General features: G+C 71.7%; 51 protein-coding genes and 3 pseudogenes (2 of these 54 only partly in view). 29 read left to right on the top strand and 25 right to left on the bottom strand.

The window, feature by feature from the left end; all coding sequences use genetic code 11:
- On the bottom strand, positions 1–599 hold the start of the coding sequence (locus ACZ5C2_RS01145) for an NCS2 family permease (protein ID WP_468785206.1). 853 nt of this gene lie to the left of the window's left edge; only the first 599 of its 1452 coding nucleotides appear in the window; the start codon lies at positions 597–599; the stop codon falls past the left edge of the window.
- Positions 600–816: 217 nt separating this feature from the next.
- Here ACZ5C2_RS01145 and ACZ5C2_RS01140 point away from each other — a divergent pair, with 217 nt between their 5' ends.
- Both ACZ5C2_RS01140 and ACZ5C2_RS01135 read left to right on the top strand, forming a co-directional pair.
- Positions 817–1101 carry a DUF2530 domain-containing protein gene (locus tag ACZ5C2_RS01140; protein ID WP_468785204.1) on the top strand — a complete coding sequence of 95 codons (285 nt, stop codon included), beginning with the start codon at positions 817–819 and terminating at the stop codon, positions 1099–1101.
- A gap of 145 nt (positions 1102–1246) precedes the next feature.
- A complete protein-coding gene (locus ACZ5C2_RS01135) occupies positions 1247–3649 on the top strand; it encodes a cation-translocating P-type ATPase (protein ID WP_468785202.1) in 2403 nt (800 codons plus the stop codon).
- Between the two features lie 33 nt (positions 3650–3682).
- Here ACZ5C2_RS01135 and ACZ5C2_RS01130 read toward each other — a convergent pair whose 3' ends face one another.
- On the bottom strand, positions 3683–4441 hold the full coding sequence (locus tag ACZ5C2_RS01130) for a calcium-binding protein (protein ID WP_468785200.1): 759 nt from the start codon (positions 4439–4441) through the stop codon (positions 3683–3685).
- A 242-nt stretch (positions 4442–4683) separates the two neighbouring features.
- On the opposite strand from ACZ5C2_RS01130, the gene nhaA reads away from it, so the two are divergent.
- A complete protein-coding gene (gene nhaA, locus ACZ5C2_RS01125; protein WP_468785198.1) occupies positions 4684–6585 on the top strand; it encodes a Na+/H+ antiporter NhaA in 1902 nt (633 codons plus the stop codon).
- Between the two features lie 307 nt (positions 6586–6892).
- Here the strand turns inward: nhaA and ACZ5C2_RS01120 are convergent, their stop codons facing one another.
- Positions 6893–10030, bottom strand: coding sequence for a sacsin N-terminal ATP-binding-like domain-containing protein (locus ACZ5C2_RS01120; RefSeq protein WP_468785196.1), 3138 nt, complete (start codon positions 10028–10030; stop codon positions 6893–6895).
- A gap of 426 nt (positions 10031–10456) precedes the next feature.
- On the opposite strand from ACZ5C2_RS01120, the gene ACZ5C2_RS01115 reads away from it, so the two are divergent.
- Complete coding sequence (locus ACZ5C2_RS01115) at positions 10457–11299, top strand: alpha/beta fold hydrolase (RefSeq protein ID WP_468785194.1); 843 nt, start codon at positions 10457–10459, stop codon at positions 11297–11299.
- Positions 11300–11651: 352 nt separating this feature from the next.
- A complete protein-coding gene (locus tag ACZ5C2_RS01110; RefSeq protein ID WP_468785192.1) occupies positions 11652–12326 on the top strand; it encodes a M23 family metallopeptidase in 675 nt (224 codons plus the stop codon).
- A gap of 183 nt (positions 12327–12509) precedes the next feature.
- Here the strand turns inward: ACZ5C2_RS01110 and ACZ5C2_RS01105 are convergent, their stop codons facing one another.
- Positions 12510–13640: an RNA-guided endonuclease InsQ/TnpB family protein gene (locus tag ACZ5C2_RS01105; RefSeq protein WP_468785752.1), complete on the bottom strand. Its 1131-nt coding sequence runs from the start codon at positions 13638–13640 to the stop codon at positions 12510–12512.
- A 50-nt stretch (positions 13641–13690) separates the two neighbouring features.
- On the opposite strand from ACZ5C2_RS01105, the gene tnpA reads away from it, so the two are divergent.
- From tnpA to ACZ5C2_RS01090, 3 genes are all read left to right on the top strand, one after another.
- On the top strand, positions 13691–14119 hold the full coding sequence (gene tnpA, locus ACZ5C2_RS01100; RefSeq protein ID WP_468785190.1) for an IS200/IS605 family transposase: 429 nt from the start codon (positions 13691–13693) through the stop codon (positions 14117–14119).
- A 463-nt stretch (positions 14120–14582) separates the two neighbouring features.
- Complete coding sequence (gene dapF, locus ACZ5C2_RS01095; protein WP_468785188.1) at positions 14583–15653, top strand: diaminopimelate epimerase; 1071 nt, start codon at positions 14583–14585, stop codon at positions 15651–15653.
- 397 nt (positions 15654–16050) lie between these two features.
- Positions 16051–16644, top strand: a complete 594-nt coding sequence (locus ACZ5C2_RS01090) for a hypothetical protein (RefSeq protein WP_468785186.1) — start codon at positions 16051–16053, stop codon at positions 16642–16644.
- Here ACZ5C2_RS01090 and ACZ5C2_RS01085 read toward each other — a convergent pair.
- A complete protein-coding gene (locus ACZ5C2_RS01085) occupies positions 16595–16804 on the bottom strand; it encodes a DUF397 domain-containing protein (RefSeq protein WP_468785184.1) in 210 nt (69 codons plus the stop codon). The two genes, ACZ5C2_RS01090 and ACZ5C2_RS01085, sit on opposite strands and share 50 nt — an antisense overlap.
- A complete protein-coding gene (locus tag ACZ5C2_RS01080; RefSeq protein WP_468785182.1) occupies positions 16801–17682 on the bottom strand; it encodes a helix-turn-helix domain-containing protein in 882 nt (293 codons plus the stop codon). Before ACZ5C2_RS01080 ends, ACZ5C2_RS01085 begins: the two co-directional genes overlap by 4 nt.
- 161 nt (positions 17683–17843) lie before the next feature.
- Here ACZ5C2_RS01080 and ACZ5C2_RS01075 point away from each other — a divergent pair, with 161 nt between their 5' ends.
- The 5 genes and pseudogenes from ACZ5C2_RS01075 to ACZ5C2_RS01055 form a co-directional block, all read left to right on the top strand.
- A complete protein-coding gene (locus ACZ5C2_RS01075; protein WP_468785180.1) occupies positions 17844–18275 on the top strand; it encodes an ATP-binding protein in 432 nt (143 codons plus the stop codon).
- 243 nt (positions 18276–18518) lie between these two features.
- On the top strand, positions 18519–19406 hold the full coding sequence (locus ACZ5C2_RS01070; protein WP_468785178.1) for a helix-turn-helix domain-containing protein: 888 nt from the start codon (positions 18519–18521) through the stop codon (positions 19404–19406).
- Between the two features lie 38 nt (positions 19407–19444).
- Positions 19445–20035, top strand: a complete 591-nt coding sequence (locus tag ACZ5C2_RS01065) for a DUF6932 family protein (RefSeq protein WP_468785176.1) — start codon at positions 19445–19447, stop codon at positions 20033–20035.
- On the top strand, positions 20032–20964 hold the full coding sequence (locus ACZ5C2_RS01060) for a hypothetical protein (RefSeq protein ID WP_468785174.1): 933 nt from the start codon (positions 20032–20034) through the stop codon (positions 20962–20964). Before ACZ5C2_RS01065 ends, ACZ5C2_RS01060 begins: the two co-directional genes overlap by 4 nt.
- A gap of 292 nt (positions 20965–21256) precedes the next feature.
- Positions 21257–21595, top strand: a pseudogene (locus tag ACZ5C2_RS01055) (hypothetical protein); the annotation flags it as partial.
- A gap of 64 nt (positions 21596–21659) precedes the next feature.
- Here ACZ5C2_RS01055 and ACZ5C2_RS01050 read toward each other — a convergent pair.
- Positions 21660–22586 carry a DUF3027 domain-containing protein gene (locus tag ACZ5C2_RS01050; protein ID WP_468785172.1) on the bottom strand — a complete coding sequence of 309 codons (927 nt, stop codon included), beginning with the start codon at positions 22584–22586 and terminating at the stop codon, positions 21660–21662.
- Positions 22587–23129: 543 nt separating this feature from the next.
- Here ACZ5C2_RS01050 and ACZ5C2_RS01045 point away from each other — a divergent pair.
- The 4 genes from ACZ5C2_RS01045 (at position 23130) to ACZ5C2_RS01030 (ending at position 26684) form a co-directional block, all read left to right on the top strand.
- Positions 23130–24563, top strand: coding sequence for an MFS transporter (locus tag ACZ5C2_RS01045; RefSeq protein ID WP_468785170.1), 1434 nt, complete (start codon positions 23130–23132; stop codon positions 24561–24563).
- A gap of 63 nt (positions 24564–24626) precedes the next feature.
- Entirely contained in the window at positions 24627–25103 is a 477-nt protein-coding gene (locus ACZ5C2_RS01040) for a DUF2771 domain-containing protein (protein ID WP_468785168.1), read from the top strand.
- Positions 25073–25840: a futalosine hydrolase gene (locus ACZ5C2_RS01035; protein WP_468785166.1), complete on the top strand. Its 768-nt coding sequence runs from the start codon at positions 25073–25075 to the stop codon at positions 25838–25840. Before ACZ5C2_RS01040 ends, ACZ5C2_RS01035 begins: the two co-directional genes overlap by 31 nt.
- Positions 25827–26684 carry a 1,4-dihydroxy-6-naphthoate synthase gene (locus ACZ5C2_RS01030; protein ID WP_468785164.1) on the top strand — a complete coding sequence of 286 codons (858 nt, stop codon included), beginning with the start codon at positions 25827–25829 and terminating at the stop codon, positions 26682–26684. The genes ACZ5C2_RS01035 and ACZ5C2_RS01030 overlap by 14 nt, the downstream gene beginning before the upstream one ends.
- Positions 26685–26719: 35 nt before the next feature.
- Here the strand turns inward: ACZ5C2_RS01030 and ACZ5C2_RS01025 are convergent.
- Together ACZ5C2_RS01025 and ACZ5C2_RS01020 are read right to left on the bottom strand one after the other, a co-directional pair.
- A pseudogene (locus ACZ5C2_RS01025) lies at positions 26720–27939 on the bottom strand (RNA-guided endonuclease InsQ/TnpB family protein).
- A gap of 288 nt (positions 27940–28227) precedes the next feature.
- Positions 28228–28611: a cold-shock protein gene (locus ACZ5C2_RS01020; protein WP_468785162.1), complete on the bottom strand. Its 384-nt coding sequence runs from the start codon at positions 28609–28611 to the stop codon at positions 28228–28230.
- Between the two features lie 164 nt (positions 28612–28775).
- On the opposite strand from ACZ5C2_RS01020, the gene ACZ5C2_RS01015 reads away from it, so the two are divergent.
- Complete coding sequence (locus tag ACZ5C2_RS01015) at positions 28776–29042, top strand: hypothetical protein (protein WP_468785160.1); 267 nt, start codon at positions 28776–28778, stop codon at positions 29040–29042.
- Here ACZ5C2_RS01015 and ACZ5C2_RS01010 read toward each other — a convergent pair.
- Both ACZ5C2_RS01010 and ACZ5C2_RS01005 read right to left on the bottom strand, forming a co-directional pair.
- The gene (locus tag ACZ5C2_RS01010) at positions 29024–29686 is read right to left on the bottom strand and encodes an HAD family hydrolase (RefSeq protein WP_468785158.1); all 663 of its coding nucleotides are present in this window, start codon (positions 29684–29686) and stop codon (positions 29024–29026) included. The genes ACZ5C2_RS01015 and ACZ5C2_RS01010 overlap by 19 nt on opposite strands.
- A gap of 294 nt (positions 29687–29980) precedes the next feature.
- Positions 29981–30973, bottom strand: a complete 993-nt coding sequence (locus tag ACZ5C2_RS01005; RefSeq protein WP_468785156.1) for a hypothetical protein — start codon at positions 30971–30973, stop codon at positions 29981–29983.
- Between the two features lie 117 nt (positions 30974–31090).
- Here ACZ5C2_RS01005 and ACZ5C2_RS01000 point away from each other — a divergent pair, with 117 nt between their 5' ends.
- Complete coding sequence (locus ACZ5C2_RS01000) at positions 31091–33883, top strand: helicase-associated domain-containing protein (RefSeq protein ID WP_468785154.1); 2793 nt, start codon at positions 31091–31093, stop codon at positions 33881–33883.
- A 165-nt stretch (positions 33884–34048) separates the two neighbouring features.
- On the top strand, positions 34049–35692 hold the full coding sequence (locus ACZ5C2_RS00995) for a DNA repair helicase XPB (protein ID WP_468785152.1): 1644 nt from the start codon (positions 34049–34051) through the stop codon (positions 35690–35692).
- A 4-nt stretch (positions 35693–35696) separates the two neighbouring features.
- Here ACZ5C2_RS00995 and ACZ5C2_RS00990 read toward each other — a convergent pair whose 3' ends face one another.
- From ACZ5C2_RS00990 to ACZ5C2_RS00980, 3 genes are all read right to left on the bottom strand, one after another.
- The gene (locus ACZ5C2_RS00990; protein WP_468785150.1) at positions 35697–36080 is read right to left on the bottom strand and encodes a hypothetical protein; all 384 of its coding nucleotides are present in this window, start codon (positions 36078–36080) and stop codon (positions 35697–35699) included.
- Between the two features lie 173 nt (positions 36081–36253).
- Positions 36254–37039 (bottom strand): ABC transporter permease, encoded by a 786-nt coding sequence (locus ACZ5C2_RS00985; protein ID WP_468785148.1) that lies wholly within the window; start codon positions 37037–37039, stop codon positions 36254–36256.
- Positions 37036–37992, bottom strand: coding sequence for an ATP-binding cassette domain-containing protein (locus ACZ5C2_RS00980; protein WP_468785146.1), 957 nt, complete (start codon positions 37990–37992; stop codon positions 37036–37038). The genes ACZ5C2_RS00985 and ACZ5C2_RS00980 overlap by 4 nt, the downstream gene beginning before the upstream one ends.
- A gap of 242 nt (positions 37993–38234) precedes the next feature.
- On the opposite strand from ACZ5C2_RS00980, the gene ACZ5C2_RS00975 reads away from it, so the two are divergent.
- On the top strand, positions 38235–38990 hold the full coding sequence (locus ACZ5C2_RS00975; RefSeq protein ID WP_468785144.1) for a helix-turn-helix domain-containing protein: 756 nt from the start codon (positions 38235–38237) through the stop codon (positions 38988–38990).
- A 60-nt stretch (positions 38991–39050) separates the two neighbouring features.
- On the opposite strand, the gene ACZ5C2_RS00970 is transcribed toward ACZ5C2_RS00975, so the two are convergent.
- Entirely contained in the window at positions 39051–39236 is a 186-nt protein-coding gene (locus ACZ5C2_RS00970) for a hypothetical protein (protein ID WP_468785143.1), read from the bottom strand.
- 130 nt (positions 39237–39366) lie between these two features.
- Positions 39367–39972: pseudogene (locus tag ACZ5C2_RS00965) on the bottom strand (oxidoreductase); the annotation flags it as partial.
- A gap of 298 nt (positions 39973–40270) precedes the next feature.
- On the opposite strand from ACZ5C2_RS00965, the gene ACZ5C2_RS00960 reads away from it, so the two are divergent.
- Together ACZ5C2_RS00960 and ACZ5C2_RS00955 are read left to right on the top strand one after the other, a co-directional pair.
- On the top strand, positions 40271–42409 hold the full coding sequence (locus ACZ5C2_RS00960) for a HelD family protein (protein ID WP_468785141.1): 2139 nt from the start codon (positions 40271–40273) through the stop codon (positions 42407–42409).
- Positions 42410–42460: 51 nt separating this feature from the next.
- Positions 42461–42718, top strand: a complete 258-nt coding sequence (locus ACZ5C2_RS00955) for a hypothetical protein (protein WP_468785138.1) — start codon at positions 42461–42463, stop codon at positions 42716–42718.
- Between the two features lie 7 nt (positions 42719–42725).
- On the opposite strand, the gene ACZ5C2_RS00950 is transcribed toward ACZ5C2_RS00955, so the two are convergent.
- The 3 genes from ACZ5C2_RS00950 to ACZ5C2_RS00940 all read right to left on the bottom strand — a co-directional run bounded on the left by ACZ5C2_RS00950 (position 42726) and on the right by ACZ5C2_RS00940 (position 46143).
- The gene (locus tag ACZ5C2_RS00950) at positions 42726–43415 is read right to left on the bottom strand and encodes a copper homeostasis protein CutC (RefSeq protein WP_468785136.1); all 690 of its coding nucleotides are present in this window, start codon (positions 43413–43415) and stop codon (positions 42726–42728) included.
- 143 nt (positions 43416–43558) lie between these two features.
- On the bottom strand, positions 43559–44239 hold the full coding sequence (locus ACZ5C2_RS00945; protein ID WP_468785134.1) for a maleylpyruvate isomerase family mycothiol-dependent enzyme: 681 nt from the start codon (positions 44237–44239) through the stop codon (positions 43559–43561).
- A gap of 83 nt (positions 44240–44322) precedes the next feature.
- Complete coding sequence (locus ACZ5C2_RS00940) at positions 44323–46143, bottom strand: S8 family peptidase (RefSeq protein WP_468785132.1); 1821 nt, start codon at positions 46141–46143, stop codon at positions 44323–44325.
- Positions 46144–46665: 522 nt separating this feature from the next.
- Here ACZ5C2_RS00940 and ACZ5C2_RS00935 point away from each other — a divergent pair.
- Both ACZ5C2_RS00935 and ACZ5C2_RS00930 read left to right on the top strand, forming a co-directional pair.
- Positions 46666–47328: an HD domain-containing protein gene (locus ACZ5C2_RS00935; protein WP_468785130.1), complete on the top strand. Its 663-nt coding sequence runs from the start codon at positions 46666–46668 to the stop codon at positions 47326–47328.
- A 10-nt stretch (positions 47329–47338) separates the two neighbouring features.
- Positions 47339–48424, top strand: coding sequence for a GNAT family N-acetyltransferase (locus ACZ5C2_RS00930; protein ID WP_468785128.1), 1086 nt, complete (start codon positions 47339–47341; stop codon positions 48422–48424).
- On the opposite strand, the gene ACZ5C2_RS00925 is transcribed toward ACZ5C2_RS00930, so the two are convergent.
- Both ACZ5C2_RS00925 and ACZ5C2_RS00920 read right to left on the bottom strand, forming a co-directional pair.
- Positions 48406–48684, bottom strand: a complete 279-nt coding sequence (locus tag ACZ5C2_RS00925; RefSeq protein WP_468785126.1) for a DUF4031 domain-containing protein — start codon at positions 48682–48684, stop codon at positions 48406–48408. The genes ACZ5C2_RS00930 and ACZ5C2_RS00925 overlap by 19 nt on opposite strands.
- Entirely contained in the window at positions 48681–49085 is a 405-nt protein-coding gene (locus ACZ5C2_RS00920; protein WP_468785124.1) for a hypothetical protein, read from the bottom strand. Before ACZ5C2_RS00920 ends, ACZ5C2_RS00925 begins: the two co-directional genes overlap by 4 nt.
- A 56-nt stretch (positions 49086–49141) precedes the next feature.
- Between ACZ5C2_RS00920 and ACZ5C2_RS00915 the strand changes: the two genes are divergently transcribed.
- The 4 genes from ACZ5C2_RS00915 to ACZ5C2_RS00900 all read left to right on the top strand — a co-directional run bounded on the left by ACZ5C2_RS00915 (position 49142) and on the right by ACZ5C2_RS00900 (position 51951).
- A complete protein-coding gene (locus ACZ5C2_RS00915) occupies positions 49142–50083 on the top strand; it encodes a MurR/RpiR family transcriptional regulator (protein ID WP_468785122.1) in 942 nt (313 codons plus the stop codon).
- Positions 50084–50183: 100 nt separating this feature from the next.
- Positions 50184–51119, top strand: coding sequence for an N-acetylmuramic acid 6-phosphate etherase (gene murQ, locus ACZ5C2_RS00910; protein WP_468785120.1), 936 nt, complete (start codon positions 50184–50186; stop codon positions 51117–51119).
- A 97-nt stretch (positions 51120–51216) separates the two neighbouring features.
- Positions 51217–51786: a hypothetical protein gene (locus ACZ5C2_RS00905; RefSeq protein ID WP_468785118.1), complete on the top strand. Its 570-nt coding sequence runs from the start codon at positions 51217–51219 to the stop codon at positions 51784–51786.
- 42 nt (positions 51787–51828) lie between these two features.
- Positions 51829–51951, top strand: coding sequence for a hypothetical protein (locus tag ACZ5C2_RS00900; protein WP_468785116.1), 123 nt, complete (start codon positions 51829–51831; stop codon positions 51949–51951).
- An 89-nt stretch (positions 51952–52040) separates the two neighbouring features.
- Here the strand turns inward: ACZ5C2_RS00900 and groL are convergent, their stop codons facing one another.
- The 4 genes from groL to thrC all read right to left on the bottom strand — a co-directional run.
- Positions 52041–53663 (bottom strand): chaperonin GroEL, encoded by a 1623-nt coding sequence (gene groL, locus ACZ5C2_RS00895; RefSeq protein WP_468785114.1) that lies wholly within the window; start codon positions 53661–53663, stop codon positions 52041–52043.
- Between the two features lie 394 nt (positions 53664–54057).
- On the bottom strand, positions 54058–54261 hold the full coding sequence (locus tag ACZ5C2_RS00890) for a cold-shock protein (RefSeq protein ID WP_004929928.1): 204 nt from the start codon (positions 54259–54261) through the stop codon (positions 54058–54060).
- Between the two features lie 430 nt (positions 54262–54691).
- Positions 54692–54967, bottom strand: coding sequence for a MoaD/ThiS family protein (locus tag ACZ5C2_RS00885; protein WP_468785112.1), 276 nt, complete (start codon positions 54965–54967; stop codon positions 54692–54694).
- Between the two features lie 106 nt (positions 54968–55073).
- Positions 55074–55772 carry the 3' portion of a threonine synthase gene (gene thrC, locus ACZ5C2_RS00880; protein ID WP_468785110.1) on the bottom strand. Its footprint extends 600 nt past the window's final position, so only the last 699 of its 1299 coding nucleotides appear in the window; its start codon lies beyond the right edge, outside the window; the stop codon is at positions 55074–55076.

The following is a 55772-nucleotide window of genomic DNA, read 5'->3' as shown; positions in this document are numbered from 1 at the left end:
TGACCACCGTCGCCGAGCTGGAGCGGGACGGTGGTCTGGGCGACATCCGGGATACGGGCGACGAAGCCGGAGTCGACCAGACCGATCAGCATGATGAACAGGCCGATACCGATGGCGATGGCCTTGCGCAGTCCGTAGGGGACGGCGTTCATCACGCGCTCGCGCAGGCCGGTGGCGACCAGGAGCATCACGATGAAGCCGGCCAACACCACCATGCCCATCGCGTCCGGCCACGACATGCGCGGCGCGAGCTGGAGCGCGACGACCGAGTTCACTCCCAGACCGGCGGCCAGCGCGATCGGGACGTTGCCGATGACGCCCATCAGGAGCGTGGTGAACGCCGCGGTCAGGGCGGTCGCGGTGACCAGCTGGCCGTTGTCGAGCTGATGGCCGTACACGTCCTTCGCGCTGCCCAGGATGATCGGGTTCAGCACGATGATGTACGCCATCGCGAAGAAGGTGGCGAAACCGCCGCGGACCTCACGGGACAGGGTGCTGCCGCGCTCGCTGATCCGGAAGTGGCGGTCGAGGGCGCCGGACGCGGCACCGGACCCCGGCTGCTCGGGGGTGGGGGCCTTGGCGGGGGCCGACGTGGACATGCGAGGACCTCATCACCGGCGGGCTTCCCCCAAAGCCCTTTGGTGTTTTCTACGAATGAAAGTGGTCAGAGACAAACGGATTCAGTATGAACATATAACGTCGTCCGCGCTATCTCCGCGCGTAGAACAGAGTGGCCGGATAGGCACCCGACGGGTACGTGACGCGGCGGCGCCCCTCACGCGCCCCGCCCGCAGACGGCCCTCGTAAGCTGTCCGCATGGCCGGGCTTTTTTCGGGATCCCCCAAGCACGAGGCGCCGGAGCCCCTGGAGGGCCCCGTGGTCGCCACCATCATCGGCGGCACGATCGTCTGGTTCGCCCTGTTCCTGGTGCAGCTGCCGTTCTACGGCTGGTTCGACGACCGCGGCCACACCTGGTGGCTGTGGACCTGTCTGGCCGGCGGCGGGCTCGGTTTCATCGGCATCTGGTACGTCCGAAGGCGCGACGCCGCGCTCAGGCGCATGGAGGCGGACGGGACGGAGAGGGACGGAGGGGCGGCCTGAGCGGGGCCGGCCCGCGGGCCCAACACCCTTCGTCACGACCGCCGTACGACCACGGTGCCACGGCGGTACGCGACGGTCCTCCCCACGTCGGATCTTCCGCCGTTCGGGTGGGTGCGGCACCGGGTCCGCACGTACCGTCGAAGGCATGACGCATCTCGATGCGGGCGCCCGGGCCGATGCCGTACCGCCCGCCACGGTCACCTCACCGGCGATCGGGCTGACCTCCGCGGAAGTGGCCGAACGGGTGGCGCGCGGCCGGATCAACGACGTGCCGGTGCGCAGCAGCCGCTCCCTGACCGAGATCGTCCGCGCGAACGTGTTCACCCGGTTCAACGCGATCATCGGCGTGCTCTGGGTGATCATGCTGATCGTCGCGCCGATCCAGGACAGCCTGTTCGGCTTCGTGATCCTCGCCAACACCGGCATCGGGATCGTCCAGGAGTGGCGGGCGAAGAAGACCCTGGACTCCCTCGCGCTGATCGGCGAGGTACGCCCCACCGTGCGCCGGGACGGGACGGCGGCGCGGATCGGCACGTCCGAGATCGTGCTGGACGACCTGATCGAGATCGGGCCGGGTGACAAGGTCGTCGTCGACGGGGTGTGCGCCGAGGCGGACGGCCTGGAGATCGACGAGTCGCTGCTCACCGGCGAGGCAGACCCCGTGGTGAAGCAGCCGGGGGACCAGGTCATGTCCGGCAGTTTCGTCGTCGCGGGCGGCGGCTCCTTCCAGGCGACCAGGGTGGGGCGCGAGGCCTACGCGGCGCAGCTCGCCGAGGAGGCGTCCCGCTTCACCCTCGTCCACTCCGAGCTGCGCTCCGGCATCTCCACGATCCTCAAGTACGTGACGTGGATGATGGTCCCGACCGCGATCGGCCTGGTCATCAGCCAGCTGGTGGTCAAGGACAACGAGCTGAAGAACTCCATCGCCCGCACGGTCGGCGGGATCGTGCCGATGGTCCCCGAGGGTCTGGTGCTGCTCACCTCCGTCGCCTTCGCGATCGGTGTGATCCGGCTGGGCCGCAAGCAGTGCCTGGTGCAGGAACTGCCCGCCATCGAAGGGCTGGCCCGGGTCGACACGGTCTGTCTGGACAAGACCGGCACGCTCACCGAGGGCGGCATGGACGTCACCGAGCTGCGGGTGCTGGATGACGGTGACGGGAGGTACCTGCGCAAGGTGCTGGGCGAGCTCGGCTCGGCGGATCCCCGTCCGAACGCCTCCCTCCAGGCGATCATCGACGCGTATCCGGACACCACACAGTGGCGCCTCACCGACACGCTGCCCTTCTCCTCCGCGCGGAAGTACAGCGGCGCGACGCTGGAGGAGCGGCCGGGCGAGGAGCCCGTCACCTGGCTGCTGGGGGCACCCGACGTGCTGCTGGACCCCGGAGACCCGGCACTGGCCGAGACCGGGCGGATGAACGAGCAGGGGCTGCGCGTGCTGCTGCTCGCCCGGGCCCGTCCCGGCGTGGACGTCGACGACCCCGCCGCCGCCCAGGGTGTGCGGCCGGCCGCGCTGGTGGTGCTGGAGCAGCGGCTGCGGCCCGACGCGGCCGACACCCTGCGCTACTTCGCCGAGCAGAACGTCCGCGCCAAGGTCATCTCCGGTGACAACGCGGTGTCGGTCGGCGCGGTCGCGTCGAAGCTGGGCCTGTCCGGTACGGCGGTGGACGCGCGCCGGCTGCCCGCCGACTCCGGCGGCATGGCGAAGGCGCTGGACGAGGGGACGGTGTTCGGCCGTGTCACCCCGCAGCAGAAGCGGAACATGGTGGGCGCGCTCCAGTCGAACGGCCACACCGTCGCGATGACCGGTGACGGCGTGAACGACGTGCTGGCGCTGAAGGACGCGGACATCGGCGTGGCGATGGGGTCCGGTTCGGAGGCCACGCGGGCGGTCGCGCAGATCGTGCTGCTGAACAACAGCTTCGCCACGCTGCCGTCGGTGGTGGCGGAGGGCCGCCGGGTGATCGGCAACATCACCCGGGTCGCGACGCTGTTCCTGGTGAAGACGGTGTACTCGGTGCTGCTGGCGGTGCTGGTGGTGCTCTCGCAGGTGGAGTACCCGTTCCTGCCGCGCCATCTGACCCTGCTGTCCACGCTCACCATCGGCGTCCCGGCGTTCTTCCTGGCCCTCGCCCCCAACAGGGAACAGGCCCGCCCGAACTTCGTGCGGCGCGTCATGCGGTACGCGATCCCGGGCGGGGTGCTGGCCGCGGCGGCGACCTTCGCGACGTATCTGATCGCGCGGGGGCACTACAGCGGCGAGGGGTCGCTGGAGGCGGAGACGAGCGCGGCGACGCTGACGCTGTTCCTGATCTCGATCTGGGTGCTGGCGATCATCGCCCGGCCCTACACGTGGTGGCGCATCGGTCTGGTGGCGGCGATGGGCGGGGCGTTCCTGCTGGTGCTGGTGGTGCCGTGGCTCCAGCACTTCTTCGCGCTGAAGCTGGTCGGCATGACCATGCCGTGGACGGCGGCCGGTATCGCGGTCCTGGCGGCGGGGGTGCTGGAACTGCTGTGGCGGTGGGTGGACCGCCGGCTCCCCGCGTAGTGGGAGCCGGGGCCCACCCGTGCCTCGTGTCGGCTACCTCACATCGACGAAGTCGGCGGTGGAGGTGACGGCCGGGGTGGTCGAGGTGCCCATGAAGGAGTAGCGGAAGTAGCCGTCGGCGGAGGCCGTGACGGTGGTCTTCAGCTCACCCTTGGAGTTGGTCCTGACGGTCTTGACGGTGCTGTAGCCGCTCCCGCCCTTCTTGTGGAACTGGAGCTTGACCGACTGACCGGTGTAGCCGGCGTACTTGAGGGTCTCCCAGTTGGCCCGGGAGAGCTTGCCCGTGACGGTGAGGGTCCTGCCCTTCCTCACCGGCTCGGGCGAGGCGTTGACCGTCAGCTGCGAGGCACGCTGGAATGCGAAGGAACCGGCCTTCTCCTTCCACACGAAGTCGTCGTCCTTGGCGTCGATCCACGCCTCGACGTACCAGGTACCGGCGTTGGCGTTGGTGAGGTAGTCGACCTTCGGATCCACCAGTACCGAGGCGGTGCAGGTGGAGGTGGTGGAGCTGGATGCCTTGCAACTGGGCTTGCCGGTCGTGAAGTACCCGTAGTCGGGCCCGTACAGCGTGAACTCCTCGGCGCCCTTGATGCCCGAGTTGTCCCTGGCCGTCACGCTGACCTTGATGGTCTTCGGGTGGGAGGTACCCACGGACACCTTGTTGTCCCCGTCGACCACGACCTTGGTGATCGTGGTGTCGCCCCATCCCGCGTCGGCCCGCGCGGCCGGAACGGCGAGAGCGGACAGGGCCAGGGCGCCGGAGACGGCGGCCACGGTGGCACGTATGCGCATGTGTTCCCCACGTGGAGAAGGGGGCCCCGGCTCTGGTTCGTTTCCTGCGGCTCGTCGTCGGCGCGGGGCCCGGGTGATCGTGGAGCCTGTTGACTCGACTGATCAGATACCTGGCGTATGTGCATGGTTGTTGGAGAATGTGACCAGGTGAGGGAGGTGGTGACCGGACAGCTGCGTGCCACCCCAGCGATGTGAGCGACCATGGAGTTCCCCGACCCACGTGATCGGAGACGACACACCTGATGAAGCCGCGCGGAGAGAAGACCGACAACTCGCAGTCCCAGTCACGGAGAAGCGAACTGGCGGCCCAATTGTCCGCGCCGGTGCGGGCCTTCATGGCGACGGAGGCGGGCAGCGCCGGCCTGCTCCTGATCGCCGTGGCGATTGCCCTCGTCTGGGCGAATTCTCCCTGGTCGGAAGCGTACACATCCCTTTGGCACACCGAGGCGTCCGTCACACTCGGCGACGCCCGGCTGGCGATGGACCTGAGCCACTGGGTCAACGACGGGCTGATGGCCCTGTTCTTCTTCGTCATCGGCCTCGAGGTGCGCTACGAGATCTCCGTCGGCTCGCTGCACGACCGCCGCCGGATCGTGATCCCGGGCCTCGCGGGGATCGGCGGCATGCTCGTACCCGTCCTGCTGTATCTGGCGATCGCACCCGGGGGCGAGGCCGCCAAAGCCTGGGGTGTCGTCATCGGCACCGACACGGCGTTCATGCTGGGCGCGCTGGCCGTGGTGGGCCCCCGGTTCGTCACGCAACTGCGGGTCTTCCTGCTCGCCATCACCGTCATCGACGACATCGTGGCCGTCACCGTGATCGGCGTGGTCTACTCCGGCAGCATCAACGTGCCCGATCTGATCGCCGCGCTCGTCCTCGGCGTGGTCCTGTCCGCCCTGACCCGCTTCGGCGTCTGGCGGGCGGCCCCGTACGTGCTGATCGTCCTCGTGATGTGGCTCGCCACCCTCAACGCCGGGCTCCACGCCTCCATCGCCGGCATGCTCGGCGGTCTCCTCATCCCCGCCCGGAAGCCCTCCCGCGAGGGGGTGGAGCAGGCCGCGCGGCTCTTCCGCGCGTTCCGCCAGTCGCCCCGCGCGGACGTCGGCAAGACGGCACGCAGGGGACTCCAGCAGGCCGTCTCCGTCAACGAGCGGCTCCAGACGATCCTCCACCCCTGGTCCAGCTACCTGATCGTGCCGGTGTTCGCCCTGGCCAATGCCGGTGTCGACCTGCGCGACGGCGTCCTGACCAACGCGCTGGGCTCCTCACTCACCTGGGCCGTGGTCGTGGGTCTCGTCGCCGGAAAGCTCCTCGGCATTTGGGGCGGCGCCGCCTTCGGCACCCGGTTCGGCCTCGGCAGGCTCCCGACCGGGGTGGCGCCGGGCCACGTCCTGGGCGGCGGCGCGCTGTCCGGGCTCGGGTTCACGGTCTCCCTGCTGATCGTCGGGCTCGCCTTCGAGGACCCGGTCCCCCGTGCGCAGGCGACCGTCGGTGTCCTGCTCGCGGCCGTGTTCGCCACCGCCGCCGGCTGGGTGGCGTTCCGGCTGGCCGCCGTGCTGAAGGGCCAGACGGACGCGGATCTGCCCCGCTATCTGGACCGCCCGGTCGACCCGGAGACGGACCACATCCTCGGTCCCGTGGACGCGCCCCTGACCCTGGTGGAGTACGGCGACTTCGAGTGCCCCTTCTGCGCCCGCGCCACCGGCGTCACCAAGGAACTGCGGCAGCGTTTCGGCGACCGGTTCCGCTATGTGTTCCGGCACCTGCCGCTGCCCGACGTGCACCCGCACGCCGAACTCGCCGCGCGGGCGGCCGTCGCCGCCGACAGTCAGGGGCGCTTCTGGGAGATGCACGACCTGCTCTATGCGCACCAGGATGAACTCGAGTACGAGGACACCGCGGGCTACGCCGCCGAGCTCGGCCTCGACGTCGAGAAGTTCCTCCGTGATCTCGACAACGACGCGACCGCCGACCGGGTCCGCGCGGACGCCGCCAGCGCCGAGGCCAGCGGTGTGCGCGGCGCCCCGACGTTCTTCATCGGCAACCGCAGGCACACCGGCCCCTACGACGCGGAGACCCTGGCCGGGGAGCTGGAGGCGTACGTCGAGGAGCCGTCCGGGGCGACGCGGATGCCGGCGGACTGACCCGTGCCTCGGGCTGTCCGAGGGCCCCGGGGGCCCGCGCCGGGCGGGGGGTGTCTGCGCAGCCCGGCGCTTGCGGGGTGCCGTCGCGCCCACCCGTGCCGCCCTGCGGCACGACTGCCCGCGGAGAACGGAAGCCGGGGACCCGGCCACCCGCAGAGAACGGAAGCCGAGGACCCGGCCACCCGCGGAGAACGGAAGCCGGGGACCCGGCCACCCCACCCCGCGGCCCGACCGCGCGGGGAACGGAGGGGCCGCGCGCGGGAGAGCGGGGTGGGGCGAGGACCCGGCCGTCCAGCGGGGCGGGTGGTCAGTCGAACCAGCGGTCCCGTGCCAGTTCCTCCGTACGTGACGGGTCCTCCAGCAGGGCCGCGACCTCGAAGCGGCGGGGCCACTGCCGCGCCGCCCAGGCGAGCCCGGCGGCCACGCCCTCCAGTGTGGCCGCGTGCAGCACGCCGTCGTCCGTCAGCCGCCAGTCGATCTCCACACCGTCGACGACCAGTTCCTCGTGCTCCACGTACGACGTCGGCGTCCCCGCCCCGAGCAGCACCCGCACCGGCTCCGGTACGTCGTGCCCGTCCCCCTCGGAGCCGACCTCCCCGGTGACGGACTCGCTCAGCCGCCGCACCTGGAACAGCTCCGCCAGTTCGGCGGCCCGCGCCGGCCGGACCGGCAGCAGCGGAACGCCCGACGTGAACGGCAGCAGATCGGGTGAGTCGACGACCACGGCGTCCGCGGCGTCCACCACCTCGACCCGCCCGTCGACCACGGCCCGCAGATCGTCCGGCAGGGTCACCTGCTCGGGGTCCAGCTCGGCCAGCGCCCCGTACAGGGCGTGCAGCTGGGCGGCGGTGACCGGCCGGTCGGGGTCGGCGAGGCGGTCGAGCAGCTCGGCCGCGCCGCCGGGCTCGTCCAGGAGGGCGGCCACCGAGGTCCGTACACCCAGCGCGCGCAGCACCTGCTCGTCCTCGAAGCCGGTCGCGTCGGCCTCCTCGTACAGGCCCCGCAGCAGCGGATCGCTCCCGGCCGCGCGCAGTCCGGCCGGGCGGCGACCGCCGATCACCGGGTGCCCGCGCAGCCACCAGGCGGTGTAGGGCCGTACGGTCTCGTGGGTGCCGTCGTGCAGCAGGATGCGCACCGGCTGGACGAGGGCGTCCCGCAGCGGGGGCCGGGACAGCAGGGCGAGGGCCTCCGGCCACCGGTCGTCGTCCACGAGGTCGAGGTCGCGCACGGCGACGATCTCCGTGGCGACCGGCGGGACGGGACTGTCCGGGAAGCGGTCGAGGACGTCCTCGCTCCACACGTCCACGGCGTCCAGTAGCCCGGCATCGTCGGGTTCGGCGAAGTCCCCTTCCCTCGGCTCCAGTTCGTCGGGGTCGAGGACGACGTCGGTGGCGCGGACGAGAGCGAAGTCCACCAGCACCCCGCACGCGGCGAGCGGCTGTTGGCCCCACTTCCCGGCCAGTTCGCCGTCCACGGCGGCGAGTTCGCCTTCCCGCATGACCTGGGCGAAGGGGCCGCCGGGGAAGACGAGCTCGCAGGCCGGGGAGAGTTCGCCGTCCTCGTCGGGGAGGGCGAGGGCGCCCAGCCACGGCTCGTCACCGGGTTCGAGTGCGGCGTCGCGCACGAGCCCCAGCACGGTGTCGGCGAGTTCCTCGGCGTCCGGGGCGTCCTCCTCCCAGTTCACCCCGCCCTCGTCGTCCAGCGAGGCGGCGACGGCGGCCCGTACCTGCGGGGTGGTGAGAACGGCGCGCGGGGTGGCGGGGAGGGCGCCGAGCTTCTCCAGCAGGGGGTGCGCGGCGTCCGGGTGGGCGACCTTGAGACCGAGCCGGGCGAGGAGCTCGGCGTCGAGGGCCGCCGAGTCGGGCGTGGGCAGCAGCACCTGCCGGGGCCCGATCGTGGTCCGCCCGTCGGCGAGCGGCACCGGCAGCCCGGACAGCCGGTCCGGGTCGACCCCGGCGAGGCTGTCGTACAGCCGCCGCCACCAGCCGGGGGACTTCTCCAGACCGGCCAGCCGGTCGATCACGTCGGTGAGCGGCAGACGGGCGACTCCGAGCGTGCGCAGCTCGACGCGGCGTTCGAGACCGGCGGGCAGGAGCGTGGGGAGCACTTCCGCCAGGACACGTACGGTGTCGGCCCCCGCGCCCTCCACGACCTCGGCGTCCCGGGGCCGCAGCGACTCGGGCAGATCGGAGTCGGAGTCGCCGTCCTGCTCCCGCGGCGCGAGCGCCGGTGGCAGGAAGGACGTGCGCGGCAGCCGTTCGAGGATCGCCTGGCGCAGGGCGCCGTCCAGCTCGCCCTTGCCGAGCTGGCCGGGCACGAGGTCGATGATCCCGGCGGTCACCGGGCGCCAGTCGGCGAGCAGCCCGGCGTAGGCGTCGGCAGCGCGCTGCACGAGGAAGTCGGTGAGCGGACCGGGGGCGGCATGCCGGCGGGTGGAGTCCAGCGGCAGGGAGGCGATGAGCAGGGCCGGTACGCCGAGGGGCTCGTCGCTCGGGGTGGGCGCGTGCACGACGGCGCTGGTCCGGGGCCGGGCGGGACGTCCATCGGCGTCCACGGGCACGGCCCAGGTGACCGACCAGTACGGCCGCAGCCGCTCCTCGACCGGCCGGTCGGCGAGCAGGTCGGGGGTGAGCGGCCCCTGCGCGACGGCCGTACGCCACCGGGTCGTCCCCTCACGCGAGTCCTCGACGACGGTGAGCCCTCCGTCCGCGCGCCGCCGCACCGTACGGGGCTCCGCGTCCCCGATCTCGACGACGACGTCCTCCAGACCGGGCAGCGCCAGCAGCAGAGCGTCGTCAACGGCGTGGAGCAGCCGCTCGGCGAGATCGGCGGCGGCCGCGTCCCGCAGCGGGAGGATGACAGCCGTGTCGTACGGGTCGGGCGCGGTCCCCTCTGCCGCGAACGGGAGCCGCAGCAGCGGCACATGACCATCCCGCCGGCGGATCTCGTCCGCCAGCCCGGCACTCTGCCCGGCGGTGTCGCCCGCGAGGCCGCGTGCCTCGGCGAGCGACCACCTGACCCCGCCGTGCCGCCCGACGACGGCGGGCTCGTCGGTCACGGCGAGCACGGCGGCGAACCCGACACCGAACCGCCCCACGGCCCGGTCCGGCGCGTCCCGCTTCGCGGAGGCCCGCAGGGTGGACAGCGACTCGACCCCCGCCTCGTCGAGCGGGGCCCCGGTGTTGGCGGCGACGAGGACTCCGTCCCGCAGGGTGAGCCGGAGCCGTCCCGGTACGCCGGCCCGGGCGGCGGCATCGGCGGCGTTCTGCGCGAGCTCCACGACGAGACGGTCCCGGTACCCGCCGAGGACGAGGTCCTCCTCGGCGTTGGCGTCCTCACGGAAGCGGGCGGGGCTGGTGGCCCAGGCGTCCAGGACACCGCGCCGCAGCCGCGCCGTCCCGAACGGATCGGCACCCTCGGCGGCGGGCCGCACGTACTTGCTCACGTTGACTCTCCTCATCGGCCGCCCTGATCGGCGTGAGGACGAAGGTACCGTTCCCCGGCACCCCGGCGAGGAGCACGTGAGCCGCGAGGCCTCGGGCCACGCGGTCCCCGAAGCGGAACTCGGCACTGGTGCGCGGGCCGACGCGGGCCCGGCCCCCAGAGCCGTGGCCAGCCACTCGATCAGCTCCGGCGTGGGCTCGACACCACTCTCCTCCATGGCCTCGACGGCCTCCTCGGCACGTGCCGCACGCCGGGCCAGTTCCGCGGTGGACCAGCCGAGCGCGGAGCGCCGGTCGTGGACAACCTGCGCGAAGTCCAGCGGATCCGGTGGACGCGGATGTGACGATCAACCACGGGATTCTGGCGAACCACCCGCGAAATTGGCTAGGTTGCCACTAGATCACCAGGCATCCATGGGGGCGGCGGCGTGAGCAGCGACAGTACGGCTTTCCACACGGCGTACGACGACGTCCTGCGGCACTGGCCCGTCGAGGTGACCGGCACCGACGTAGCGACCCCGTACGGCAGCACCCGGGTCAACGTCTGCGGCCCCGAGGACGGCACCCCGCTCGTCCTCCTGCCGGGCGGCGGGACGACCTCGGTGGTCTGGTACGGCAACGTCGGGCCGCTCGCCGCCACCCACCGGGTGTACGCCGTCGACCTGATCGGCGACTTCGGCCGCAGCGTGCACGACGGGGCTCCCCTGCGCGGCGCCGGTGACCTGTCGGCCTGGCTCGACGCGCTCTTCGACGGGCTGGGCCTGGACCGGGCGCACCTGTGCGGTCACTCCTACGGCGCCTGGATCGCCCTGAACCACGCCCTGCGCGCGCCCCACCGGATCGACCGGCTCGCGCTGCTCGACCCGGTCCAGTGCTTCGCCCGCATGAGCCCGCGCTATCTCCTGCGCGCGGTGCTGACCTCACTGAAGCCCGCCGCCGAGCGACCCCGGGCCTTCCACCGGTGGGAGACGGGCCGCGACCCGGAGGATTCCGTGTGGCGGGCGTTCCTGGACAGCACGGCCGTGGCGAAGCGGTCGAAGGTCGTCACCATGCCCCGCCCCGGCAAGGACGCCCTGCGGGCCTGCGCCGTGCCGACCCTGGTCTGCCTGGCGGAGCACAGCCGCGCCCATGACACGCCCCGCGTGGCGGCCGCCGCGCACCACCTCATGCCCGGCGCGCAGGTCGTCACCCTCCCGGACACCTCCCACCACTCGCTCCCCACCGAGCGGCCGGCCGACCTGAACCGCCTCCTGGCGGACTTCTTCACCTGACCGGGCCGGGAAACGGCATCAGTCCCGGAGACGCAGACCACATTCGGACCGGCGCTCCGGTGACATGCTGCACAGGCGAAAACCCCCCTACTACCGGACATAGTGGAGAAACAGCCCACCCCAAATCGGACATTTAGTGCGCAGCTCTGATCGATCAGCCTGAAATGGCGGGTTTCGCCCCACGCGGGACCCTCCGTCAAGAGACCTGGATCTCACGCCCGAACTACGGCCTTTCGTCGTAGGTCACACCTTTGCGGCTTTTGGCCGGGGGCGGTTACCAAGGAACAGCCAGCGCGGCACGGACCCGTTCCGCCGGATGGCATCCCCCGCCCCCTCCCCCATGAGGTTTTCGATGTTCGAGCGCGTCACGTCCCGTTTCCCCCGTACGTCCGACACCCGCACCCGTGCGGCCGTCCTGGCCGCCGGCCTGGGCGCCTCGGCCGTCCTGGGAGCCGGGGTCGCGGTCGCCGCCGCCGAGAACACGGCCGTGTCCAGCAGCGCCACCGCCGTCCAGGCGCAGGCCGCCGCTCAGGCCGAGGCCGCGAAGACGCAGGCTGTCACCGCCAAGAAGGCCGCCAAGCCCGCCAAGCCCGCCGTCAAGAAGCAGCCGTCCTGGGTCTCCCCGGTGAAGAGCTACAAGCTGTCGGCGAGCTATGCGGCGAACGGCGGCATGTGGGCCTCCAAGCACTCCGGCCAGGACTACGCCGTCCCGACCGGCACCCCCGTCGTCGCCGTCCACGGCGGCACCGTCGTCAAGGCCGGCGGCAACGGCGCCGGCGACGGCCCCGCCTACGGCAACGCCGTCGTCATCAAGCACAGCAACGGCACGTACTCCCAGTACGCCCACCTGTCCTCGGTGAACGTGAACGCCGGCCAGGTCGTCAAGACCGGCCAGAAGATCGCCCTGTCCGGCAACACCGGCAACTCCAGCGGCCCCCACCTGCACTTCGAGATCCGCACCACCCCGAACTACGGCACCGCCGTCAACCCGGCAGCCTTCCTGCGCTCCAACGGTGTCAGCCTCTGACCCAGAGCCCGGTCACACAGCAACACCCGAGCGACCCCGAGGAACGGCCCTGCGCCCGCCCCCGGGGTCGCTGCACGTTTCGCAGGCGGCCGAAGCATCCGTCAACTTGTCCCGGCCCTGAAGGGCCGGGCTTGGAGGTAGTGCCCAGCTGGTTGCTGGGTGGACTCCTCCGTCCAGACACCCCTATGGGGTGGCAGGGACGCGTGACTCACGCCCCGCGTTCCACACGCTCTCGCCACGGGTGGCGAGGTTGTGGGAAGCATTCCGGTCGGCGTGGGCAACGACCCCGCACCCCCGGCAGATGAAAAGCCCCTGGTCGACACGGTTGCGCTTGTCGACGTGGCCGCACTCGGCGCACGTCTGCGACGTGTACGCGGGATCAACGAAGACCAGGGGCACACCGGCCCGCTTGGCCTTGTAGACGATGAAGTCTCCGAGCTGGGCGAAGGCCCAGGAGTGGAGTGCGACCCGTTGGGGCTTGCGGAGCCGTACCCGGTTGCGGATGCCCTTGAGTTCTTCGAGGGACAGGCCACGCCCGGTGCGTTCAGCCTCGGTCACGATCGTCTTGGAGATGATGTGGTTCTGGTTGGCGGCGTGCCGTGCTTCCTTGCGGGCACGGGCCTTGAGCCGCCGCTTGGCGCTCTTGGTGCGCTTCTTCTGGAGCTTGGCACGCAGGGCAAGCTGTCGCCTGCGGTACCGGTTGAGCCCCCGCCCGGCCGCGAGGTAGCCGTCGGACGTGGTCGCGATGTTGACGATGCCGAGGTCCACGCCGATGAAGCCGTCCGGCTCGTACTGCTCGGCCTCGGGCACGTCACAGGTGGCGACGAGGTAGAACATGCCGTCGCGCTCGGTCAGGTCGGATTCGCCCTGCCGGTGTGCCTGGAGCGTCTTGAGTGCGTCGGCGGAGCACACGAACGGCACGTTCTTGACCCGGCCGTCCATGGTCCAGATGGACACGGTCCGCTGGTCGTACTGCCAGCTCAGGCACCGGTCGTCATACGGCTGGGCGGCCTCGGGGCGAAAGGTGACCGGCTTGGACTCGGCCTTGCGGCGACGCCTGGAGCCTTCTTTGCCGAGGTTGCCGGCCCGGATGTTGGCCTTGAGCGTGGTGTACGAGTCGCGCACCTTCTTGATGACGTGTTGCGCGGCCTGCGCTCCCAGCCCCCGCGCTTTGAGTTCGGGGTAGGTGTACTTGCGCAGCTCGTACTCACGCGGCACGCCGTGCTCGAACGTCACCTCCGACACCCAGTTCGCGGCGTCATTGACCGTGCGCAGGGTGCGCTCAAGCGCGGATGCCTGCGCGGCATCCGGCATGAGTTTGACCTGTGTCACGATCTTCACGGGCGTGATCGTAGCATTGATCTATGTCACCACGCTGGGAGCCAAACCCCGATATTCGCAGGGGTCGTAGCGTTGTCTGCACCCTGCATGCCCACTTGGTCTTCACCCCCAAGTACCGGCGCGGACCGTTCACCGACGAGATCCTTCGACGCTGCGAAGAGGTCATGCGCGACGTGTGCACCGACTTCGGCGTGGAACTGCGGGAGTTCAACGGCGAACGCGATCACGTCCACCTGCTCGTGCACTACCCGCCCAAGGTCGCCATCTCCCGCCTCGTCGGCTCCCTCAAGGGCGTCTCCGCCCGGCGCCTGCGGCAGGAGTTCCCCGGCCACATCCGCAAGTACCTGTGGGGCGAACACTTCTGGTCGCCGTCCTACTTCGCCGCCTCGTGCGGCGGCGCCCCGCTCGCCGTCATCAAGGAGTACATCGAGAACCAGAAACGACCCGGCTGAGGTCAACAGCGCAGACCCGTGCACCCGCGCGGGTCAGAGCAGCGTTAAGAAGCGCTTCCTCCCGGGCGTGAACGCCCAGGGTTCCGCGCTAGATCATGCTGAACGGAACCAGCGCGGCGACGGTCATTACTGACCGCAAAGCACACCTGCCTGTCTGTAACCACAGCCCCGAAGATGTAGGGCGGATGCGTACTCACCAGGGGGATGGATCGCATGACCACGACCACACAGCCTCGCCAGGACCTCAGCACTCGCGTGGGGGAGGCTCTGTCCTCGGGCGCGGCTCGGACTCGGCGCCGTTCGTCCTCCAGTCCTACGAGGCGACCGTCCGGCCCATGCTGGACGCCGGAACGTGGGACGAGGCGACCGTCCGAGGGGCGGCCGCCCGGCTCTGACAGCGATCGGCTGCCGGAGAACCGAGCGGAGCATCACGCCTCCGGCTCCTGGGAGGACCTTCGTTAGCATGGAACGACAGCCGGTCCGGACCTGGCGGGACCGCGCCAAGCCACAGCGCGACGGAAAGTACGTGATGTCCACTCTCTCGCTCACCAAGGCCCACGGCTCCCGGAACGACATCTTCGTCGTCGACGGTGCGCCGCTCGACCACTTCGCCTCGGCGGACGAGCTGACCCGGGCCGTCGGGCTGCTGTGTGACCGCAAGCGTGGGCTGGGCGGTGACGGGGTGTACTTCGTGGCGGATCACGGCGATGGCACGGCGCGGGCATGGTTCTACAACCCTGACGGATCCGAGGCGCTGCTCTGCGGGAACGGGATGCGGTGCGCCGGCCGGATACTGCTGGACCGGCACCAGGCCGAGTCGGTCGTGGTCGAGCAGGGGCCCTACTCCTTCACCGTGCGCGACCGGGGTCGTACCTCCCACGGCGTGCGGCAGGTCTCCGTGGAGCTGCCCACCGTCGACTTCGCACCCGGTGAGCCGATCGTGACCGAGGCGGGGCCGCACGGCGAGTACGTGGACCGGCTGCTTCCGGCGTTCCACCCGTCGCGGCACGTGACGGCGGTCGCGGTGCCGAACTCCCACCTGATCACGGTGATCGACGCCTACGACGAGGCCGAACTGATCGAGACCGGGCGGCGCGTCGCCGGTTCACCGGGCGTCTTCCCGATCGGCGCCAACCTCTCCTTCGTCCTGCCGCTGTCCGACGACGAGGTGTTCATCCACACCTACGAGCGGGGCGCCGGTCTGACGCCGTCGTGCGGTTCGGGCATCGCGGCCTCCCGGGCCACCCTGTCCCGCCTCGGGCTGGTCGCCCCGGAGCGGCCGGTGACCGTACGCAACCCCGGAGGTGTCGCCCGCAGCTACCTCCAGACGGCCGGTGACGCCTGGCAGCCGGTCCTGGAGGGCAACGCCACCCTCGTGTACGACGCCGAGCTGGACCCCGCGATGCTCCTCGGGGACGGTCCGGTGACCTACGAGGGTGCCGCACACATGGCGGAAATCAGCGCGTTCGCCGAGCTCAGCCGGGAAAACATGAAGGTGCTGCACGAGGCGGGCATCCACCCGACCGAGGTCTGACGCCACTCGGGGCGTCCGTCCCTCCCGGGCCCTGCCCACGCGCACGTGTCTGCCGGGTTATGGGGAAGGGGATGGCGTGGGGAGGGACTGTCGGCCGGCCTGTTGGCGATCATGGCCGGAATCGCGGTGCGGCAGGCGGACCGGTGGTGGTTCAGTCCGGCGCGGGGTCGACGGCACGGACCGGAATCGCTCCGGTCCGTGAGGGCACTCCAACGCGAGCGGCTGAACGACGTCACACCCGTCCTCCTGCTGATGGGCCACTGGCTGGAGTTCGCCGGGTGGTGCGCGGTGGCCGTGCACGGCGACCCCGGCCGACCTCCACGCGGCGGGCCTGCGCCCGGGGGCCGCGGCGGCGCGGTACGCGCTCGCCCTGATCCACCCGCTCACCCCGGCCGGTGTGTACGGCGCCGTGCGCGGTCTGACCGGCCTGTGGCGGGAAGCGGGTGCCGGGCGGCTTCGGGCGGCCGGTCCGGTTGCGGTGACGGCGGCTCTCTCCATCGCCTTCGGCTGGGAGGCGGCCGTGTTCGCCTTCTTACTGCCCCGGCTGCTCCTGTATCCCCAGCTCGCCTGGATGTCCCTGCTCGTCGAACACCGCTGGTTCGACCCGGAGCCGGTGACCGGACCGCCCGTCGCCGTGGAGGCGGGCCGCTGCCTGCGGCTGTACCCGCGCAACCCGCTCCTCGCCCTGCCGGCCCGCGGCACGTGGCTGCCGTACGGCGACCTGTACCACTTCGCCCACTCCGCCCACCCTGCCGTGCGCTGGAACTACCTCCCCGCGCTGGAAGGCGCCCTGGGCGGTCCCGCCTGCCGACCGCATGGCCTGCTTCTGGGCGAGTCGGCGGTACTCCGGCGCCACCGCCGTGCCCTCGCATCGGTCTCCCGGGCCGCCACCGGCCCTGCTGGTCCGCCCGCCGTCCGAGCAGGCGGACCAGGCCGCACGATCAGGCCTCGGACACGTACGGGACGAAACGTACCCACGAGTCCGGAGTGAAGGCGATGCGGGGGCCCGTGACGTCCTTGGAGTCACGGACGTGGACGGTGCCGGGGGTGTGGGCGAGTTCGACGCAGGAGTTGCCGTCGGTGCCGTCGCTGTAGCTGCTCTTGAGCCAAGCCAGCTCGGAGGCGCCACCAGCGGAGATCTTGCGGATCATGTTTCTCCCAGCAGTAGGTGCTCGATGAAGGCCAGCGACTCCCGGGGAGAGAGCGCCTGCGCCCGGATGGTGCCGTACCGCAGCTCCAGGATGCGCAGTTGCTTGGGTTCGCAGGTCGGACGAGCATTGAACGCGCCGTCGGAGCGCCCGACCGCCGTGCCGTCCGCGAACTTCAGTACCTCGATCCTGCCGTCCACCCCGGGGTGGGCTTCGGTTTTCGTCGGCATCACCTGAAGTGTGACGTGGTGCAGCCGCCCCACCTCAAGCAGACGTTCGAGCTGCTGTCGCCACACCATTGTGCCTCCGACTTCCCTCTGCAACGTCGCTTCTTCCAGGACGAAGCTGATGGACGGGGCCGGATCACGTGCGTACACGGAGCGCCGCTCCATACGCGCGGCCACCATCCGCTCGACGTCGTCCGGGGTGTACGGCGGCTGAGCCGCCTGGAAAAGCGCCCGCGCATGCTCGGGAGTCTGCAACAGCCCGCTGATGCTGTTGCACACGTACACACCGATCTCGACGGCCCGCCCTTCCAACTTGGCGATGTCCCGAACGGTCTTCGGATACCGCACCTTCTTCACGTCCTCCCAGGCCGCCGCGATCAGCCCGCCCGCCTCCAGGACCTCGTCCGCCTTGTCCAGGAACTCCTGCCGCGGGATCCGCTTGCCGCCCTCGATCTTGTAGACCATGTCCTCGACGTACCCGACGACCCGGCCGAAGTCGGCGGCCCGCATCCCCACCGCCTCGCGCCGCAGCTTCAGCTGCCGTCCGACGGTCGTGATGACCGCGACGCCCCACTCGTCGTCCGGGTCCACCTCCCAACCCGGTTCGTCCGCCTCGGTCTTGAGTTGCCCCGCCTCCGCCTCGACCGCCGTCATGCCGCACCTCTCCCTCGGGAACCGTCCGTGACGCCACCCGGCGCCCTACCCGTAGCAACCGTCGGAACAGCCACGACAGCACCGGACAACCACCGGACAGTGACCGTACGCACCCGCTGAGTCACCTCCCACGGTACGCAGATCCAGCCACGCTGAGTGACGTGAATCAGCGAACCGCCGAACCCGCCGCCCCCGTCCGCAACTTCACCGTGCTGCTCTCCCCCACGCCACGCGGCGCACGTCTCGCCCGGCTGCTCGGTGCGGAACAACTCCGTTCCTGGGGGCTTCCGATGGACCCCGCCCGTCAGGTCATCGCGGAGCTGGCCGTCAACGCGGCGACCCACGGCCGGGTACCGGGACGGGACTTCCGGCTCACGCTCTACGTCGTGGCCGACACCCTCCGCATCGAGGTCACCGACACCCGGAGCGAGCACCGGCCCGAGGTCCAACCACTCTCTTCCGACACGGAGTCGGGCCGCGGCCTGCTTCTCGTGGACGCCCTCGCCGACCGCTGGGGCGTATCCGAGGGGCGCTTCCCGCGCAAGACCGTCTGGGCCGAACTGCGGCTCACGGAACCGGAACCCGAATTCTGAGGCTCCGGTGCCGTCGGCGCCTTCCAAAGACAAGAACCGGGGAGAAAGAACCCCACCAAGCCCCACCCTTTCCCGCCCGAGGCGTGCCGTCACTCGGGCGGGTGAACATCACCGGCTCAGCTGGATTTTCGAGCCCATGACACCTCTACGCTCAACGCACACAACCGAAAAAGACTTCGGCCCCCGCCGGGATTGCCGTCCCAGTGCGAGGGCCTGACCACCAAGGAAGAAGAGCGCTTCCCGATGGATACGCAAAACCCTAGCGCGCCCCCGCGCGCCCAGTCAGCCGTCGTCGGCAATCCGACCCGTTCGCGTCACCACACCGGCGGCGTCATCCACGACAACACCCGCCACACCGCCCGCTTCGTGGTGATCGGCAACCACCTCACCCAGCACGCGGAACTCTCCCTGCTCGCCATCGGCCTCGGCTGCCACATCCAGTCGCTGCCCGCCGGCGCCCCCGTGGACATCAAGTCGCTCGCCGCCCGCTTCACCGAAGGCACCAAACGCATCGGCGACGCCCTCCGCGAGCTGGAGACCCACGGTTACCTCCGCCGCGAACGCGTCCGCACCCCCACCGGCCGCATCATCACCCGCACCACCTCCTGCAACCAGCCCGCCCACCGCCGCGAGGCAGCACCCACCGACTGCCCGCCACGGCGCCCCCGCCCGACTGCGGCCGACCGCACACCCCGGCCCCGCCCCCGCAAAGCCCTCCCGCCGGTCCCCCAGCCCACCCGCGCCGCGGCCACCGCACTTCACCAGCAGGCCGCCGACCTCCTCGGCACCCTCCGCCGCCACGACCCGCGCCTCCTGCTCTCCGCGGCCGACACCGACCACCTCGCCCCCGGCGTCATCGCCTGGCTGGAACGCGAGGTCACCCCCACCGCCCTACGCCACGCCCTCACCGAGAACCTCCCCGACGAGCCCCTCCACCGCCCCGCGGCCTTCCTCGCCCACCGCCTCACGGACCGGCTCCCACCCCTCCCTCCGTACCGGACCCCGGCCGCCCCCGCGCCCGTACGCCACGGCCTCCGCAACTGCGACGGCTGCGACAAGGCCTTCCGCGCCCCCGAAACCGAACACCACTGCCCCACCTGCCGTACGACCGCAGGCCCTCGCCGCCGCTGACGTCGCACGCGATCAGTCCCGCACCCGCCACCGTCAGGATGCACGTGCTGCCACACTTCACCGCTTCCGGATATCCCCCGCCGGGCCGCTACTCGGTCTCCTTCGACGAGGCGGAGGCTTTGCTGGTCAGCGCACCGCGGTTCGCGGACTCCAGTACTCGAGCGGGTCTGTGGGACGGACTGCACGACTACCTCGACCGCTTCCTCACCCTGGAGGCCACGTACTCGGACACTCTCGGTGGGCTCACCCTCGTCCACCGCCTGTGGCTCGGCGGCAGCTTCGTCAGCGTGAAGGTCGACCCGAACAACATCGACGCCACCCTCCTGATCGACATCCGGGCCGAGCGGGCCGTACGCGGCAGACCGGGCTCGAAGTGGTTGACCGATGCCTTCAAGAGCTGGGACAGCATGAGGCGGAGGTACAGGGTCTCGCCGGTCAGGGTGGGTTACCAACCGGTCGGCCACGTCTTCCGGCCTGAGCACATGACCGCCGAGGAACGGACATACTTCATGCAAAGAGGGATGTGGGACGACTGGTGGCAGCGATGCAGGCTGTCGGGCCAGGCGGACCGTGCCCCGTCCGAGGCCAGTGCCTCCCCGGCACGCGGATACCTGGAGGTGCGACTGTGACGACCGGCGACAGCTGGCGCGAGCGCAGGCGCGCACTGCTCCGAGACGATCCGGGCGCCGCCGCGCACGCACGGCGTCTGCTGGAGGAGATGGGGACGGAGGACCGGGACGACGACGAGGTAGAGGCCGATCACCGGGCGAGCCGACTCGCCGCCACACGCGCCTACGAGCCGAACGCACGCCTCGACGAGGAACTCCGCCTCCGGCTCACCGGACCGGACACGGAGGGCGGAGCACTGCGCTTCCAGTGGGGCGACGCTCTCCTCGATCCCGTCGAGAAGGCTGTCTCCGCGGCCGCCGGAACCCCGGTCCAGCTGGAGCTGACCGGTCTCTCGGCGGGCAGCACGGTGATCCATGCCCGTCCCGTTGCCGCAGCGTGCGCCACGGCCGAGCAGGTCCTGGACGCTCCAGCCACCTCCGCCACCAGAACCGGCATGCAGACCTTCACCCGGCTCCTGGACGCACTGGAGTCCGAGGAGGACGTCCGCGAGTGGTCGCGCCTCTTCGACTCCGTGGACGCCGTGGCCCGCGCGCTGGACAAGTACGCGCTCGAATTGGATGTGACCTGGTACGACGCGGCCGGCGGCGTGCGCAGCGCGCGGCTCGGCGAACGCGGCAGGCACTACGTCGACCGCCTGCGCGAGACCCGGGCCCGCGACCAGGAAATGACCATCTCCGGCCGCATCACGGAGCTGCGGGAGAGCGGCTGGGTCAAGGTGAAAACGGGCACGGCCAAGAACGCCCCCGCCTACGACGTCCACTTCGAGGAAGCCGAGGTCCTGCTCCGTATGCGTCCAGGCCTCGGGGACAACGTCCACTTCCGGGTCCGGTTCAGGCAGCGCCTGGACGCCGTCGGCATCGCGCGGGCCACGGAGTACACGTACCTGGGGCAGGCCGCGGAGCAGGTACCACTGCCGATGGACGCCTGAACGGGCCCCTGCACACACGCGCGAAGCCACGGCGACCGCCTCACGGACCGGCTCCCACCCCTCCCTCCGTACCGGACCCCGGCCGCCCCCGCGCCCGTACGCCACGGCCTCCGCAACTGCGACGGCTGCGACAAGGCCTTCCGCGCCCCCGAAACCCAGGCCTTCTGCCACGCCTGCACCACAGCCGCCGCACACACTCACTGAGCAGAGAAAGGACACCGCGATGTTCGCGCCCGAGTACCCCAGCCGCCCAGGACGACTACCCTGACCAGTGCACTCCCGGGAGCACTCCATGAGCACGCAGGCCGAACACGGACACGAGCTGGCGCCCCGCCCCGAGCAGACGCCCGACGCCCTGCGGGCCGCACTCGCCGTCGTCGCCCCCGGGCGCCTGCCCGAGATGCAGCGGACGAAGGACGAGGCATTCGCCAACGCCGTCGAGTGGCAGTCCCTCAGCCCGGTGCGGAGCTGGGTACGGGCCTGGGCCCGGGACATCGAGATCGCCCGCCGCCCCGACCTCGCCGCCCGCCACGCCCATGCCAGGAGCAACCTGGAGCACGAGGACCCGGCGATCGCCCGTGACGCCCTGCGGGAGCTGAGCGCCGTCCTGGACGAAGCCATGAAGGCAGTTCACGCCTGGGCTTCTGCATCCGAACCCGGGCGGCACGCGCTCGAACCGTGCCGCCCCGACGGCGTTACGAGTGCCCCAGCTCCGCCGACGACTCGTCCTCCGTCGCCGGGACCGAGCCGGAGTCGGGGGCCGGGCGGAGGGGGAAGGGGTCGACCCGGGTCTCGTCGATGACCGGCGGGGCAGGCTGCGGGGGCTTCGGCATGACCGCGGCCTCGGAGTGGCCGCCGCAGCCGTAGGCGAGGGAGACCACACGGCCGTCGGCCGGGGAGAACTCGTTGGCGCACACGCCGAACGCCTGGCCGAGGGAGCCGCCGATACGGGCGAGGAAGCCGCACGACTCGCAGGAGGCCGGAGCCGCCTGGGCCATCGGGGTCTTCCCGCCGAACGACTCCTCCCACCGGTCCGCGGCGATGTGCAGGCCGTAGCGGGACAGGACCCGGGCGCGGCGCAGGCCGAGTTCCTCGGCGACCGCCGCGATCGTGCCGCGGGCCGGTACGACGGGCAGGTCGGCGGGGGCGCCCCCCGTGACCTCGGCGTCCTCGGCCTCCACCAGGGCGGCCATCTCGTCGGACACCGCGGAGTTCGGCGGCGGCTCCTCCTCGCCGGTGAAGCCGGGCTCCAGGCGGAGATCCTCGGCGTCGGTGGGGAGGAGGTCACCGGGTCCCATGTCGCCGGGACGCAGCCGCTCGCTCCACGGCACCCACTCCGGTGCGAGGAGCGCGTCGGGGCCGGGCAGCAGCACCGCCTCGTCGACCGTGACGATCTTGGCGCGGGAGGCGCGGGCGACTGTGACGGCCCAGCGCCAGCCGCGGTAGCCGGGCTCGCGGCACCCGAAGAAGTGGGTGACGACGCGGTCGCCCTCGGAGACCGCCCCCTCGTGCTCGCCCACGACCCCGGGCGCGGCGGCCTCCTCGGCTGCGGCACGCGCGAGGTCGACGGCCTCGGCGCACAGACGGTCGGGGGTGCGGCTTCGCGTTGTCGCTGCGCTCACAGGTATCGCTTCTCTCCTACGCCGTCTCACGAGTGCGCCACTCCCAGCGCGGGGGGCGGACGGAGCGGACAGTGGGACCGCGTCGACGTCCGCGCCGCAACGTGCTCGGGCGCGCCTCCATCCATTCTGCGGGATGGCTGAGATACGCACGCTACCTGTTCGCGTGCGCTGGGCCTACACCGACGGTTGTTATGGGGTGCCGCGCGCCGGTTTCCGGGGGTGTTCGTCCGCCTCCGGGGCGCTGATCCGTTCACGACACGGCGGCGGCGGTACGCGGCGGTACGCGGCGGTGGCGCGACGTCGGCGGTACGGCGATGACCTCGGTGGCGCGATCGGCGGCACTCCCGGCGGCGCGATCTGCGGCGCGATCGGCGGCGCGATCGGCGGCGCGATCGGCGGCGCGATCTGCGGCGGGATCTGCGGCGTGACCGGCCGCACTGCGCTCCCACACAGGCGCCCGCGTTGCGCCGTACAGCCGCAACCGGGGCGCCGTCCGTGGGGGATACGGCACTACGCACCGCCATCTCGGGGCACTATGACGTCGTGGCTACCGCGAGGACACCCCAGGGCGCCACCGGAACCGGTGGGCCGAATGAGGGCAAGGGGAGCGGCCGACGCCTCGGTACGGGCCGGGCGGGCGGCCCTCTGCGTGCGTGCGGGCGCGTGCTGCGCTTCCCGGTGACCAAGACCGCCCGCGGCATCCGCCGGGCGACCCATGCGCACGGCGCCGGGGAGTCCGGGCTCGGCAAGCTGATCGAGCTGCACGGCGTGAACGGCGCCGGCGATGTCATGATCACGGTCGCGTTGGCCTCCACCGTCTTCTTCTCCGTTCCGACGGACGAGGCCCGCGGGCGTGTCGCCCTCTACCTCGCCATCACCATGGCGCCCTTCACGCTCCTCGCCCCGGTGGTCGGCCCGCTCCTGGACCGTCTCCCGCACGGCCGCCGTGCCGCCATGGCCGGCGCGATGCTGGCCCGGGCACTGCTCGCGCTGATCCTGTCCGGCGCGGTCGTCACCGGCGGACTCGAGCTGTACCCGGCCGCGCTGGGCGTGCTGGTCTCGTCGAAGGCGTACGGGGTGGTGAGAAGCGCGGTCGTGCCGCGGCTGCTGCCGCCCGCCTTCTCCCTGGTGAAGGCGAACTCGCGGGTCACCCTCGGCGGACTGCTGGCGACCGGGATCGCCGCACCGATCGGCGCGGGGCTCCATCAGATCGGGCCGCGCTGGCCGCTGTACGGGGCGTTCGTGCTCTTCGTCACAGGCGTGTTCCTGTCCTTCCGGCTGCCGCCGAAGGTGGACTCCGCCAAGGGCGAGGCCGTGGCCCTGCTCGCCGCCGACGAGCAGCATCTGCACGGCCCGCACCGCAAGACGGACAAGCGCCCGGGGCTGCGCACGGTCGGCCCGGCCGTCACCCACGCGCTCGCCGCCAACGCCTCCATCCGCTGCCTCACCGGTTTCCTGATCTTCTTCCTGGCCTTCCTCCTGCGCGAGCATCCGATGTCCGGTCAGAGCGCCGCGGTGTCGCTCGGCATCGTGGGCGTGGCGGCCGGCACGGGCAACGCGCTCGGTACGGCGGTCGGGGCCGGGCTGCGAACCCGCGCCCCGGAGATCATCATCGTGACGGTGGTGGCGTGTGTGCTGAGCGCGGCGATCGTGGCCGCGGCGTTCTTCGGCACGATCCTGGTGGCGTGCCTCGCCGCGATCGCCGGGTTCGCCCAGGCGCTGGCCAAGCTGTCGCTGGACGCCCTGATCCAGCGGGACGTGCCCGAGCTGGTGCGGACATCGGCGTTCGCCCGTTCGGAGACGCTGCTGCAGATGGCGTGGGTGCTGGGCGGCGCGATCGGCATCGCGATGCCGCTGATCGGACCGCTGGGGCTGGCCGTGGGTGCGGCGATCATCGCGACGGGCTGGCTGACCACGGTCCGCGGGCTCCTCCGTTCGGCCCGGCAGGGTCACGGAGCGCAGGCGCGAGTGGCGTAACGCTCCGGCCACGCCGTACCCCCACGTGGGGAACGGGGCACACCTGACCGATAGCCTTCGCCCATGACCACGTTGCAATCCGCTGTGCGACGCCGCCGTGCCGTCGCCGCCGCCGGCGCCGTATCCGCCGGGCTGCTCGTCCTGGCCGCCTGTGACAAGCCGACGCCGATGGCCACCATCACGGTGGGCAGCGAGTCGGTGAGCACCGAGGCCACCTGCGGCGGGGAGGGCGAGACCCTCAAGGCCGCCGACGTGACCAAGTGCCTGCAGGACAAGGGCGTCGACGAGATCTCGATCGACCCCGACGAGACCGTGCGCTTCGGTGTCGACCCGGAGATCGCCGACAAGGGCTGGATCATCCTGATGAACGGTCAGCCGCTGCTGTCCGAGTCCATGACGAAGACCTACACCACCATCCCGGGCAGCGTGTTCTTCAACGCCCAGTACGGCGCCCAGGGCGACTCGACCCTGGTGACGATCAAGGAGGGCAAGGACGAGACGACGGGTCTGTGGTCCTTCCGACTGAAGAAGGACAGCTGATCAGCCCGGTCGGTCCGCTCACGTCGTCACGCGTTCTCGTCGCCACCGCGGTCCCCGTCGAGCGGGACGCGGTGGCCAAGGCGTTCCCGGGACCCGTACGGGAGTTGTCACTGCCCGGGGCGACCGTGCACCGGGTCGAGGACGGACCCGACCTCCTCGCCGCCGGTGTCGGTCCCGCGCTCGCCGCCGCGTCCACGGCCGCCACGCTCACCGCGGCCGCCCTGGACGGCCGGCCCTACCGCCTGGTCGTCTCCGCCGGGATCGCCGGCGGTTTCCCGCCGCACGCGCCCCTCGGCTCCCTCGTCGTCGCCGACGAAATCACCGCGGCCGACCTGGGCGCCGAGACCGCCGACGGCTTCCTGCCGGTCACCGGCCTCGGCTTCGGCACCGTCACCCACCGCCCGCCCGCCGTGCTGGTGCGGGAGGCCGCCGCCGCGGCCGGCGCGCTCACCGGAACCGTGCTCACCGTGTCGACGGTGACCGGGACCGCCGCCCGCGCCGACGCGCTCCGCACCCGTCACCCACGTGCGCTCGCCGAGGCCATGGAGGGCTTCGGGGTCGCCGAGGCCGCCGCCGCACACGGCGTGCCCGTGCTGGAGGTGCGGGCGGTGTCGAACCCCGTCGGCCCGCGCGACCGCGCCGCCTGGCGTATCGGCGACGCCCTGACCGCCCTCACCGAGGGCTTCGGGAAGCTCGCGCCCGTCCTGGAGAGTTGGAACCGGCATGACCACCAGTGAGCAGCAGCGGCTGCGGATCGCCTACTCCCCCTGCCCGAACGACACCTTCGTGTTCGACGCCCTCGCCCACGGCCGCGTCCCCGGCGCGCCCGCCGTCGACGTGACCTTCGCCGACATCGACCTCACCAACGGCATGGCCGAGCGCGGCGAGCTGGATGTGCTGAAGGTGTCGTACGCGGTGCTGCCGTACGTCCTGGACGACTACGCCCTGCTGCCCTGCGGGGGTGCGCTGGGCCGGGGCTGCGGGCCGCTGGTGCTGACCCGGGAGGCCGGGGTGGACCTGACCGGTCGTACGGTCGCCGTGCCGAGCGAGACGTCGACGGCGTATCTGCTGTTCCGGCTGTGGGCGGCGGACGTGCTGCCCGAGGGGGTCGGGAAGATCGTGGTGATGCCGTTCCACGCGATCATGCCCGCCGTACGGGACGGAAAGGTCGACGCGGGGCTCGTCATCCACGAGGCGCGCTTCACGTATCAGGACTACGGCCTGCACCGGCTCGCCGACATGGGGGAGCACTGGGAGCGGACCACGGGGCTGCCGATCCCGCTGGGGGCGATCATCGCCAGGCGGTCTCTGGGCGAGGAGACGCTGACGCGGCTCGCCGCCTCGATCCGCACCTCCGTGCGGGCCGCGTGGGACGACCCCGAGGTGTCGCGGCCGTACGTCATGGAGCACGCGCAGGAGATGGACCCGGCCGTCGCCGACCAGCACATCGGGCTGTACGTCAACGAGTTCACGGCCGACCTCGGCGAGGACGGCTACGCGGCCGTACGGGGGCTGCTCACGCGCGCGGCGGCCGAAGGGCTGGTGCCGCCCCTCGGCCCGGACGCGCTGCGGTTTCCTTGAATCCTCCCCTCCCTGAAGGGAAGGGGATTCCTGGCTCAGGCTGCCTCCTGGAGCGGCGCTCCAGGAGGTCTTCTGCCCTCGGCGCCAGCCGGGTTGAGACCAGCCCGGGCGAGCATGACGCGTGCGGAGTTCTTGTCCCGTGGGGTTGTGGTTCCGCAGGCGGTGCAGGTGTGGGTGCGTTCACCCAGCGGCAGGGCGTGCTTGGCTCTCGCTCCGCACTGCGCGCAGTCCATCGTGGTGTACGCGGGGTGGACCAGGCGGATGTCCCGCCCGTGTTTGCGGCCCATCTCGATCAGGGCGGCCTTGGTGGCGCCGATGGCGGCGTCCGCGACCTTGCGGGCCATCGTCGACCGGGCCAGGAACTTCGGCCGGAAGTCCTCGACCGCGATGACGTCATGGTCGCGGACCACCTTCTTCGCCCACTTGCGGCCGGTGTCCGCACGCTGACGGGCAACCTTCTTGTACGCCTTCGCCCGCAGCCTCTTCGCCGCACGGTAACCCCTCGCCCCGGACTCGCCCTTCTTCGGCCTGCGGCGGGCCATCATCCGGTCGTACCGGATGAGTTTCTCCTTCGCCTTCCCGCCGTGTGCGGGGTGCGGCAGGTCGTGGGCGTCGGACGTGGTCGTCGCCGTCTCCCGCACCCCCAGTCCACACCGAGAACACGGCCCGTCGCAGGCAGGGGCTCGACCTGGGCGGGGACGACGAAAGAGGCGTACCAGTGCCCGAGGCTGTCCTGGTACACGCGCACCGAGGACGGCTCGCCCGGCAACTCCCGCGACCACACCACGTTCAGCACGATCCCGCCCGCCAGGTGCAGCCGGCCGTCCCTCACACGGAATCCCCGCCGGGTGTAGTTGAGAGTCGGCAGTGCCTCACGCCTGGTCTTCCATGTGGGCATCCCCGCCCGGCGGGCCTTGGGCAGACGCTCGGTGATGTCCCGCTGCGCCTTGGCGCGGGAGCGACCGAAGTCCCGGACGACCTGCTGCTGGGGAACGCATGAGCCTTCCCGCAGCCACGGCGTACCCGCACGGGCCCGGGTCAGCATCCGATCCAGCTGCGCCGGGCCGCACGTGGCCTTCCCTCCGGTCGCCCTGTTGTGCAGGTGCACGGCCCTGGACTTGGCGACGCACTCGTTCCACAGCCAGCGGCACCGGCCCCACTCCGCCACCAGCAGGCCGCGAGCCGTGGACGACACCCGCAACCGGTACGTGTGCCGGACATGCCCGACCTTCTCCCCCGCCTTCACCTGCGCCATCCCACCCTCCCCCCTTTCACGGTTGCGGCCAGAACACCGTGCCGTCCCGAACCCTGCGAAGGACCATACGTACGACAGCCGCACACACGCCCGCCGATCCCGCAACCACCCCCCCGGCCAGCGATCACAGGCACACGCGTTCGGTTCACCTTGGATCGTGCCGGTAGCCATACGGGCGCTCCGCGCCCGTATCCGGGCTTCGGCGACGCTCCGCGTCGCCATACTCGGATGCGATTCCTCCCCGGCGTGAACGCCGGAGCCTCCTCGCAAGAATCAGGTGAATCCCGGCTAGACGTCGAGTTGGTCGGCGACCGCGCGGAGCAGACCGGCGATCTTCTTGCCGGCCGTGCGCTCGGGGTAGCGGCCCCGCTCCAGCGACGGTGTGATGTTCTCCAGCAGCGTCGTGAGGTCCTGGACGATGGAGGCCAGTTCGTCCGGCTTCCTGCGCTGGGCGGCCGCCACCGACGGGGTCGGGTCGAGGATGGTCAGGGAGAGTGCCTGGTCGCCGCGCTGTCCGGCGACCACGCCGAACTCCACGCGCTGGCCCGGCTTCAGGGCCTCGACTCCGGCGGGGAGGACCGAGGAATGCACGAAGACGTCCCCGCCGTCGTCACGGGAGAGAAAGCCGAAGCCCTTTTCACTGTTGAACCACTTGACTTTGCCGGTGGGCACGTCTGTCCTCGTCCTCGTACTCGTCGGGAAAACTGCGTCGGAAAACGGCTCGTGATAGCACTCGGGCGGGCCCGATGACCCGCCGGTACCAAGGCTAATGCTCTTCAGTCCGGCGACAAGACGTCACCCGGCTGTTCCTCTCGGCCAGGAACTACCCTGGTCCGGTGCGTGACAAAACCCAAGCGAATTCCGCAGCACCCGGTGACGGTCTGGTCCGTGCCGGTGGCATCGTCTTCATCATCGGCGCCGTGGCCACTCTGGTCACCGTGGCCCCGCTGTTCCTCGGTACGACGCCCTTTCCGACGTACATGTTCGTCCTGAGCATGCTGATGGGCGTCGGATTCCTGATGGCCGGGGCGGGTGTCCTGCGCTCGGCCGCGGCGGGACGGCGCAGGGCGCGGGCGGGGGCGGGTCAGTTGTCCGAGCGGTAAGCAGTGGGATCGTCGGTGCGATAGTCCGAAAACCATCGCGGGAATTCCGTCAGGGCGGTGAGGACGACATCCGCGCCGGCCCCACGCAGTTCCGTGGCGTCGCACGGGCCGCTGGCGACCGCGACCGACAGCGCCCCGGCGGTCCGAGCGCCGCGTACGTCGCCCACGTGGTCGCCGACGTAGACGGCGGCCTCGTGCTCGCGCAGCGCCAGCGCCTTCTGCTCGGCCCACAGGCCGCCGATCACGGCGTCCGGCTCGATGCCCAGGTGCGCCAGGTGCAGTTTCGCGTTGGGCTCGTACTTCGCCGTGATGACGATCGCGCGCCCGCCCCCTTCCCGTACGGCCGCTATCGCCTCACGGGCGCCGGGCAGGGCGGGCGTGGGGGTGATGGCGTAGGTGGGGTACATCTCGCGGTACAGATCCGCCATCTTCTCGACCCGCTCGGCCGGGTACCAGTTGATCAGCTCCTCCCCCAGCGGCGGCCCGAGCCGGCTGACCGCGAGCTCGGCGTCGATGTACGTCCCCGTCCGCTCGGCCAGGGCCAGGTAGCAGGCACGGATACCGGGGCGGGAGTCGATGAGGGTCATGTCGAGGTCGAAGCCGACGGTGGGCGGGAGGGGGGTGGGGATGGCCATGTGGGCCATTGTGCCGGGGGCCTGGCCGGCCGGGTGGGGTGGTTCGTCGGGGTGGGTCGTCGGGGTGGTTCGTCGGGGCGCGTCGTCGGGGTGGGCCGTGGGGGTGGGCCGTGGGGGTGGGGGTGGGTCGCAGGAGGGTGTTTCGCCCCCGCCGCCCCTTCCCGTCCCGTCCCGGGGCTCTGCCCCGGACCCCGCTCCTCAAGCGCCGGAGGGGCTGGATTGCCGGAAGCTGGAGAGACTGGGAGGGCTGGAAGGGCTGGAAGGGCTGGAAGGGCTGGGAGGGCTGGACGGGCTGGAGGGAAGTCAGCCTCTCTGGCGTTGGGACCGCCAGATCAGGAACAGGGCCGAGGCGACCGCCGCGCCCCGGATGACCCACGGCCACGTCTCCGTGATCGCGGCGTTCATGTGCCCTTCGGCGATGGGCGTGCCCCAACGCCGCTCCGCCCTCCCCCACAGCCACACCACACCGCCCGTGAGCGCCAGCCCGGGAATGATGACGACCGCCGCCTTCGACTCCGCCGGGCTGAGCCGCCGCGAGGCGTACGCGATGAGCCAGCCGAGGATCAGGGCGAACCAGCTCCCGAGCACCGCGCCCGCGACCAGCAGCCCGGCGGCGAGCAGCAGCAGCGGGTTGCTCCAGCGCCGCGACGGCAGCCGCAGCAGGCGGCGCCGGGGCGCAGCGGCTTCCGCCTCGGCCACGGCGACCGGCGCGGCGGAGGTCTCCGGTTCGGGTTCCCTCTCCTTCGCCGCCGGCGGTTTGAGCAGTTCCGGGATCTCCACGCCCCCCACGAACCCCGGCACCTCGTCGCCGACACCGAACGCGCTGTTGTCCACCCGCCACCAGTCGGGCTGCTGGGCGCTGTCCCCGAGTTCGTCCGTACCGGCCCGGTGCGGCGGGGACGGCACGCCGGAGGGGGCGGGGTCGGCCGGTTCGGCCGGACGGGGCCGGGGGACGACCCTGCGCAGCACCCCCTTCGGGCGGTCGCCGCGGGCACCGGCGCCACGCTCCGGCTCACGCTGCTCCGGGACGGCGGCGGGGGGCGCGGGGGTGCTCGGGGCCGCGCCGGAGCCGTCCTCCGCCGCCCTCACGACCTCGGTCGGCGTGCCGATGCGGGAGATGATGCGACGGATCGCGGCCGGGGAATCGACCACGACCTTCGCCCTGCGCCGGTCGATCTCGTCGCGCAGTTCGGCGACCAGCCGCATGCGGGCCGCCGACGGCAGCTGGCGCTGCTGCGCGACATCACCGACACGGCTCAGATATTCGTAGACGACCTGGTCACTCTCGATACCCACGAAGTCCCCTCCGGGGCGGATGCGTTGGGACACCGTCGCCCGACGGTACCGCGACTGCGGCCGGCCGGCCCAACTCCCGGCACCCCACGGGCGTACCCAACCGCTACCGTGAGGCGGATGAGCACCGAGGAGAAGCCCGCGGCGGCCCCCCGATCCCTCGCCGAGGCCCTTCGGGGGCGGGACGACGTCTCCCTGGCCGCGCTGCTGCGCAGCCGGCCGGATCTCCTCACGCCCGTGCCCACCGATCTCACCCAGCTCGCCACCCGGGCCGGCACCCGCGCCTCGGTCGTACGGGCCCTGGAGCGACTGGACCGGTTCACGTTGCAGACGGCCCAGGCGCTGGCCGTGGCGGCGGACCCGGCGTCGTACGGGGAACTCCTCGGGCTGCTGGCGGGCGACGACGGCGACCCGGCGGTGTCCGCCGCGCTGCCGCACGCGCTCGCCGTGCTGCGCGAGCAGGCCCTGGTGTGGGGCGGGGACGACCGGCTGCGGCTGGTCCGCACCGCCCGTGAGCTGCTGGCGCCGTCACCGCAGCATCCGTCGCCGACCGGGCTGGGCCCGACGGTGCGGGAGGCCACCGCGGGGATGTCGCCGGGGCGGATTCAGGAGATCGTGGCGACGGCGGGACTGCCGTCCACGCACGACTCGGTCTCCGCCGTGGCCGCCCTGACCGCCCTGTTCAGCGACCCCGTGCGGATGTCCGCACTGCTCGACGAGGCGCCGGCGGAGTCCGTGGAGGTGCTGGAGCGGCTGGTCTGGGGCCCGCCGTACGGGCAGATCAGCGCTGATCCCGCCTCCCGGCTGCGCTGGCTCCTGGACCGGGGGCTACTGCTGCCGACGGCACCCGGGACGGTCGTACTGCCGCGCGAGGTGGCGCTGCGGCTGCGGGCCGGGCGGGCGCACCGGACGGTGGAGCCGGTGCCGCCGCCCGTGGAGGCCGCCGCCACGCACCGTCCACAGGTGGTGGACGCGACGGCGGCAGGGCAGGCGTACACGGCGCTGACGACGGTCGAGGAGCTGTTGAAGGACTGGCACGAGGGCGGCCCGGCGGTGCTGCGGGCCGGCGGGCTGAGCGTGCGGGACCTGAAGCGGACGGCCGTCGCCCTCGACGTGACCGAGCCGGTGGCCGCGTTCTGGGTCGAACTGGCCTATGCCGCCGGGCTGCTGGCCGCCGACGGGGAGGCCGGCGAGCGGTACGCGGCGACCCCGGCGTACGACGAGTGGCGCGAGCGGCCGGACGGGGAGCGGTGGGCACGGCTGGCCACGGCGTGGCTGGCCGCGACCCGGACGGCGGGGCTGGTCGGCGGACGGGACGCGAAGGACCACACGCTGTCGGCGCTGGGCTCGGGCCTGGACCGCTCGGCGGCCCCGGAGGTACGGCACCGGGTGCTGACCCTGCTGGCCGCCCTCCCGGAGGGGGCCGCCCCGGCCGGCGAGTCGGTCCTGGCCCGCCTGCGGTGGGAACGTCCGCCGCGCGGTGGGCGGGGTGGTGCGGGGAGTGCCTCCTCGTGGGCGGAGGACGGGCGTGCCGGGGCCGTCTCAGCGGCAGGCGGTGACCGCGGCGCGGCGGGATCCGTGGGCGCGGGTGGGTTGGGGGCGGGGGCGTACACGGCCGAGGGTGGGCGCGGGCCGGTCGGCCGTGCCGCCGAGAGCGGGCGCGGGACGACGGGCGGGTATCCAGGTGCCGGCGAGTATCCCGGCGCGGGCGGGCGCGGCCCGACGGCCGCCGGGGACGGCCGGGACGATCCGCGGACACGGCTGGCGCGGTGGGCGCTGGCCGAAGCGGAGATGCTGGGGGTGACCGGACGCGGGGCCCTGTCCACGCACGGGCGGGCGCTGATCGGCGCACCCGCGCCCCGCCGTCCGGAGGAGGAGCCGGAGGGGCCCGGTGCCAAGCTGCCCGTTCATCACCGGCCCGCCCCGCCGCCGGCCCCGCTCTCCCCCGCCGAGCAGGTGACCGCCGCCGCTGCCGCCGCCCGGCTGCTCGCGCCGCTGCTGCCCGAACCGCTGGACCACGTCCTGCTCCAGGCCGATCTGACGGCGGTGGCACCGGGTCCGCTGGAGCGGCCGCTCGCCGACATGCTGGGCGTTCTCGCGGACGTGGAGTCGAAGGGTGGCGCGACGGTCTACCGGTTCACGCCCGGGTCCGTGCGGCGCGCCCTCGACGCGGGGCAGGCCGCCGCCGACCTGCACGCCTTTCTCGCCGCGCACTCCCGTACGCCGGTGCCGCAGCCGCTGACGTATCTGATCGACGACGTGGCCCGCAGGCACGGGCACCTCCGGGTCGGTGCCGCCTCGGCGTACGTCCGCTGCGACGACGACGCGGTGCTCAGCGAGATCCTCGCCGACAAGCGGTCCGCCGGACTGGGTCTGCGCCGGCTCGCGCCGACCGTGCTGGCCGCGCAGACCGGTCCGGCGGGGTTGCTGGAAGGACTGCGTGGGATGGGTTTCGCCCCGGCCGCCGAGTCCGCCGAGGGCGATGTCCTGATCGCCCGCGCCGACGCCCACCGCACCCCGCCGCGCACACCCCCCGAGCCCGTCCCGGACGGGCCGCCGGTCCCCGACGACGCCCTGCTCAACGCGGCGATCCGCGCCGTCCGCGCCGGTGACCTCGCCGCCACCGCGCCCCGTAAGCCGGCCGCCGGTGCCTCCTCCGGGGGCGAGGGCGGCGAGCTGCCCCGTACGACCGCCGCGGAGACCCTCGCCACCATCCAGGCCGCCGTCCTCACCGGTGAGGCCCTGTGGATCGGCTACGTCAACGCCGAGGGCGCGGCGAGCCAGCGCGTGATCGCACCGGTCCGCGTCGAGGGCGGCTTCGTCACGGCGTACGACCACACCGCCGCCGAGGTCCGTACGTATCCGCTGCACAGGATCACGGGCGTGGCGGAGCTGGCGGACGAGGAGGGCTGATGCGGCCGGGGACGGCCCGTCCCCGGTGCCGCCGGTGAACAAGCTCACGCCGTCCGCGTCGAAGCGACCCGGTCCGCTCAGGACCACGGAGACGCGCGATCAGGCAAACTGGACGTTTGGCCGAGCTGTGCCCGTGCCGAGCCCGTCGCAGAAAGGCAGCCGCGCGTGAATGGTCCGCTCATCGTCCAGTCCGACAAGACCCTTCTCCTTGAGGTCGATCACGAGCAGGCCGACGACTGCCGTCGGGTCATCGCGCCCTTCGCGGAGCTGGAGCGTGCGCCCGAGCACATCCACACCTACCGGGTGACCCCGCTGGGTCTGTGGAACGCGCGGGCGGCCGGGCATGACGCCGAGCAGGTGGTGGACGCGCTGGTGCAGTACAGCCGCTACCCGGTGCCGCACGCACTGCTGGTCGACATCGCCGACACGATGGACCGCTACGGTCGGCTCAGCCTGTCCAAGCACCCGGCGCACGGTCTCGTCCTCACCAGCACCGACCGGCCCGTGCTGGAGGAGGTGCTGCGCTCGAAGCGGATCGCGCCGCTCGTCGGCGCCCGGATCGACCCGGACACGGTCCTCGTGCACCCCTCGGAGCGCGGGCAGATCAAGCAGACGCTGCTGAAGCTGGGCTGGCCCGCCGAGGACCTCGCCGGGTACGTGGACGGCGAGGCCCACCCCATCGAGCTGGTCGAGGACGGGTGGGCGCTGCGCCCCTACCAGAAGCAGGCCGTGGAGAACTTCTGGCACGGCGGCTCCGGTGTGGTCGTGCTCCCCTGCGGCGCCGGAAAGACGCTGGTCGGTGCCGGTTCGATGGCGCAGGCGAAGTCGACGACGCTGATCCTGGTCACCAACACCGTCTCGGCCCGCCAGTGGAAGCACGAGCTGGTGAGGCGGACGTCACTCACCGAGGACGAGATCGGCGAGTACAGCGGGACGAAGAAGGAGATCCGGCCGGTCACCATCGCCACCTACCAGGTGCTGACGACGAGGCGGAAGGGCGTCTACCCGCACCTGGAACTGTTCGACTCCCGGGACTGGGGCCTGATCCTCTACGACGAGGTGCACCTGCTGCCCGCGCCCGTCTTCAAGTTCACGGCCGATCTCCAGGCCCGGCGGCGGCTGGGTCTCACGGCGACCCTGGTCCGGGAGGACGGCCGCGAGTCGGACGTGTTCTCGCTGATCGGCCCGAAGCGGTTCGACGCGCCGTGGAAGGAGATCGAGGCCCAGGGCTACATCGCCCCTGCCGACTGCGTGGAGGTCCGGGTCAGCCTCACCGAGTCCGAGCGGCTGGCGTACGCGACGGCGGAGCAGGAGGAGAAGTACCGCTTCTGCTCGACGACGGCGACCAAGCAGAGGGTGACGGAGGCGATCGTCCGGCGGTTCGCCGGGCAGCAGATCCTCGTCATCGGGCAGTACATCGACCAGCTCGACGAGCTGGGCGAGCATCTGAACGCGCCGGTGATCAAGGGTGAGACGTCGAACGCCCAGCGGGAGAAGCTGTTCGAGGCCTTCCGGCAGGGCGAGATCAGCGTCCTGGTCGTCTCCAAGGTCGCGAACTTCTCGATCGACCTGCCGGAGGCGACGGTCGCCGTCCAGGTGTCGGGCACCTTCGGCTCGCGGCAGGAGGAGGCGCAGCGGCTCGGCCGGGTGCTGCGGCCCAAGGCGGACGGGCACAAGGCCCACTTCTACTCCGTGGTCGCCCGGGACACCATCGACCAGGACTTCGCGGCGCACCGCCAGCGGTTCCTCGCGGAGCAGGGGTACGCGTACCGGATCATGGACGCGGACGAGCTGCTGACGGACAACTGAACGGTCACCCCTCGGGCAGGTTGAACACCAGTGCCAGGACGAGCAGCCAGGGCAGCAGTGACAGCCCGGCCAGCCAGGCGCGCAGCACCGACCAGCGGCGGGTCCAGGGCAGCACCCAGGAGGCGAGCCACGCGCCGGCCGCGAGGAGGCCGCCGATGGTCAGGATCCCGAAGATCACGCTCAGGGCGGTCGTCAGTGCCTGCGAGCAGTCGTCGGGGCCGCAGCTGTCGGTCGCCATGACGGACATCGCACCGAACAGGAACGCCACGGGGACCAGGAACGCCCCGAGCACGGTGGCGACGGTGGGCGCGACCCAGGCGTGGGGGTCCCGCTCGGCCCGGTACTGCTGGACCGGTGACAAGGGGGCTGCGGCGGGGTACTGGCTCATACGGCCAGTGAACCGGCCCGGTGGCGGCGGGCACACCGGCGCGGGTACTCAGTCGTGTGTGTCCGTGTACTCAGACTCGGATGCCGACGAGGCGGCATGCACCGATGCGGTGTCGGAGCACGCCGCCCTCGGACGGGATCCGGCACGGGACGCGGCCCGCACGGTCATGGAGGCTACTTCGGGTCCTGGCTGAACCTGGCGGCCGACCAGAAGTAGCCGAGCACCGCCAGTCCGACGCACCAGGCGACGGCCAGCCAGCCGTGGTGGCCGATCTCCGTGCCGAGCAGCAGCCCGCGCAGGGTCTCGATCGCCGGGGTGAAGGGCTGGTACTCCGCGATCGGCCGGAACCAGCCCGGCATCCCGTCGACCGGGACGAAGGCGCTGGACAGGAGCGGCAGCAGGATCAGCGGCATCGCGTTGTTGCCGGCCGCCTCGGCGTTCGGGCTGACCAGGCCCATGCCGACCGCGATCCAGGTGAGCGCCAGGGCGAACAGCACGAGCAGCCCGAACGCCGCCAGCCACTCCAGAGCCGTGGCGTCCGTCGAGCGGAAGCCGATGGCGACGCCGACGGCGCCCACGAGGACCACGCTCGCCACCGACTGCAGCACGCTGCCGATGACGTGCCCGACGAGCACGGCCCCGCGGTGGATCGCCATCGTGCGGAAGCGGGCGATGATGCCCTCGGTCATGTCGTTGGAGACGGACACCGCGGTGCCGATGGTGGTGCTGCCGATGGTCATCAGCAGCAGGCCGGGCACGATGTAGGCGATGTACGCGGAGCGGTCGGCGCCGCCCATGCCCGCGCTCATCACGTCGCCGAAGATGTAGACGAAGAGCAGCAGCAGCACGATCGGTGTGAGCAGCAGGTTCAGGGTGAGGGACGGGTAGCGCCGGGCGTGCAGGAGGTTGCGGCGCAGCATGGTGGACGAGTCGCGTACGGCCAGGGCGAGGGTGCTCATCGGGCGGCCTCCGTGGGCTGGTGGGGGACGGCGGCGCCGCCGGTGAGGGCGAAGAAGACGTCGTCGAGGTCGGGGGTGTGCATGGTGAGTTCGTCGGCCTCGACGACGGCGGAGTCGAGCCGGTCGAGGATCGCGCGCAGCTCGCGCTGGCTGCCGTCGCTGGGGATCTGCAGGGCGAGGGACTCGTCCTCCCGGGTCGCCTCGCGCAGTGCGGAGGCGGCGGACCGGTAGTCGGCCGGGTCGGTGAAGCGGAGCCGGACGTGCCCGCCGGGGACGATCCGCTTGAGTTCCTCGGCGGTGCCCTCGGCGGCGATCCTGCCGTCGTGGAGCACGGCGATGCGGTGGGCGAGCTCGTCGGCCTCCTCCAGGTACTGGGTGGTGAGGAAGACGGTGACGCCGCCCGAGACCAGTTCGCGGATGATCTGCCACATGCTGTGGCGGGAGCGGGGGTCGAGGCCCGTGGTCGGCTCGTCGAGGAAGATGACCTGCGGACTGCCGACGAGGGTCATGGCGATGTCGAGGCGGCGCTTCATGCCGCCGGAGTAGGTGGCGGCGGGCTTCCTCGCCGCTTCGGTGAGGTCGAAGCGCTCCAGCAGTTCGGCGGTGACCCTCCGCCGCTCGCCCTTGGACAGGTGGTGCAGGTCAGCCATGAGGAGCATGTTCTCCTCGCCCGTGATCAGGCCGTCGACGGCGGAGAACTGACCGGTGACACCGATCGCGGCCCGCACCGCCTGCGGGTCGGTGGCGAGGTCGTGCCCGCCGACCCGCAGATCGCCGGCGTCCGCGGTGATGAGCGTGGAGAGGATCTTGACGACGGTGGTCTTGCCTGCGCCGTTCGGTCCGAGCAGGGAGAAGACCGTTCCTTCGGGGACGGTCAGGTCGACGCCGTCGAGCACGACCTTGTCCCCGTAGGACTTGCGCAGCCCGTTCGCCGCGATGGCCGGTCCGGTCATGAGGGTTCTCCTTCTGCGAGCTGCGGGCGGTTTCGCGCCGTTGTTTCTTCCTCCAGAAACGCTACGTTGCGTTCATAAATTCGGCAACAGACTTGCCGCACGAACGAAGTTAAACAGCAGCTCATAGCAACTATATCGTTGCAACGGGCCTGAATTTAACGCAACGACACCCTTCCGATCGTTGCAATGGAATGAAAGTGAACGCTATGCTGCCGACACCACGGACCACGTAGGAGGCCGCATTGCCGGGAGGCAGGCTCACCCACCAGGAACGCCAGCGGATCGCGATGGGGCTGGCCGACGGGCTCGCCTACGCGGAGATCGCCAGACGTCTCGGCCGCCCCACTTCGACGATCACGCGTGAGGTGATGCGGAACGGCGGACCGGTCTCCTACCGGGCGGATCTTGCCCACCGCGCCACCGAACACCGCGCCCACCGGCGCAGACAGGCCGCCCCTCGGGGTTCGAAGGCGCTCCCGGAGGGTCACGGACGCGACGCGGAGGCCGTGCGCGCGTACGAGGAGACGCTCACCACCGTCTTCATAGCGTCGGGCACGCCCAGGATGATGGCCCGGGTCATGGCCTGCCTGACCCTCACCGACAGCGGCAGCCTCACCGCCGCCGAACTCGCTCAGCGCCTCCAGGTCAGCCCGGCGTCCATCTCCAAGGCGATCACCTTCCTGGAGAGCCAGGGCCTCGTCCGCCGGGAACGGGAAGACGGCCGCCGTGAGCGCTACGGTTTCGACGAGGACATCTGGTACCAGTCGATGATGGCCAGCGCCCGCTCCACCGCCCAGGTCGCCGAGACCTCACGGCTGGGCGTCGACATCATGGGGCCCGGCACACCGGCCGCCACGCGTTTGGAGAACGTCGCCCGCTTCCTCGAGTTCATCGCCGAGACCATGTTCCGCGCCGCGGATCAGGCCCGCGACATCGTCCGCACGGAACGCGGGACGGCCTCGGCCGACACCCCCGGGTCACGTTCGGATCAGAACTAGCCGCGACCGCGACCGCGGGGGCGACGGCCGGGCGGCCCGGGTCGGGAAGGGGGCCGGTGCCTACGGGCGGCGGACGCCCGCTTCCTCGCCGTACTCGCCGAGGACGATCACGTCGAAGGCGGCACCGAGGAACACCTTGACGGCACGCAGGGCGTCACCGAGGCGGTGCGGATGACTGCCCTGGACCGGGGTCGCACCGGTGGGCCGGACCGGCGGTGTGGTGGGGTGGAGGGTCGCTGCGCTCATGTCTCCATGGTTGCTCTCCGACCCCGGTACGGGCATCGGTCGAAGGGCTCGGTTCGCGGATCCTTCCCGTACGCCTGCGGAACGACCCGTAGTGCTCAGGCAGGACGGGCCGTCCCTCGGGGGCGGACGGTCAGCGGCCGATCGCGTCGAGCTCGGCGAGGTCCTCCTCGGACAGCGCGAGGCCGGCGCCGGTGATGTTCTCCCGCAGGTGCGCCACCGACGAGGTCCCGGGGATCAGCAGGATGTTGGGCGACCGGTGCAGCAGCCAGGCCAGGGCGACCGGCAACGGGCGGGTGCCGAGCCGGTCGGCCACGGCGGAGAGCGCCGAGGACTGCAGGGGGCTGAATCCGCCCAGCGGGAAGAAGGGCACGTAGGCGACGCCCTGCTCGGCGAGCCGGTCGACCAGGTCGTCGTCCTGACGGTGGGCGAGGTTGTAGAGGTTCTGCACGCAGACGAACGGGGCTATGGCCTGGGCCTCGGTGATCTGGCCGGCGGTGACGTTGCTCAGGCCGAGGTGCCGGATCAGGCCCTGCCGCTGGAGGTCGACGAGGGTCGCGTAGGCCCTGGCGAGCGAACCGGGCTGCGGGCCCTCGGCGTCGCCGAGCCGGAGGTTGACGAGGTCCAGGGACTCCAGGCCGAGGTTCTCGAGGTTGCTGTGGACAGCCCGGCGCAGGTCGTCCGGCTCCCGGGCCGGGGGCCAGCCGCCCTGTGCGTCGCGGATCGCGCCCACCTGGACCGAGGACGCCGAACGGCTCGCCCTGCTCGCCTCACTGACCACGGGACCGGCGCGGCGGCCTGCCGACGTGCCCGGTGTGCGGACGGCGGACGGTTCACCCCGTACCGGCTGACCGGCGCGGCCACGGGTGCACCCGGCCCGGCGCCCCGTCCGGCGCACAAACCGTTTGAACCGCACAGGCCCCGCGTCCTAGAATCCCCGCTCTTGCCCGCCTCCTCTCACGGAGCGCCGCCGCCCGGACGGAAACCGGCCGGTATTCCGCAGCACCGCCAGCAGCAGGCCCCCCGGAGGCACCCCCTTGTCCGCGTCCACCCCCGTAGATGAGCCCGTCGACGTTCCCGACCTCGCGGGCGAGGGCCCGCTCGCCCGCGAACGCTCCCACCTCGCCGCGTCCCGCTCCGCGCTGCGCGCCATGCGCGAGGACGTCGAGTCCCTCGACATCAGGGATGTCACCGCCAACTGGGTCAACGCGGCCGCTCTGGAGCACCAGATCGAGGAGCGCATCAAGGCGCTGGCCGACCTCAGCGGCACCCCGCTGTTCTTCGGCCGCCTCGACCATCTGCACGCGCCCGGCACCGAGCGGGCGGAAGGCGCGGAAGGTGCGGAAGGGGAGCGCTTCTACATCGGACGCCGGCATGTGCACGACGCGGACGGCGACCCGATGGTGATCGACTGGCGAGCGCCGGTGTCGCAGCCGTTCTACCGGGCGTCCAGGAAGGACCCGCTCGGCATCGCGCTGCGCCGCCGCTTCGGCTACACGGGCGGCGACCTCACGGCGTACGAGGACGAACACCTGTCCGACCCGGCGGAGACGGCGACCACCAGCACACTGCTCCAGCAGGAGATCGAGCGTCCGCGCGTCGGCCCGATGCGGGACATCGTCGCGACGATCCAGCCCGAGCAGGACGAGATCGTCCGGTCCGGACTGTCCGGCAGCGTGTGCGTGCAGGGAGGACCCGGGACCGGGAAGACGGCCGTCGGCCTGCACCGGGTCGCCTACCTCCTCTACGCCCACCGTGAGCGGCTGGCCCGTACCGGCACGCTGGTCGTCGGCCCGAACCGGTCCTTCCTCCACTACATCGAGCAGGTACTGCCCGCCCTGGGCGAACTGACGGTCGCGCAGGCCACGGTGGACGACCTGGTGGCGCACGTCGAGGTACGCGGCGAGGACGACGCGGCGGCGGCGATCGTCAAGGGCGACGCCCGGATGGCCCAGGTGCTGCGCAGGGCCCTCTACTCCCACGTCACGATGCCCACCGAACCGGTCGTGGTCGTGCGCGGATCGCGCCGCTGGCGCGTCCCTGCGTACGAACTGGAGGAACTGGTAACGCAGTTGCTCGAGCGGGACATCCGATACGGGGCCGCCCGAGAGGCCCTCCCGCAGCGCGTCGCACACGCCGTGCTGGTGCAGATGGAGCGGGCGGGCGAGGCACCGGACGACAGGGTGCAGGACGCGGTGGCGCGCAACGCCGCGGTGAAGGCGGCGGTGAAGACGGTCTGGCCGGCCGTCGACCCGGCGAAGCTGGTGCTGCGGCTGCTGGCCGACCCCGAGTTCCTGGCGGAGCACGCGGAGGGCCTGCTCGACGCGCAGGAACAGAAGACGATCCTGTGGGCGAAGCCCGCCCGCTCGGTGAAGTCGGCGAAGTGGTCGTCCGCGGACACGGTGCTGATCGACGAGGCGGCCGACCTGATCCGGCGCACGCACTCCCTCGGACACGTGGTGCTCGACGAGGCGCAGGATCTGTCCCCCATGCAGTACCGGGCGGTGGGCCGCCGCTGCACGACCGGTTCGGCGACGGTCCTCGGTGACCTGGCCCAGGGCACCACCCCGTGGGCCACGCGCAGTTGGGACGAAGCCCTGCTCCACCTGGGCAAGCGGGACGCGGTGATCGAGGAGCTGACGGCCGGTTTCCGTGTCCCGACGGACGTCATCACCTACGCCTCCCGCCTCCTCCCGCACATCGCGCCGGGCCTCACCCCGGTGGCGTCGATCCGCGAGAACCCGGGCCTCTTCGAGGTGCGCAGGTCCCGGGGAACGGACGACGTGGTGTCCGCGTGCCGCGAACTCCTCGCCAACGAGGGCTCGGTGGGCGTGATCGCGGCGGACGCCCGCGTCCCGGAACTGGCCGGGGCGCTGACGGCGGCGGGCCTCACCTACGTCGCCCCCGGCGAGGAGACGACGCATGCCACCCGCCTGACCCTGGTCCCGGCCTCCCTGGCGAAAGGCCTGGAGTACGACTACGTGCTCCTCGACGAACCCCGCGCGGTGGTCGACGCCGAACCCGACGAGCGCACGGGCCTGCGCCGCCTGTACGTCACCCTCACCCGGGCGGTCTCCGGCCTCCTCGTGACCCACACGGACCCGCTGCCCTCCCAGCTCACCCCGTCGGGGGACGACGTGCGATCCGGTGTGTCCGACCAAGTGAGGGCTGAATAGGGTCAAAAGGAGGCGGCGGGCGAGATCACCCGGCTGCAGGGAGCCGGACCGATGCTGCGGAACGCGGCCCTCGCCCTGGCGTTCGCGTTCGTCGTCGCGGTGGCCGAAGTCATGGCGGGCCCCCATCGCGCGCTGTCGGGATGCTGTGCGGCACTGCTGCTCGCCGGCCTCACCGCCGCGGTCGGGCACAGGCGGCGGGTGCGGCACTGGGACCGTCTCGAGACGCTGGAGATGTGCTTCTGGGTCCCGGACGTCGACGACGCCTTCGACTCCGGCCACCGGGGAGGGCGGGCAAGGCAACACCGCTGAGTCCCGATCAGCCGTCCAGCGCACGGCGCCACTGCGCCACCGCCTCCGACGACACGGGCCCGTCCCAGCCCTTTGGTCGGGCCGCCCCGCCGATGTGGAAGGCGTCGATGCCGACGGCCATCAGTGCGGGCACGTGCTCCAGCCGCAGCCCGCCCCCGACCAGCAGCTGCTGCTCGTACCCCGGCTCGCCCCGGCGTTGGGCCTCGGCGAGCAGGGTCGGCAGGCCCGCGTCGACCCCCTCGGCCGCCCCTGCCGTGAGATAGGTGTCCAGTCCGGGGAACTCCGCGAGGTGCTTGCGCAGGGAGCCCCGGTCGGCGGCCCTGTCGATGGCCCGGTGGAACGTCCACCGGCACCCCTCCAGCGCCCCGGCGACCCGCTCCACCGCCCGCAGGTCCACGCCCCCGTCCGCGTCGAGGAAGCCGAGCACGAACTCCTCCGCCCCGGCCTCCCGCATCTCGCCCGCGGCGGCCACCAACCGCGCGACGTCGCCCGCGGCGAACCCGTCCGCGAGCCGCAGCATCACCCGCACCGGAATGTCCACGGCCGCCCGGATCCCCGCCACGGTCGCGGCCGCCGGCGTGAGCCCGTCGGCGGCCATGTCCGTGACCAGCTCGAGGCGGTCCGCACCCCCCACCCGGGCAGCGACCGCGTCCTCGACGTCGAGGGCGATCACCTCCAGGACTGCACGCTTGCTCATGGGACCCCATTCCTCGGGCTCGGCCGTGGCTCGGTCGTGGCTCGGCCGTGGCTCGGTCGGCTGCTACAGGACAGAACTGTCCCCTACAGGTCTAGTCCAATCCAACCCTACGCCCTGCTTCCGGCCGCTCCGCTCCCCACCGGTCAGCCCCCGAAGATGTTCAGCTCCTCCGCCCCCGCTCCCGCCAGCTCGTACGAGGCCCCGTCCACGGAACGTCCCGCGTACAGCCGTACGAGTGTCGGCCCGTCGCCGATGTAGCGGGCCGGGGGACGCTCCCCCGAGGTGCCGCCCAGCCGCAACGGCTCGTCGGCGTCGTCGAGGTCGGCGTGCAGGGAAAGGTGTCCCTTGAGGCACGTGACCTGCGCCAGCAGCTCCAGCGCGTACGGCAGGCCCGCGCCCGCGTACGCGCCCGGCTCACCCAGGGCGTCCCGTACGTCCCCCGCGTGCACCCACTCGCCCAGCGCGAGGACGTCCAGCAGTCCGCCCGACGTGGCGATCAGCGGTCCGGCCTCCGTCATACCGCGCTCCAGCTCGTCCACCACCCGGGCGTTCGTCCACTCCGCCCGCTCGGCGATGTCCCGCTCGTTGCCCTCGGGCGAGAACACCCCCTCCTCGAACCGGCTCTCCACCACCCGCGCCAGCGCCGTCGAGCAGTGCGCCAGCACATCCCGCACCGTCCAGCCGGGGCACGCCGCCACCGGCAGCGCGAAGTCCGCGTCGGCGCGCCCCCGCAACAACGGGATCAACGCGTCCCGTTCGACGGTCAGCAGCCGGCCGGGCAGTTCGGGGTCTCGTACGCCGTGCACATCCGCAGGAGTCGTCATGCCCGCCACGCTAGTGCGGCGAAGGACGTGCCGGTGCCCCCCGGCACCGGCACGTCCTCGACGGTCACCTGGAACCCGACTCGTCAGAAGGTCAGGCTCCAGGAGTCGATGTAACCGGTGTCACCCCTGTAGACGTCGGTCACACGCAGCTGCCAGGTCCCGGACGCCGGGACGGACGAGGCATTGACCGTGTACGTCGCGATGACGTGGTCGGCGCTGTCGTAGGCGCTGGAGTTCTTCAGCGTGAACAGGGCGCCGTTGGGAGCGACGAGCTGGACCTTCAGGTCACCGCGGTAGGTGTGCTTGATGTCCACCGCGACCCGGAGGTCCGAGGGCGCGTAGCCGCTGATGCCGCTCACCTGGACGTTCGAGTAGACGTAGCGGCCGTCACCGTCCGGGACGTTCCAGTTCTCGGAGTTGGTGAAGGTCTTCCCCGTCGGGTCCGGCTCCGGGTCGGTGCCGCCGCCGAGCGCGCCGAGCGTGCGGGCCGCGTCCGCGAGGCCGTAGCCGCAGCCGCCGGCGCAGGAGCCGGGCAGGGCACGTGCGTTGCTCTTGATGAGGGACTCGACGCGGCTCGGGCTGATGGCCGGGTCCTTCTCGTACATCAGCGCCGCGAGGCCGGCGATGTGCGGGGTGGCCATGCTGGTGCCCTGGTAGGCCTTGTAGGTCTCGGCGCCGGGCGAGGTGGTGCTGCTGTTCAGCGTGGAGAGGATGCCGTTGGCGGACCCGGAGGCCGTCTCGCCGCCGGGGGCGGTGATGTCGACGGGGCCGTAGTTGGAGTAGCTCGCCCGGTTGCCCTCGCGGTCGCTCGCGGCCACGCTGATGACGTTGGAGCAGTTGGCCGGGGTGAAGAGCGAGGCGTTGGTGTTGGAGTTGCCGGCGGCGACGACGACGGTCGTGCCGCGGCTCACCGCGCCGTTGATGGCGTCCTGGGTGACGGTCTGGCAGCCGCCGGAGCCACCCAGGCTGAGGTTGATGACGTCGGCCGGGTTCGTGTTGGTGGGCACGCCGGGGACGTAACCGCCCGAGGCCCAGACGATGGCGTCGGCGATGTCGGCGGTGCTGCCGCCGCACCGGCCGAGGACCCGGACGGGCTGGACGGTCGCGTCGTACGCGATGCCCGCGATGCCCTTGCCGTTGCCGGTAACGGCCGCGATGGTCCCGGCGACGTGCGTACCGTGCCACGAGGAGTTGCTCGGCTGGGAACCGGAGGAGCACTCGTTCGCGGTCGTCCAGTCGCCCGGGTCGGCCGGGTTGCTGTCGCGCCCACTGCCGTCGCGGGCGTTCCACGCGTCGGAGATGAAGTCGTACCCGGAGACGGTGTTGCCGGCGAGGTCGGAGTGGGAGACGTAGCCGGTGTCGATGACGGCAACGTTGACGCCCCGGCCGGAGGCGCCGCCGGCCCAGGCGTTCTCCACGTTCATGCCGGCAGTGGTCTCGAAGAGGTCCCACTGGCTGGAGTAGTGGCTGTCGTTGGGGTCGGCCATCGCGTACATGCGGGTGTCGCGGGAGACGTAGGCGACGTCGGGGTCGGCCTCGAAGGTGTCGATGACCTCTTCGAGGGAGCCGCCCTCGAGCTCGCCGCCGAGGTCCACGAGCGCGGCACCGGTGCCCAGCCGGCGTTCGAAGGTGACGCTCTCACCGGCCTTCTTGCCCTTGGCCGCGGCGTCCTTCTTGGCCTCCGCGTCGGACTTGGTCTCGGCGGCCTTCTTCCTGTACCCGACGATGAGGTGCTCGACGGAGGTGCCGACGGAGGCGTCGGCGGGGAGGCCGGCGGCGGGTTTCGGGCCGGCGGGGGCGGGCTGTGCGCCCGGCGTCGCGGCCGTGGCCGTCACTCCTGAGCCCAGGAGCGCGGCCGTCGTCACCGCGAGGAGGGATATGCGCAGGCGTCTGGAACCGTTCAAGGTGGGGTGGCCTTTCGCGAGCCGGCTCCGGGGCGTCCGGAACCAGCAATGGTTCTGCTCATGACAATCAGTCCGTCCGTGCTTGCCCGCGCTCCGGCCGGGCCAGGTGAGGCACTGGGGCTGGGCGGCCGGGTGGGGGGACGCGGGCAAGCACGACCCGTCCGACCGAACGCGACCGCAACGGAGTCCGCAGCGATGGTTGGACGTTCGGTGAACCGGTGGCAGGAACCTACGAGTCCACTCACCGGCCCACTATCCGGAAGGGGTTACCTACGGATACGCAATTAACTCCCGCCGCCCCACCGCCTCATCGCCGTCGGCGACCGCGACGACGCGGTGAGGCGCCCATCGGACGGGAGCTCACCCGCGAGGAGGTCGAAGCGGAGCTGAAGGAATACGACGGTGAACAGCCTTTCGCCCCTGGAGCGTCTCGCGTTCGAAAGCCCGTGTCGAAGGACTCGGCGAGCGTGAGGGGGCTCCTCCGGGGTCACGGAGCGGGTGCGCACCGGGAAGAATGACGGTATGGCCGACACCGAAGCCCTTCGTGCCCGTTTCGCCCGCGCCCTGGAAGGAGCCCGCGGGCCCGGGGGCGGTCCCGATCCGCTGCCGTACGCCGACAACCTGCTCGGGCGCTGGCAGGAACCGCAGCGGCACTACCACACGCCCACCCATCTCACGGCGGTCCTCGACCACGTCGACGAGCTGGCGGACCACGCGGTGGACCCGGACGTCGTACGGCTCGCCGCCTGGTTCCACGACGCCGTGTACCTGCCGGAGCGGTCCGAGAACGAGGAGCGGTCCGCCCGGCTCGCCGAGCGGGCCCTGACCGAGGCCGGGGTGCCGGAGGGGAAGACCGCCGAAGTGGCCCGGCTGGTGCGGCTCACGGTCACGCACGATCCGGCCGACGACGACCGTGACGGCCAGGTGCTGTGCGACGCCGACCTCGCGGTCCTCGCCGCGTCACCGTCGTCGTACGCCGCCTACACCGCCGCCGTCCGCAAGGAGTACCACTTCGTACCGAACGACGCCTTCCGCGTGGGCCGGGCCGGCGTACTGCGGCAACTCCTCGCGCTGCCCCGCCTGTTCCGCACGCCGTACGGGCAGGAGCGCTGGGAGGCCACCGCCCGCCACAACATGCGGGGCGAGCTGGAAATGCTGTCGACCACGCCCGCACCGCCCGCATAACGTGCTCCGCATGCGTGCTGTGGGAGCGGAACAGGTGGAGGAAGCCGTCGCGGACTGCGTGGCGGCGCTGGGGACGGTCACCGACCGGGACTGGACGGGAGTGCGGGCCGGGCGGCTGAGGTGGAACTGCTGGAAGACGGCGGAGCACATCGCGAGCGACCTCATCGCGTACGCGGGACAGATCGCCGGCCGGGCGCAGGACGCGTACGTGCCCTTCGACATCACACTCGAAGGCAGCGAGGACGGCCTCGGCCCCGCCGACAACCAAGGCGTCCTCCAGGTGATCACCACGACCGGCGCCCTGCTCGCCGCCGCCGTCCGCACCACCCCGCGCGCGGTCCGGGCCTTCCACCCCTACCCCTTCCGGCACGCGAACCGTGAGGGCTTCGCCGCGATGGGTGTGGCCGAGGTGCTGCTGCACACGCACGACATCGCCGAGGGGACGGGGATCGCCTACGAGCCCCCGGCCGAGCTGGCCTCCTTCGTCCTCACCCGGATCTTCCCGCAGGTCAAGCCGGAGCCCACGCCGTGGCAGACACTCCTGTGGGCGACCGGGCGCGGGGAGCTGCCCGGCCGGGAGCCGGTCACCGACTGGCACTGGAGCAACAACCCCGTGCTCCGCTCGGAGCGGCTCGTCCTGGAGGGCGCCACCCCGGCGACCGCCACCGATCTGTCCCTGGCGGGTGACGGCGGCTACGAGTGGGCCGGCGGGAGCGCCGCCGACGGCACCCGGGAGGGCGCCGGAATGCTGGTCAAGCAGTACGAGGAAGGCGTGTTCCACCCGGAGTGGGGCATGTACGTGCTGGTCCGCAGCGACGACGACCGCGCGGTCGGCGCCATGGGCTTCCACAGCGTTCCCGACCCGGACGGCCGCGTGGAGATGGGCTACGACCTCGTCGTCGACGCGCGCGGCCACGGTTACGCCACCGAGGCGCTGCGCACGCTGTCGGGCTGGGCGCTGGACCAGGACGGCGTACGGACCCTGGTGGCCGTCGTCGACCAGGAGAACGTGCCCTCGCAGAAGGTCGTCACCCGGGCCGGTTTCACCCAGGTGTCCGAGGACGGGGAGCAGCTCACCTACGAACTGCGCGGCTGAGCCGCCCCCTTGCGCCGCCGCAGCCCCGCCCCGTGCAGCAGCCGCACCACTTCGCGGCTGCTCACCTCGACCGCCCCCGCCCGCACCACGTCGGTGTACCGGTGCTGGGGGATGTCGTAGTGGTCGCGTTCGAAGGCGCGGCGGGGCACGCCCAGGCCGTCGGCGAAGGTGTGCAGTTCGGCGTAGGAGAGGTCGCTGACGAGGTGGGACCACATCCGGCCGTGGCCCGGCCAGGCGGGCGGATCGATGTACACGGTCACGAGGACGCCGCTCCGCCCAGGCCGCCGACCGCCGCGACCTTGACGCCCGCCTTGTGGCACACCCAGTGCGGGTCGGGGCCGAGCTCCGGCTCCACCTCCAGCGCGTGCGGGTCGCCGGCGGGGCACACCGGGCACAGCGGCCAGCGCCCGTACCGCTCCAGCAGGGCGTCCTGCACGTCCTGGGCGACCAGTCCGGCGAGAAAGCCGACACCGTCCGGCCACTGCTCGACCCACCAGCGGCGGTGCGTCACGGAGTCCTCGACGAGGGACACCACGTCCGCCTCGGCGACCTCGCGCGCGACCAGATCGGCCAGCACGAGGGCGCGCGCCGCGTGCAACGCCTGCTCGAGCGGGGCGAGCGGGTGGGAGCCGGGTTCGCCGTGGGGGCGCTGGGGGTCCATGCCCCTATTGTGCGCACTCTTGACCGCGGAGCCGAGGCGAAAATATCTTTCATACCGTGACCAATGACGTGAAGGAAATTTTCGCGGGCGGTTCGGGGGGCAGCGCGCCCGCCCCGCCCGCGCCCGCCGCCCTGACGGCCAAGGTGCGCACACTGGCTCCGACGATGACCCGTTCCATGCAGCGGGTCGCCGAGGCCGTCGCCGACGACCCGGCCGGCTGCGCGGCCCTCACGGTCACCGGACTCGCCGAACTCACCGGCACCAGCGAGGCCACCGTCGTCCGCACCGCCCGCCTGCTCGGCTACCCCGGCTACCGCGACCTGCGCCTGGCGCTGGCCGGCCTCGCCGCCCAGCAGCAGTCCGGGCGCGCGCCCGCCATCACCACGGACATCGCGGTGGACGATCCCATAGCCAACGTCGTGGCCAAGCTCGCCTACGACGAGCAGCAGACCCTCGCCGACACGGCGGCCGGACTGGACACCGTGCAGCTCGCCGCCGCCGTGACCGCCCTGGCCGGCGCCCGCCGCACCGATGTGTACGGTGTCGGCGCCTCGGGTCTGGTCGCCCAGGACCTCACGCAGAAGCTGCTCCGCATAGGCCTGCTGGCGCACGCCCACAGCGACCCGCACCTCGCCATCACCAACGCGGTGCAGTTGCGTTCCGGGGACGTGGCGATCGCCATCACCCACTCCGGTTCGACCGCGGACGTCATCGAACCCCTCCGGGTGGCCTTCGAGCACGGGGCGACGACGGTGGCGGTCACCGGCCGCCCGGACAGCCCCGTCACGCAGTACGCCGACTCCGTCCTGACCACGTCCACGGCCCGCGAGAGCGAGCTGCGCCCGGCCGCGATGTCCTCCCGGACGGGGCAGCTGCTGGTGGTGGACTGTCTGTTCGTGGGGGTCGCCCAGCGGACGTACGAGGCGGCGGCGCCGGCGCTGGCCGCCTCCTATGAGGCGTTGGCGCATCGGCACCGGGTGCTCCGCAAGGGGCCGTAAAAGTGTGCTGTCGTGGTCATCCGCGGGCGGTCCGTGGCGTGTCGCGCGGGTCCCCGCGCCCCTGAGTGTGCTTCCCGACCCCGGACCGGAAAGACCCGCCATGACCCCCACCTCCCACAACCACGATCTGCGAGCCCAGCTGGAGACGCTCACCACCGAGGCGTACCGGCCGGAACTCGCGGACATCGACCGGTTGCCGACGCTCGAGATCGCGCGGCTGATGAACGGCGAGGACGCCGCGGTGGCCGGTGCCGTGGCCGAGCAGCTGCCGTCGATCGCCGCCGCGATCGACGCCGTCGCCGAGCGGATGGCCCGCGGCGGGCGGCTGGTCTACGCGGGCGCGGGCACCGCCGGACGGCTCGGCGTACTGGACGCCTCCGAGTGCCCGCCGACGTTCAACACCGATCCGGCGCAGGTCGTCGGCCTGATCGCGGGCGGCCCGGACGCCGTGGTCACCTCGGTGGAGGGCGCCGAGGACTCCCGGGAGCTGGCCGAGTCCGATCTCGCCGCGCTGAAGCTGACCGCCGACGACTCGGTGGTCGGTGTCTCCGCCTCCGGCCGCACCCCCTACGCGATCGGTGCCGTCGCGTACGCCCGCGCATGCGGCGCCCTCACCGTGGGCCTGGCCTGCAACCGGGGCAGCGCGCTGGCGGCGGCGGCCGAGCACGGCATCGAGGTCGTCGTGGGCCCGGAGTTCCTCACCGGCTCCACCCGCCTCAAGGCCGGCACCGCCCAGAAGCTCGTCCTGAACATGCTGTCGACGATCACGATGATCCGGCTGGGCAAGACGTACGGGAACCTGATGGTCGACGTCCGCGCCTCGAACGAGAAACTGCGCGCCCGCTCCCGCCGTATCGTCGCCCAGGTGACGGGAGCGGACGACGACGCCTGCGAGCGTGCCCTGGCCGCCACGGACGGCGAGGTGAAGAACGCGATCCTGGTCCTGCTGGCCGGCGTGGACGCCCCCACGGCCGCCCGCCTCCTCACGGAGTCCGCCGGCCACCTGCGCGCGGCGCTGGCAGCGGCGGCGGACTGACCCGGCGGCGCGCTGGGATACTGGACCCGTCCCCCGTCCCCCGTCCCCACCCCGTCGCTCCACACCGGCCCCGTCACCCCATTCCGGAGTGTTCCCCATGAACCACGCGCAGCTCACCACCCTGGGCCGGGCCCTGCGGGTCCTCGGTGAGCACGGCGAGGCGCTGTCCGCCGACACCGCGGACGCCCGGCTGCACGAAGTGAGGAACGATCTGCGGCGGGCCCTGGACCTGCTGGAGGAGAGCGTCACCACGGCCGTGCCCAGCACGCGCTGCGCCGAGCACCCCACAGGACCGGTCGACAAGAGCGCCCCCGATCTGTGTCTGCTCTGCGAGACCCGGCGCCGTACCGCCCGCCGCGCCGAGTTCAACGGCCCCGCCCCGCAGGTTCCGCCCACCGAGCCCGCGCAGTCCCGGTACGGGGTGAGCGGTGACCGGCCGCAGCCCCAGCAGCGCTGGCTGCCGGAGCTGTGGAACGGTCAGGCGTGGCAGCTGTGCGGGACCCCGCGCCGGGACCGGCGCGAGGCCGAGCTGTTCATCGCGGCGCAGCGGCGCGGGCCCCGGCCCGCCATGGCGTACCGCCTCGTGCACGAGTTCACCGACTACGAGGTGCTGCGCGTGTGGGGGACGCCGGTCAGGGTCGACATCGAGCCGATGGGCAACCTCTGAGACGGACCCGGCCCCGCGTCGGCCCGTGAGGCCGGACGGCCGGTGCCGGCAGTCTCCGACCTGCCCGTGGGGACCACCGTCGCGCCCGTGGGGACCACCGTCGTTCTCCTCTCCCCCATGGACACCGCCCCCGGCACCGGGGAAGCCGGGGACCGCGCCGACTGACCCCGCGAACGCCCGAGGGCGGCACCCCCTGCCGGAACAGGGGGTGCCGCCCTCGGTCACGCTACGGACGGATCCGATCCTCGAAGGGATCAGAAGTCCATGTCACCGCCCGGCATGCCGCCGCCGGCCGGGGCCGCGTTCTTCTCCGGCTTGTCGGCGATGACGGCCTCGGTGGTGAGGAACAGCGCGGCGATGGAGGCGGCGTTCTGCAGGGCAGAGCGGGTCACCTTCGCCGGGTCGATGATGCCTTCGGCGATCATGTCGACGTACTCGCCGGTCGCGGCGTTCAGACCGTGGCCGACCTGGAGGTTGCGGACCTTCTCCACGACGACGCCGCCCTCGAGACCACCGTTGACGGCGATCTGCTTCAGCGGCGCCTCCAGGGCGAGCTTCACGGCGTTGGCGCCGGTCGCCTCGTCACCCTCGAGCTCCAGCTTCTCGAAGACCTGGGAGGCCTGCAGCAGGGCCACGCCACCACCGGCGACGATGCCCTCCTCGACGGCCGCCTTGGCGTTGCGCACGGCGTCCTCGATGCGGTGCTTGCGCTCCTTGAGCTCCACCTCGGTGGCGGCACCGGCCTTGATGACCGCGACACCGCCGGCGAGCTTCGCCAGGCGCTCCTGGAGCTTCTCGCGGTCGTAGTCCGAGTCGCTGTTCTCGATCTCGGCACGGATCTGGTTCACGCGGCCCTGGACCTGGTCGGCCGAGCCGGCACCGTCGACGATGGTGGTCTCGTCCTTGGTGATGACGACCTTGCGGGCCTTGCCCAGCAGGTCGATCGTGGCGTTCTCCAGCTTCAGGCCGACCTCCTCGGAGATGACCTCGCCGCCCGTGAGGATGGCGATGTCGCCGAGCATGGCCTTGCGGCGGTCACCGAAGCCCGGGGCCTTGACGGCGACGGACTTGAAGGTGCCACGGATCTTGTTGACCACCAGGGTCGACAGGGCCTCGCCCTCGACGTCCTCGGCGATGATCAGCAGCGGCTTGCCGCCCTGCATGACCTTCTCGAGGAGCGGGAGCAGGTCCTTGACGTTGGAGATCTTGGAGTTCGCGATCAGGATGTACGGGTCGTCGAGGACGGCCTCCATACGCTCCATGTCGGTGGCGAAGTACGCCGAGATGTAGCCCTTGTCGAAGCGCATACCCTCGGTGAGCTCCAGCTCCAGACCGAAGGTCTGGGACTCCTCGACGGTGATGACGCCTTCCTTGCCGACCTTGTCCATGGCCTCGGCGATGAGCTCGCCGATCTGGGTGTCGGCGGCGGAGATGGAGGCCGTGGAGGCGATCTGCTCCTTGGTCTCGACATCCTTCGCCTGCTCGAGCAGGGCGCCGGAGACGGCCTCGACGGCCTTCTCGATGCCGCGCTTGAGGGCCATCGGGTTGGCGCCGGCGGCTACGTTGCGCAGGCCCTCCTTGACCAGGGCCTGGGCGAGAACGGTCGCGGTGGTCGTACCGTCACCGGCGACGTCGTCCGTCTTCTTGGCGACTTCCTTGACCAGCTCGGCGCCGATCTTCTCGTACGGGTCCTCGAGCTCGATCTCCTTGGCGATGGACACACCATCGTTGGTGATCGTGGGGGCACCCCACTTCTTCTCGAGGACGACGTTGCGGCCCTTGGGGCCGAGCGTCACCTTGACGGCGTCCGCGAGCTGGTTCATGCCGCGCTCGAGGCCTCGCCGCGCCTCCTCGTCGAACGCGATGATCTTGGCCATGTGAAGTGGTCCCTCCAGGACTGGGGGTGATTCCTTCGGACCGCGCCCGCGCCCGCGACGGACGGCTCGCCAACCCTGTGGTTCCTTGCCCCACATGGCCCGCGGGCCTCACCGACCCGGTCCTTCGTTGTCACTCTCACCTTCAGAGTGCTAACGCCAATGATTAGCACTCGACCCCCCCGAGTGCAAGGCGCGCCCGCGAAGCGGGCCCGTTGAGGGGTGGTGGTCGGGTGACGGGTGGGCGCAGGCGCCCGGGGGAGTCACGGGGCGCCCAGCCGGGCGCGACCATGGGCGCGCGCCCCCACCACGGGCCTTCCGGGCACGGCGAAGGACCCGCACCCCGAGAGGTGCGGGCCCTTCGTCAGCAGAAAGATGCTTGTGGTTGGTAGCGTGTTCAGGCGCTGAGACGAACCATGTCGGCCTGCGGGCCCTTCTGACCCTGCGAGATCTCGAACTCGACCCGCTGGCCTTCTTCGAGGGTGCGGTAGCCGTCCATCTGAATCGCGCTGTAGTGGACGAAAACATCCGCACCACCGTCGACCGCGATGAAGCCGTACCCCTTCTCCGCGTTGAACCACTTGACGGTGCCCTGAGCCATGCCTAACTCCCCTATTACTGGCCCTTGCACAGATCCGCACTTCGCGGACCCGGGTCAGACCTCACCCCCCAACGGTTGGGGGCGTGCGCCGGAACGCGTCGACCGCGGCTGAATGTATCTGTCCAACTGCCGTCTGCAACAGGTCAATCGGACGAGAAATCCGGACGACACGGGTCCGGAATGTGGCGAGAATTCACCTGAATTCAGGGCAAGCCGGGCCGGACAAAGGTCACAGAAGCCGCGAAACGTGCCCACACTTTGGCTACATCCAGTCGGATGTACGGCAGGAATTCAAGGTCTTCGATCAGTGGATCGGGAGCGCGTTCCCCAACTCTACCGCGCTCAATCCCATGGAATTGCCCCCTCCGCATCTCTCACGGAGGGGGCGAAGTCCTCAACGCTCGGTAACCGTCATTACCGATGGTAATGATCAGCCGCCGGCGACCGCCGGAATGATCGACACGCCGGCCCCCTCCGGGGTGGCCGTCTCCAGCCCCTGTTCGAACCGCACGTCGTCATCGTTCACGTACACATTGACGAACCGCCGCAGCTTGCCCTGATCGTCCAGAACCCGGGCGGCGATTCCGGTGTGGTTCTTCTCCAGGTCCGAGATGACCTCGGCGAGGGTGGCCCCCTCGGCACTCACTTCGGCCTGCCCACCGGTGTAGGTACGCAGGATGGTAGGGATACGAACAGTCACGCTCACGACAAAACCTCCGGAAGGAACAGCACCCTGGGGGCGCGAAGCTGTATGGACATGCGGCTACCCTCGCGGGGCGTGACCCGCCGCAACGGACCTGCGGACGAACGGCTCAGACGAGCCCGGCTTCGCGGAACGACTCCAGGCTGGGACGAACGGTCGCCGTGAGCCCCGTCCCCGCCACCGCGTCCAGCGTCTTCAGACCATCACCCGTGTTGAGCACGACGGTGGTCAGCGACGGGTCGAGGGCACCGCTCTCCAGAAGCTTCTTCGCGACCCCCACCGTCACACCCCCCGCGGTCTCCGCGAAGATCCCCTCCGTCCGCGCGAGCAACTTGATCGCGTCGACGATCTGCTCGTCGTTCACGTCCTCCACCGCACCGCCCGTGCGACGCGCGATGTCCAGCACGTACGGCCCGTCCGCCGGGTTCCCGATCGCCAGCGACTTGGCGATCGTGTCCGGCTTCTGCGGGCGTACGACGTCGTGCCCGGCCTTGTAGGCCGTGGACACCGGCGAACAGCCCTCCGCCTGCGCACCGAAGATCCTGTACGGCTTGTCCTCGACGAGCCCCAGCCTGATCAGCTCCTGCAGCCCCTTGTCGATCTTCGTGAGCTGCGAGCCGGAGGCGATCGGGATGACGAGCTGGTCCGGGAGCTGCCAGCCGAGCTGCTCGCAGATCTCGTACGCCAGGGTCTTGGACCCCTCCGCGTAGTAGGGCCTCAGGTTGACGTTGACGAAGCCCCAGCCCTCGCCGGCCGGGTCGCCGATCAGCTCGGAGCAGAAGCGGTTCACGTCGTCGTAGTTGCCCTC

The organism is Streptomyces sp. NPDC031365 (assembly GCF_055569765.1).
Note: the sequence above shows the minus strand (reverse complement) of the source record. Positions and strands in the feature narration are given on the sequence as shown.

What these genes read in the sequence shown, in the direction of transcription:
- ACZ5C2_RS01040 (WP_468785168.1), top strand. Translation starts at nt 24,627, where the DNA reads ATGACCACGTTGCAATCCGCTGTGCGACGCCGCCGTGCCGTCGCCGCC.
- ACZ5C2_RS00970 (WP_468785143.1), bottom strand. Translation starts at nt 39,236, where the DNA reads ATGAGCGCAGCGACCCTCCACCCCACCACACCGCCGGTCCGGCCCACC.
- ACZ5C2_RS01010 (WP_468785158.1), bottom strand. Translation starts at nt 29,686, where the DNA reads ATGGCCCACATGGCCATCCCCACCCCCCTCCCGCCCACCGTCGGCTTC.
- ACZ5C2_RS01110 (WP_468785192.1), top strand. Translation starts at nt 11,652, where the DNA reads ATGTTCGAGCGCGTCACGTCCCGTTTCCCCCGTACGTCCGACACCCGC.
- ACZ5C2_RS00920 (WP_468785124.1), bottom strand. Translation starts at nt 49,085, where the DNA reads ATGGACCCCCAGCGCCCCCACGGCGAACCCGGCTCCCACCCGCTCGCC.
- ACZ5C2_RS01080 (WP_468785182.1), bottom strand. Translation starts at nt 17,682, where the DNA reads ATGACGGCGGTCGAGGCGGAGGCGGGGCAACTCAAGACCGAGGCGGAC.
- murQ (WP_468785120.1), top strand. Translation starts at nt 50,184, where the DNA reads ATGACCCCCACCTCCCACAACCACGATCTGCGAGCCCAGCTGGAGACG.
- ACZ5C2_RS01135 (WP_468785202.1), top strand. Translation starts at nt 1,247, where the DNA reads ATGACGCATCTCGATGCGGGCGCCCGGGCCGATGCCGTACCGCCCGCC.
- ACZ5C2_RS01140 (WP_468785204.1), top strand. Translation starts at nt 817, where the DNA reads ATGGCCGGGCTTTTTTCGGGATCCCCCAAGCACGAGGCGCCGGAGCCC.
- dapF (WP_468785188.1), top strand. Translation starts at nt 14,583, where the DNA reads ATGGAACGACAGCCGGTCCGGACCTGGCGGGACCGCGCCAAGCCACAG.
- ACZ5C2_RS01130 (WP_468785200.1), bottom strand. Translation starts at nt 4,441, where the DNA reads ATGCGCATACGTGCCACCGTGGCCGCCGTCTCCGGCGCCCTGGCCCTG.
- ACZ5C2_RS00980 (WP_468785146.1), bottom strand. Translation starts at nt 37,992, where the DNA reads ATGACCGGACCGGCCATCGCGGCGAACGGGCTGCGCAAGTCCTACGGG.
- ACZ5C2_RS00945 (WP_468785134.1), bottom strand. Translation starts at nt 44,239, where the DNA reads ATGACGACTCCTGCGGATGTGCACGGCGTACGAGACCCCGAACTGCCC.
- ACZ5C2_RS00935 (WP_468785130.1), top strand. Translation starts at nt 46,666, where the DNA reads ATGGCCGACACCGAAGCCCTTCGTGCCCGTTTCGCCCGCGCCCTGGAA.
- ACZ5C2_RS00955 (WP_468785138.1), top strand. Translation starts at nt 42,461, where the DNA reads ATGCTGCGGAACGCGGCCCTCGCCCTGGCGTTCGCGTTCGTCGTCGCG.
- ACZ5C2_RS01070 (WP_468785178.1), top strand. Translation starts at nt 18,519, where the DNA reads ATGGATACGCAAAACCCTAGCGCGCCCCCGCGCGCCCAGTCAGCCGTC.
- groL (WP_468785114.1), bottom strand. Translation starts at nt 53,663, where the DNA reads ATGGCCAAGATCATCGCGTTCGACGAGGAGGCGCGGCGAGGCCTCGAG.
- tnpA (WP_468785190.1), top strand. Translation starts at nt 13,691, where the DNA reads ATGTCACCACGCTGGGAGCCAAACCCCGATATTCGCAGGGGTCGTAGC.
- ACZ5C2_RS01105 (WP_468785752.1), bottom strand. Translation starts at nt 13,640, where the DNA reads ATGCCGGATGCCGCGCAGGCATCCGCGCTTGAGCGCACCCTGCGCACG.
- ACZ5C2_RS01085 (WP_468785184.1), bottom strand. Translation starts at nt 16,804, where the DNA reads ATGATCCGCAAGATCTCCGCTGGTGGCGCCTCCGAGCTGGCTTGGCTC.
- ACZ5C2_RS00905 (WP_468785118.1), top strand. Translation starts at nt 51,217, where the DNA reads ATGAACCACGCGCAGCTCACCACCCTGGGCCGGGCCCTGCGGGTCCTC.
- ACZ5C2_RS00985 (WP_468785148.1), bottom strand. Translation starts at nt 37,039, where the DNA reads ATGAGCACCCTCGCCCTGGCCGTACGCGACTCGTCCACCATGCTGCGC.
- ACZ5C2_RS00990 (WP_468785150.1), bottom strand. Translation starts at nt 36,080, where the DNA reads ATGAGCCAGTACCCCGCCGCAGCCCCCTTGTCACCGGTCCAGCAGTAC.
- ACZ5C2_RS00950 (WP_468785136.1), bottom strand. Translation starts at nt 43,415, where the DNA reads ATGAGCAAGCGTGCAGTCCTGGAGGTGATCGCCCTCGACGTCGAGGAC.
- ACZ5C2_RS01065 (WP_468785176.1), top strand. Translation starts at nt 19,445, where the DNA reads ATGCACGTGCTGCCACACTTCACCGCTTCCGGATATCCCCCGCCGGGC.
- ACZ5C2_RS00890 (WP_004929928.1), bottom strand. Translation starts at nt 54,261, where the DNA reads ATGGCTCAGGGCACCGTCAAGTGGTTCAACGCGGAGAAGGGGTACGGC.
- ACZ5C2_RS01030 (WP_468785164.1), top strand. Translation starts at nt 25,827, where the DNA reads ATGACCACCAGTGAGCAGCAGCGGCTGCGGATCGCCTACTCCCCCTGC.
- ACZ5C2_RS00930 (WP_468785128.1), top strand. Translation starts at nt 47,339, where the DNA reads ATGCGTGCTGTGGGAGCGGAACAGGTGGAGGAAGCCGTCGCGGACTGC.
- ACZ5C2_RS01000 (WP_468785154.1), top strand. Translation starts at nt 31,091, where the DNA reads ATGAGCACCGAGGAGAAGCCCGCGGCGGCCCCCCGATCCCTCGCCGAG.
- nhaA (WP_468785198.1), top strand. Translation starts at nt 4,684, where the DNA reads ATGAAGCCGCGCGGAGAGAAGACCGACAACTCGCAGTCCCAGTCACGG.